At 65.1% G+C, this 56,054-nt stretch carries 54 protein-coding genes (2 of these 54 cut by a window edge); 26 read left to right on the top strand and 28 right to left on the bottom strand.

Going from position 1 to position 56,054, the window contains the following annotated elements:
- Positions 1-889: the 5' portion of a bifunctional metallophosphatase/5'-nucleotidase gene (locus C7I55_RS20715; RefSeq protein WP_106514916.1), read on the bottom strand. 866 nt of this gene lie to the left of the window's left edge; the window shows 889 of its 1,755 coding nt (coding positions 1-889); the start codon lies at positions 887-889; its stop codon lies beyond the left edge, outside the window.
- 103 nt (positions 890-992) lie between these two features.
- On the opposite strand from C7I55_RS20715, the gene C7I55_RS20710 reads away from it, so the two are divergent.
- Positions 993-1,442, top strand: a complete 450-nt coding sequence (locus C7I55_RS20710; RefSeq protein ID WP_106514915.1) for a cytidine deaminase — start codon at positions 993-995, stop codon at positions 1,440-1,442.
- Between the two features lie 42 nt (positions 1,443-1,484).
- Here the strand turns inward: C7I55_RS20710 and C7I55_RS20705 are convergent, their stop codons facing one another.
- From C7I55_RS20705 to C7I55_RS20690, 4 genes are read right to left on the bottom strand one after another with little or no spacing between them, the layout of a single operon-like run.
- Positions 1,485-2,429: an isopenicillin N synthase family dioxygenase gene (locus C7I55_RS20705; RefSeq protein WP_106514914.1), complete on the bottom strand. Its 945-nt coding sequence runs from the start codon at positions 2,427-2,429 to the stop codon at positions 1,485-1,487.
- A 39-nt stretch (positions 2,430-2,468) separates the two neighbouring features.
- The gene (locus C7I55_RS20700) at positions 2,469-3,776 is read right to left on the bottom strand and encodes a NupC/NupG family nucleoside CNT transporter (protein WP_106514913.1); all 1,308 of its coding nucleotides are present in this window, start codon (positions 3,774-3,776) and stop codon (positions 2,469-2,471) included.
- 25 nt (positions 3,777-3,801) lie between these two features.
- Positions 3,802-4,371, bottom strand: coding sequence for an LOG family protein (locus tag C7I55_RS20695; RefSeq protein WP_106514912.1), 570 nt, complete (start codon positions 4,369-4,371; stop codon positions 3,802-3,804).
- Entirely contained in the window at positions 4,368-5,351 is a 984-nt protein-coding gene (locus C7I55_RS20690) for an adenosine kinase (RefSeq protein WP_233222328.1), read from the bottom strand. The genes C7I55_RS20695 and C7I55_RS20690 overlap by 4 nt, the downstream gene beginning before the upstream one ends.
- A gap of 76 nt (positions 5,352-5,427) precedes the next feature.
- On the opposite strand from C7I55_RS20690, the gene C7I55_RS20685 reads away from it, so the two are divergent.
- A complete protein-coding gene (locus C7I55_RS20685; RefSeq protein ID WP_106514911.1) occupies positions 5,428-6,081 on the top strand; it encodes a queuosine precursor transporter in 654 nt (217 codons plus the stop codon).
- 190 nt (positions 6,082-6,271) lie between these two features.
- The gene (locus C7I55_RS20680) at positions 6,272-8,815 is read left to right on the top strand and encodes a TonB-dependent receptor (RefSeq protein WP_106514910.1); all 2,544 of its coding nucleotides are present in this window, start codon (positions 6,272-6,274) and stop codon (positions 8,813-8,815) included.
- 137 nt (positions 8,816-8,952) lie between these two features.
- On the opposite strand, the gene C7I55_RS20675 is transcribed toward C7I55_RS20680, so the two are convergent.
- The 3 genes from C7I55_RS20675 to C7I55_RS20665 all read right to left on the bottom strand — a co-directional run bounded on the left by C7I55_RS20675 (position 8,953) and on the right by C7I55_RS20665 (position 14,983).
- Complete coding sequence (locus C7I55_RS20675) at positions 8,953-10,482, bottom strand: MFS transporter (protein WP_106514909.1); 1,530 nt, start codon at positions 10,480-10,482, stop codon at positions 8,953-8,955.
- Positions 10,483-10,498: 16 nt separating this feature from the next.
- On the bottom strand, positions 10,499-12,019 hold the full coding sequence (locus C7I55_RS20670) for a tryptophan halogenase family protein (protein ID WP_233222327.1): 1,521 nt from the start codon (positions 12,017-12,019) through the stop codon (positions 10,499-10,501).
- A gap of 93 nt (positions 12,020-12,112) precedes the next feature.
- The gene (locus C7I55_RS20665) at positions 12,113-14,983 is read right to left on the bottom strand and encodes a TonB-dependent receptor (RefSeq protein WP_106514908.1); all 2,871 of its coding nucleotides are present in this window, start codon (positions 14,981-14,983) and stop codon (positions 12,113-12,115) included.
- 408 nt (positions 14,984-15,391) lie between these two features.
- Here C7I55_RS20665 and C7I55_RS20660 point away from each other — a divergent pair, with 408 nt between their 5' ends.
- Both C7I55_RS20660 and C7I55_RS20655 read left to right on the top strand, forming a co-directional pair.
- Positions 15,392-17,239 carry an alpha-amylase family glycosyl hydrolase gene (locus C7I55_RS20660; protein WP_106514907.1) on the top strand — a complete coding sequence of 616 codons (1,848 nt, stop codon included), beginning with the start codon at positions 15,392-15,394 and terminating at the stop codon, positions 17,237-17,239.
- Between the two features lie 47 nt (positions 17,240-17,286).
- Positions 17,287-18,864 carry an alpha-amylase family glycosyl hydrolase gene (locus C7I55_RS20655; RefSeq protein ID WP_233222334.1) on the top strand — a complete coding sequence of 526 codons (1,578 nt, stop codon included), beginning with the start codon at positions 17,287-17,289 and terminating at the stop codon, positions 18,862-18,864.
- Between the two features lie 20 nt (positions 18,865-18,884).
- Here C7I55_RS20655 and C7I55_RS20650 read toward each other — a convergent pair whose 3' ends face one another.
- Entirely contained in the window at positions 18,885-19,901 is a 1,017-nt protein-coding gene (locus tag C7I55_RS20650; protein ID WP_106514905.1) for a LacI family DNA-binding transcriptional regulator, read from the bottom strand.
- Positions 19,902-19,989: 88 nt separating this feature from the next.
- Here C7I55_RS20650 and C7I55_RS20645 point away from each other — a divergent pair, with 88 nt between their 5' ends.
- The 5 genes from C7I55_RS20645 to C7I55_RS20625 all read left to right on the top strand — a co-directional run bounded on the left by C7I55_RS20645 (position 19,990) and on the right by C7I55_RS20625 (position 27,503).
- Positions 19,990-22,011: a glycoside hydrolase family 97 protein gene (locus C7I55_RS20645; protein WP_233222326.1), complete on the top strand. Its 2,022-nt coding sequence runs from the start codon at positions 19,990-19,992 to the stop codon at positions 22,009-22,011.
- Positions 22,012-22,233: 222 nt separating this feature from the next.
- Positions 22,234-23,631 carry a glucose-6-phosphate dehydrogenase gene (gene zwf / locus C7I55_RS20640; protein WP_408640621.1) on the top strand — a complete coding sequence of 466 codons (1,398 nt, stop codon included), beginning with the start codon at positions 22,234-22,236 and terminating at the stop codon, positions 23,629-23,631.
- 59 nt (positions 23,632-23,690) lie between these two features.
- On the top strand, positions 23,691-25,529 hold the full coding sequence (edd, locus tag C7I55_RS20635) for a phosphogluconate dehydratase (protein WP_199192966.1): 1,839 nt from the start codon (positions 23,691-23,693) through the stop codon (positions 25,527-25,529).
- Positions 25,526-26,497 carry a glucokinase gene (glk, locus tag C7I55_RS20630; protein ID WP_106514902.1) on the top strand — a complete coding sequence of 324 codons (972 nt, stop codon included), beginning with the start codon at positions 25,526-25,528 and terminating at the stop codon, positions 26,495-26,497. Before edd ends, glk begins: the two co-directional genes overlap by 4 nt.
- A 40-nt stretch (positions 26,498-26,537) precedes the next feature.
- Positions 26,538-27,503, top strand: a complete 966-nt coding sequence (locus C7I55_RS20625) for an NAD(P)H-dependent flavin oxidoreductase (protein ID WP_106514901.1) — start codon at positions 26,538-26,540, stop codon at positions 27,501-27,503.
- Here C7I55_RS20625 and C7I55_RS20620 read toward each other — a convergent pair.
- The 4 genes from C7I55_RS20620 to C7I55_RS20605 form a co-directional block, all read right to left on the bottom strand.
- On the bottom strand, positions 27,500-27,949 hold the full coding sequence (locus tag C7I55_RS20620) for an acyl-CoA thioesterase (protein ID WP_106514900.1): 450 nt from the start codon (positions 27,947-27,949) through the stop codon (positions 27,500-27,502). The two genes, C7I55_RS20625 and C7I55_RS20620, sit on opposite strands and share 4 nt — an antisense overlap.
- On the bottom strand, positions 27,946-29,085 hold the full coding sequence (locus tag C7I55_RS20615; protein ID WP_106514966.1) for an iron-containing alcohol dehydrogenase: 1,140 nt from the start codon (positions 29,083-29,085) through the stop codon (positions 27,946-27,948). The genes C7I55_RS20620 and C7I55_RS20615 overlap by 4 nt, the downstream gene beginning before the upstream one ends.
- 164 nt (positions 29,086-29,249) lie before the next feature.
- Positions 29,250-29,711, bottom strand: a complete 462-nt coding sequence (locus C7I55_RS20610; protein ID WP_106514899.1) for a DUF1465 family protein — start codon at positions 29,709-29,711, stop codon at positions 29,250-29,252.
- Positions 29,712-29,801: 90 nt separating this feature from the next.
- Complete coding sequence (locus tag C7I55_RS20605) at positions 29,802-30,008, bottom strand: YdcH family protein (RefSeq protein WP_106514898.1); 207 nt, start codon at positions 30,006-30,008, stop codon at positions 29,802-29,804.
- Positions 30,009-30,100: 92 nt separating this feature from the next.
- On the opposite strand from C7I55_RS20605, the gene C7I55_RS20600 reads away from it, so the two are divergent.
- A complete protein-coding gene (locus tag C7I55_RS20600) occupies positions 30,101-30,325 on the top strand; it encodes a YdcH family protein (RefSeq protein ID WP_332888435.1) in 225 nt (74 codons plus the stop codon).
- Positions 30,326-30,693: 368 nt separating this feature from the next.
- Here the strand turns inward: C7I55_RS20600 and dksA are convergent, their stop codons facing one another.
- The 3 genes from dksA to C7I55_RS20585 form a co-directional block, all read right to left on the bottom strand.
- The gene (gene dksA, locus C7I55_RS20595; protein WP_233222333.1) at positions 30,694-31,095 is read right to left on the bottom strand and encodes an RNA polymerase-binding protein DksA; all 402 of its coding nucleotides are present in this window, start codon (positions 31,093-31,095) and stop codon (positions 30,694-30,696) included.
- Positions 31,096-31,921: 826 nt separating this feature from the next.
- Positions 31,922-32,656, bottom strand: coding sequence for a hypothetical protein (locus C7I55_RS28570; protein WP_199192965.1), 735 nt, complete (start codon positions 32,654-32,656; stop codon positions 31,922-31,924).
- Between the two features lie 31 nt (positions 32,657-32,687).
- Positions 32,688-33,131, bottom strand: coding sequence for a host attachment family protein (locus C7I55_RS20585; protein ID WP_106514895.1), 444 nt, complete (start codon positions 33,129-33,131; stop codon positions 32,688-32,690).
- A 107-nt stretch (positions 33,132-33,238) separates the two neighbouring features.
- Here C7I55_RS20585 and surE point away from each other — a divergent pair, with 107 nt between their 5' ends.
- Both surE and C7I55_RS20575 read left to right on the top strand, forming a co-directional pair.
- The gene (surE, locus tag C7I55_RS20580; protein ID WP_106514894.1) at positions 33,239-34,003 is read left to right on the top strand and encodes a 5'/3'-nucleotidase SurE; all 765 of its coding nucleotides are present in this window, start codon (positions 33,239-33,241) and stop codon (positions 34,001-34,003) included.
- Positions 34,003-35,037 (top strand): potassium channel family protein, encoded by a 1,035-nt coding sequence (locus C7I55_RS20575; RefSeq protein ID WP_106514893.1) that lies wholly within the window; start codon positions 34,003-34,005, stop codon positions 35,035-35,037. The genes surE and C7I55_RS20575 overlap by 1 nt, the downstream gene beginning before the upstream one ends.
- 28 nt (positions 35,038-35,065) lie before the next feature.
- Here C7I55_RS20575 and C7I55_RS20570 read toward each other — a convergent pair whose 3' ends face one another.
- On the bottom strand, positions 35,066-36,706 hold the full coding sequence (locus C7I55_RS20570; protein ID WP_106514892.1) for a ShlB/FhaC/HecB family hemolysin secretion/activation protein: 1,641 nt from the start codon (positions 36,704-36,706) through the stop codon (positions 35,066-35,068).
- Positions 36,707-36,983: 277 nt separating this feature from the next.
- Here C7I55_RS20570 and rimO point away from each other — a divergent pair, with 277 nt between their 5' ends.
- From rimO to C7I55_RS20555, 3 genes are all read left to right on the top strand, one after another.
- Complete coding sequence (rimO, locus tag C7I55_RS20565) at positions 36,984-38,315, top strand: 30S ribosomal protein S12 methylthiotransferase RimO (protein WP_106514891.1); 1,332 nt, start codon at positions 36,984-36,986, stop codon at positions 38,313-38,315.
- 36 nt (positions 38,316-38,351) lie between these two features.
- Complete coding sequence (locus tag C7I55_RS20560; RefSeq protein ID WP_106514890.1) at positions 38,352-39,755, top strand: NAD-dependent succinate-semialdehyde dehydrogenase; 1,404 nt, start codon at positions 38,352-38,354, stop codon at positions 39,753-39,755.
- Between the two features lie 264 nt (positions 39,756-40,019).
- Positions 40,020-40,925, top strand: a complete 906-nt coding sequence (locus tag C7I55_RS20555; protein WP_106514889.1) for a YsnF/AvaK domain-containing protein — start codon at positions 40,020-40,022, stop codon at positions 40,923-40,925.
- 93 nt (positions 40,926-41,018) lie between these two features.
- Here C7I55_RS20555 and C7I55_RS20550 read toward each other — a convergent pair whose 3' ends face one another.
- A complete protein-coding gene (locus tag C7I55_RS20550) occupies positions 41,019-41,639 on the bottom strand; it encodes a hypothetical protein (protein WP_106514888.1) in 621 nt (206 codons plus the stop codon).
- Positions 41,639-42,094: a DUF2382 domain-containing protein gene (locus C7I55_RS20545; RefSeq protein WP_106514887.1), complete on the bottom strand. Its 456-nt coding sequence runs from the start codon at positions 42,092-42,094 to the stop codon at positions 41,639-41,641. The genes C7I55_RS20550 and C7I55_RS20545 overlap by 1 nt, the downstream gene beginning before the upstream one ends.
- A 159-nt stretch (positions 42,095-42,253) precedes the next feature.
- Between C7I55_RS20545 and C7I55_RS20540 the strand changes: the two genes are divergently transcribed.
- From C7I55_RS20540 to C7I55_RS20530, 3 genes are all read left to right on the top strand, one after another.
- On the top strand, positions 42,254-43,648 hold the full coding sequence (locus C7I55_RS20540) for a leucyl aminopeptidase family protein (protein ID WP_106514886.1): 1,395 nt from the start codon (positions 42,254-42,256) through the stop codon (positions 43,646-43,648).
- 130 nt (positions 43,649-43,778) lie between these two features.
- On the top strand, positions 43,779-44,120 hold the full coding sequence (locus tag C7I55_RS20535; protein WP_106514885.1) for a MarR family transcriptional regulator: 342 nt from the start codon (positions 43,779-43,781) through the stop codon (positions 44,118-44,120).
- Positions 44,035-44,967 carry a C40 family peptidase gene (locus C7I55_RS20530; RefSeq protein WP_158266518.1) on the top strand — a complete coding sequence of 311 codons (933 nt, stop codon included), beginning with the start codon at positions 44,035-44,037 and terminating at the stop codon, positions 44,965-44,967. The genes C7I55_RS20535 and C7I55_RS20530 overlap by 86 nt, the downstream gene beginning before the upstream one ends.
- Before the next feature lie 53 nt (positions 44,968-45,020).
- Here the strand turns inward: C7I55_RS20530 and C7I55_RS20525 are convergent, their stop codons facing one another.
- Complete coding sequence (locus tag C7I55_RS20525; RefSeq protein WP_106514883.1) at positions 45,021-45,302, bottom strand: hypothetical protein; 282 nt, start codon at positions 45,300-45,302, stop codon at positions 45,021-45,023.
- A gap of 114 nt (positions 45,303-45,416) precedes the next feature.
- Between C7I55_RS20525 and msrB the strand changes: the two genes are divergently transcribed.
- Both msrB and msrA read left to right on the top strand, forming a co-directional pair.
- Positions 45,417-45,869, top strand: a complete 453-nt coding sequence (gene msrB, locus C7I55_RS20520) for a peptide-methionine (R)-S-oxide reductase MsrB (RefSeq protein WP_106514882.1) — start codon at positions 45,417-45,419, stop codon at positions 45,867-45,869.
- On the top strand, positions 45,866-46,378 hold the full coding sequence (gene msrA / locus C7I55_RS20515) for a peptide-methionine (S)-S-oxide reductase MsrA (protein ID WP_106514881.1): 513 nt from the start codon (positions 45,866-45,868) through the stop codon (positions 46,376-46,378). The genes msrB and msrA overlap by 4 nt, the downstream gene beginning before the upstream one ends.
- Before the next feature lie 113 nt (positions 46,379-46,491).
- Here the strand turns inward: msrA and C7I55_RS20510 are convergent, their stop codons facing one another.
- From C7I55_RS20510 to fabD, 6 genes are all read right to left on the bottom strand, one after another.
- Positions 46,492-46,680 (bottom strand): hypothetical protein, encoded by a 189-nt coding sequence (locus C7I55_RS20510; protein WP_106514880.1) that lies wholly within the window; start codon positions 46,678-46,680, stop codon positions 46,492-46,494.
- Between the two features lie 107 nt (positions 46,681-46,787).
- On the bottom strand, positions 46,788-47,753 hold the full coding sequence (gene mltG, locus C7I55_RS20505; RefSeq protein ID WP_106514879.1) for an endolytic transglycosylase MltG: 966 nt from the start codon (positions 47,751-47,753) through the stop codon (positions 46,788-46,790).
- A gap of 7 nt (positions 47,754-47,760) precedes the next feature.
- Positions 47,761-49,020: a beta-ketoacyl-ACP synthase II gene (fabF, locus tag C7I55_RS20500; protein ID WP_106514878.1), complete on the bottom strand. Its 1,260-nt coding sequence runs from the start codon at positions 49,018-49,020 to the stop codon at positions 47,761-47,763.
- A 103-nt stretch (positions 49,021-49,123) separates the two neighbouring features.
- Positions 49,124-49,360 carry an acyl carrier protein gene (locus C7I55_RS20495; RefSeq protein ID WP_106514877.1) on the bottom strand — a complete coding sequence of 79 codons (237 nt, stop codon included), beginning with the start codon at positions 49,358-49,360 and terminating at the stop codon, positions 49,124-49,126.
- 95 nt (positions 49,361-49,455) lie between these two features.
- Complete coding sequence (gene fabG, locus C7I55_RS20490) at positions 49,456-50,193, bottom strand: 3-oxoacyl-[acyl-carrier-protein] reductase (RefSeq protein ID WP_106514876.1); 738 nt, start codon at positions 50,191-50,193, stop codon at positions 49,456-49,458.
- Positions 50,194-50,195: 2 nt separating this feature from the next.
- The gene (gene fabD, locus C7I55_RS20485; RefSeq protein WP_106514875.1) at positions 50,196-51,116 is read right to left on the bottom strand and encodes an ACP S-malonyltransferase; all 921 of its coding nucleotides are present in this window, start codon (positions 51,114-51,116) and stop codon (positions 50,196-50,198) included.
- A gap of 247 nt (positions 51,117-51,363) precedes the next feature.
- Between fabD and rpsF the strand changes: the two genes are divergently transcribed.
- The 4 genes from rpsF to C7I55_RS20465 all read left to right on the top strand — a co-directional run bounded on the left by rpsF (position 51,364) and on the right by C7I55_RS20465 (position 53,512).
- Positions 51,364-51,801 carry a 30S ribosomal protein S6 gene (gene rpsF / locus C7I55_RS20480; protein WP_106514874.1) on the top strand — a complete coding sequence of 146 codons (438 nt, stop codon included), beginning with the start codon at positions 51,364-51,366 and terminating at the stop codon, positions 51,799-51,801.
- Positions 51,802-51,819: 18 nt separating this feature from the next.
- Positions 51,820-52,044: a 30S ribosomal protein S18 gene (rpsR, locus tag C7I55_RS20475; RefSeq protein ID WP_085218763.1), complete on the top strand. Its 225-nt coding sequence runs from the start codon at positions 51,820-51,822 to the stop codon at positions 52,042-52,044.
- 12 nt (positions 52,045-52,056) lie between these two features.
- On the top strand, positions 52,057-52,668 hold the full coding sequence (rplI, locus tag C7I55_RS20470; RefSeq protein ID WP_106514873.1) for a 50S ribosomal protein L9: 612 nt from the start codon (positions 52,057-52,059) through the stop codon (positions 52,666-52,668).
- A gap of 172 nt (positions 52,669-52,840) precedes the next feature.
- Entirely contained in the window at positions 52,841-53,512 is a 672-nt protein-coding gene (locus tag C7I55_RS20465) for a glutathione S-transferase family protein (RefSeq protein ID WP_106514872.1), read from the top strand.
- Here the strand turns inward: C7I55_RS20465 and C7I55_RS20460 are convergent.
- The gene (locus C7I55_RS20460; protein ID WP_106514871.1) at positions 53,506-53,955 is read right to left on the bottom strand and encodes a cupin domain-containing protein; all 450 of its coding nucleotides are present in this window, start codon (positions 53,953-53,955) and stop codon (positions 53,506-53,508) included. The genes C7I55_RS20465 and C7I55_RS20460 overlap by 7 nt on opposite strands.
- 51 nt (positions 53,956-54,006) lie before the next feature.
- Here C7I55_RS20460 and dapE point away from each other — a divergent pair, with 51 nt between their 5' ends.
- The gene (gene dapE, locus C7I55_RS20455) at positions 54,007-55,146 is read left to right on the top strand and encodes a succinyl-diaminopimelate desuccinylase (protein ID WP_106514870.1); all 1,140 of its coding nucleotides are present in this window, start codon (positions 54,007-54,009) and stop codon (positions 55,144-55,146) included.
- Here the strand turns inward: dapE and C7I55_RS20450 are convergent.
- Positions 55,104-56,054, bottom strand: the 3' portion of a protein-coding gene (locus C7I55_RS20450; protein ID WP_106514869.1) for a putative bifunctional diguanylate cyclase/phosphodiesterase. Its footprint extends 765 nt past the window's final position; the window shows 951 of its 1,716 coding nt (coding positions 766-1,716); the start codon falls outside the window, past its right edge; its stop codon occupies positions 55,104-55,106. The two genes, dapE and C7I55_RS20450, sit on opposite strands and share 43 nt — an antisense overlap.

Here is a 56,054-nt window from a genome sequence, read left to right as displayed (position 1 = left end):
TGCCATAGTCGCAGACATAGGCGTTGTGGGTGTGCCCGGAAACCACGACGTCGATCGTCGGATCGAGCCGGTCCAGGATCGGCAGGATCTCGCCGGAAAGCCCTTCGCAGCTCTTGTCATCATAGCCGACCTTGGTCGCTGCGCCCTGATGGATGAGGATGACGATCGCGTCCGCCCCTTCCGCCTTGAGCTTGGGCACCAAGGCGTTGGCGGCATCGGCCTCGTCGCCGAAGGTGAGGCCGGCGACCCCGGCCGGCGTCACCAAAGACGGCGCTTCCTTGAGTGTCAGCCCGATGAAGCCGACCTTGACCGCGCGCGCACCGCTGCCGAAGCTCTTGATCCCGTAGGGCTCGACCAGCGTAGCACCGCTCTGCGTCAACGTGTTCGCCGACAGCAGCCGGAACCTGGCACCGGCGAAAGGCTCGAGCCGGCACGGCTGCCGCAAACTGTGCTTGTCGCAGCCGCCATTCTGCATGCGCAGGATTTCGGCGGAGCCCTTGTCGAATTCGTGGTTGCCGAGTGCGTTGTAGTCGACTCGAATCAGATTGAGCGCTGCGATCGTCGGCTCGTCGAGAAACAGGGCAGAGACGAGCGGCGAAGCTCCAATCAGATCGCCAGCGGCGACCACCGCATTGTTCGGGTTACGGCTGCGCAGTTCTTCGATCGCGGAGGCGAAGTAGGCGGCGCCGCCCGCCGGCACCTGCACCGTCTCGCCCGCGACCCTCCCTGGCGCTTCGATCGATCGCTTCGGCGCCTCGAGATTGCCGTGGAAATCGTTGAACGCGACGATCTTCACCGTCACGGGGCCGGTTTCCTCCGGCGCATGCGCCAGCTGTCCGGCGCAGGCCGGCAGCAAGGAGGTGGCGAGCAGCGCGAATGCGATCCGCATGTCCGAATCCTTCAAGTCACAGGGCCGAGCGGTTGAGTGGCACGCGCGGCGGACGCTGTCATCAGCCTCGCGCACGGCACGCCGCCCCTCTATGGAAGCGCGCATGAGCAGCAACACGGACCCTCTCGTCGCACGCGCCCGCGCCGCCGCGCTCGGCGCCTACGCCCCCTATTCGCGCTTCAGCGTCGGGTGCGCGATCGAATCGATCGACGGCGAAATCGCCATTGGCGCCAACATGGAGAATGCGTGCTACCGGCTCGGCGTCTGCGCCGAGCTCGCGGCGCTGACTGCAGCCCAGCAGGCGTTCGGTCTCGATCGAATCGCCCGCATCGCCGTCGCCGGTGGCGACGGCAGCGGCGACTCGCTCGCCGGCACCTCGGTAGTCACGCCCTGCGGCGGCTGCCGCCAGTCGATCCTCGAAGCGGCACATGTTGCCGGGCGCGACCTGGAGATCGTCTCGGCCAATGGCGACGGCACCGAGATGACCTCGACTCGCATTTCCGCGCTGATCCCGCACGGCTTCGGTCCGGCCAATCTCAAGGATGCGGGCTGAGTCCCGCCTCCCCATGCCCCGTGGGCGCGGGGAGGACCAGGATCACACCAGCTTGATCTCGCGCAGACGCTGCAGCAGGAAGTCGTGCGCGGTGATCGGCTCGGGATAGAGGTTCGGCCGGTCTTCGGAGATGCATTCGGGCAAGGTCTCGATCAGGAAATCGGGACGGAAGTGCAGGAAGAAGGGCATCGAGTAGCGCGATTTGCCGCGGCGCTCCGGCGGCGGGTTCACCACCCGATGCGAGGTCGATTTCAGCACATTGTTGGTCAGTCGCTGCAGCATGTCGCCGATGTTGACGACGAGTTCGCCTTCTCTGGGCGACACCGCCATCCATTCGCCGTCGCGGTCGAGTAGCTGCAGACCGGCTTCCTCGGCGCCGAGCAGCAAGGTGATCGTATTGATGTCCTCATGGGCACCGGCGCGAACGCCCGGCGCATCGGGCGAGACCGGCGGGTAATGGAGCAGGCGGAGGACGGAATTGCCGTCCTCGACTGTATTCTCGAACCAGTCCGGCGCGAGGCCGAGATGGCGGGCGATCGCCTCGAGGATGCGTAGACCCGCAGTGTCGAAGGCGGCGAACAGCTCCAGGAAGGTCTCGCGGAACTCGGTGACCTCCTTCGGCCAGACGTTCGGAGCCATGACGTCGCCGAAGCGGTGGCCCTCCGGAAGCTCGCGGCCGACGTGCCAGAATTCCTTGAGGTCGTGCTGGGTCGCGCCTTTGGCGGTCTCGATCCCGAACGGCGTGTAGCCTCGCGCGCCACCCCCGCCCGGCTTGTGATAGCTGCGCTTCACATCCTCGGGCAGCGCGAAGAACGCCTTCGCTTTCTCCTCCGCACGGGCGATGAGATCGGCGGGAATGCCGTGATCGGCGATGATCGCAAAGCCGTAGCGCTCGAACGATTCGCCGAGCTCCCGGGCGAAGCCCTCGGGGTCGCTGCGCGAGGCGTTCAGCGATACGGACGCGATGGATTTTGCGAGTGTGCTCATGCCCGCGGCTTTAGCCCGAAACAGGGCCCTTCGAAAGGCTTAGCCGAGCAACAGGCCTGCTAATGCAGCGCTCATCAGATTGGCGAGCGAGCCCGCGATCAGCGCCTTGATGCCGAGCCGGGCAATCACCGGCCGCTGGTTCGGCGCGAGGCTGCCGGTCACCGCCATCTGGATCGCGATCGAGCTGAAATTGGCGAAACCACAGAGCGCAAAGGTGACGATGGCGCGGGTGCGCTCCGAAAGCTGCGCCATCTTGCCGAGATCGATGAAGGCGACGAATTCGTTGAGCACCAGCTTGGTCCCGAACAGGCCACCCGCCGCCTGCGCCTCGTTCCACGGGACACCGATCAGGTACATGATCGGCTGGAAAATATATCCGACCAGGCGCTGGAAGCTGAGATCACCCAGGAAGGACGCAAGCGCAGGGTCGAGCACGATGCCTGCGGCGGCTGTGCGGGCAACGATCCAGTCGCCGAGCCCGCCGAGCAGGCCATTGGCCAGCGCGACGAGTGCCACGAAGGCGAGCACCATCGCACCCACGGCAACGGCGAGCCGAACCCCGGTTTGCGCACCCTGCGATGCCGCCATGATGACGTTGGCCGGCTGCTCGCCTTCCTCGAACGTGTCGATATCGACCTTGCCCTCTGCGGGCGTGTCGCCGAGCGGCAGTTCCGCCTCACGCACCGGTTCGTCGGGCATCATGATCTTCGCCATCAGAATGCCGCCCGGGGCCGACATGAAGGCCGCGGCGAGCAGATACGGAAGCGACGTCGGACCGAGCAGCGCCGCATAGGCCGCGAGAATCGTGCCGGCGACCCCGGCCATACCCACGGTCATCACGGTGAACAGCTGTGCCGGCGTCAGCGCCGCCAGATAGGGACGGATGACCAGCGGCGCTTCGCTCTGGCCGACGAAGATGTTGGCGGCGCCGCACAGCGACTCGACCCGGCTCACCCCGGTGACCCAGCCGATCGCGCCGCCGACCCAGCGCACGACTCGCTGCATCACGCCCAGATAATAGAGGATCGACACCAAGGCGGCGAAGAAGATGATCACTGGCAAGGCCTGGATGGCGAAATTCTGGCCCAATGGATCGGCTGCGAGGCTGCCGAACAGGAAGGTGGTGCCGGCGCCGGCATAGCCGAGCAGGTTCGAGACGCCGCGGGACATGGCCTCGATCCCAGCCTTGCCCCACGAGGTGTAGAGAACGAGCACGGCAATCCCGGCCTGCAGCGCGAAAGCCGCGCCGACGATCCGCAGCCGGATCGCCCGTCGGTTGGACGAGAGCAGAACGGCGAGGCCAAGGATGAGCGCCATCCCTGCCAGGCCCATCAAAATCCGGTTCATATGCCCCCGCCCCTTCTTCCGGTGCTTACCAGACCATCTTTCTTTCGGACGCCGCCAGAGCGCTGTCCAGAAGATCGATGGCCTCGCCGATGCTGTCGCCGATCAGCAGTTGCGCCCGGCGGGCCGGCGACATGAAGCCATTGTCCGTGACCTGATCGAGGAAGCCGATCATCTGGTCCCAGAAGCCGTTGACGTTCAGCAGGGCGAACGGCTTGGCGTGGTAGCCGAGCGCGTTCCAGGTCCACGCCTCGAACAGTTCGTCGAACGTGCCAATGCCCCCCGGCAGGGCGACGAACGCATCGGTGAGCTCGGTCATCTTCGCCTTGCGCTCATGCATGGAGGCGACGGTGTAGAGCTCGGTCAGCCCCTGATGCGCGACCTCGAGATCGGTCAGTGCCTGCGGGATCACGCCGTAGACCTTGCCGCCGCCGGCGAGCACCGCGTCGGCGACCACGCCCATCAGGCCGAGCTTGCCGCCGCCGTAGACGAGATCGATGCCGCGTGCCGCCATCTGCTCGCCGAGCATGCGGGCAGTGTCGGCGAAGGCAGGGTCCTTGCCCATGCTCGAGCCACAATAAACGGCAAGTCGCTTCATTGCATCAATGCCTTCAGATCGGCCTCGGGGCGCGCCCCGAAATGGGAGATGATCTCGGCCGCAGCGATCGCGCCCATGCGCAGGCAGCGGTCGAGCGGCGCGTGCCGGGCCTGTCCGGCGAGGAATCCCGCGGCGAACAGATCGCCGGCACCGGTCGTGTCGACCACTTTGTCGACCCACACGGCGGGAACCATCACGCGTCGGCCATTCTCGACCGCAACCGCGCCTTTCTCGCTGCAGGTGCAGACGATCAGCGGCACCTTGTCCTGAATCGAGACGAGTGCGGCATCGAAATCGGGCTCGCCGGCCAAAGCCTTCACTTCGGATTCGTTGGCGAACAGCATGTCGATCGCGCCGGCGGCGATCAGATCGAGGAAGCTGTCGCGGCGCCTGGCGATGCAGGCGATGTCGGAAAGGGTGAAGGCGACCTTGCGGCCGGCGGAATGGGCGATCTCGATCGCGCGCTCCATCGCGGCACGCGGTGTGTCCGGCACCCAGAGGTAGGCTTCGAGGTAGAGGATTGCGGCGTCGCGGATCTGCTGCGGGTCGAGCGCATCGACGGTCAGCGAGTGCGAGGCGCCGGCGAAGGTGTTCATCGTCCGCTGGCCGTCCGGGGTAACCAGGATGAGACAGCGGCCGGTCGGCACCTCGCTCTGCCGCGCAGGCGTGGTGAACTCCACTCCGAGCGCCCGGATGTCATGCGCGAAGATCTCGCCCAATTGGTCCTTGGCGACCTGGCCGACGAAACCGACCTTGCCGCCGAGCGCGGCGACGCCCGCCATCGTGTTCGCGGCGGAGCCGCCGCTGGTCTCGCGCGCCTGGCCCATCAGGCCGTACAGTCGAGTCGCCTCCGCAGCGTCGATGAGCCGCATCGAGCCTTTGGGAAGCCCCTCCTCCGTCAGGAAAACGTCTTCGGTGGTGGCGATGACGTCCACGATGGCATCGCCGATCGCGAGGACGTCCAGTCTGCTGTCTGTCACGTGCGCCTGATGGCCCGAACCGCGCTGAACGGAAAGCCCTTTTTGCGGCGCTGCAAAGCGGTTACGCATCCCCGCCATGGCTACGACACCCTCCACCGGCATTTCGCGTTCGCTGTTCATCTTCACCGTCATCTATGGCGGCATGGTCTGCCTTGCCGGCGTGCTCGGGGCCAAGCAGGTTGCGCTTGGGCCGCTCGCGGTCGAAGCCGGCATCTTCCCCTTCCTGCTGCTGGTCGTGCTCGGCAGTACGGTCGCCGAACTTCATGGCACCGAGACCGCCAATCGCCTCGTCCGCTTCGGCTTCATCCCGCTGATCACCGCAATTGCTCTGATCTGGCTGGTGATCCAGCTGCCGACCGACGAAGGCATGTACGAGCCGGCCAAGGAAGCCTTCCCGATCATCCTCGGGCAGAGCTGGCGGCTGATGGCGGCGGGGATCGTCGCTTACGGCGTCTCGCAATTCCTCAACGTCTTCATCTTCGCCCGCCTGCAGGGCACCGGCCAGGCGAGTGGCCTGTGGCTGGCCGCCCGCGCCGCGATCGCCAGCGCGATCTCCCAGATCGTCGACACCCTCATCTTCATCACCGTATCCTTCTACGGAGTCCGCCCGATCGGCGATCTGATCCTCGGCCAGGCCTTGGCCAAGGTGGTGCTGAGTGTTGTACTTGTGCCACTATTGATCACTCTTTTGGTGACTCTCGGCCGTCGTCTGGACGCCCGCCCCGCCTGAGATTAAGGGGCCGCGCAAGGTTCCTTCAGAGTCAGAAAGAGTTAGCGTTCCAGCGGCTTAGTGCGGCAGGAACGCCACACACTGTCACAGAAGCGCAATCTAGCGGAGTTAGGCGATAGGCCAGCATCGCTGCGGTGCAATATGATCACACTCGGGACGGCCGAATGGCCGCGGTAGGGGAAGCAATCCAATGAACAAGTTCACGCTGCTTTGCGCGACGACCGCGCTCATCGTGCCTGGAATGGCAATGGCGCAGTCCACCGGCTCGATCGAGGTCGAGGAAGAAATCGTCGTCACCGGCGCCCGCGACACCAACGGCGTCGAAGGCGTTATCATCCCGGATTCGAGCAAGGCGCGCACCGTTCTCACGCAGGACATCATCGCGCGGCAGACCCCCGGTCAGACCATTCTCGACACCATCAATCTCGTTCCCGGCGTATCGTTCCAGAACAACGATCCCTACGGCTCGGCCGGTGGAACGCTGACCATCCGCGGCTTCAGCAGCGACCGTATCTCGCTCACCTGGGACGGCTTCCCGCTCAACGACACCGGCAATTATGCGATTTACTCGAACCAGCAGTTCGATCCGGAACTGATCGGCCAGGTCAACGTCAACCTCGGCACCACCGATGTCGACAGCCCGACGGCGTCTGCCGTGGGCGGTACGGTCAACTACGTTACGCGTCTTCCGCGCGAAGAACTCGGTGCGATGCTCTCGGCCTCTTACGGCGACTATGGCTATCATCGGGTGTTCGGGGTGATCGACACCGGCGAATTGACCAGCTTCGGCACGCGCGCCTTCTTCTCAGCGTCAACGGCTCGCAACGACCTTCCGTTCAACGACATCGGTCGGGTCTACAAGCAGCAGTATAATGCGCGCATCTACCAGCCGATCGGCACCAATGGCGATTTCATCTCGATCGCCGGCCACTACAATCAGAACCGGAACAACTTCTTCGGAAGCGTTCCACTGCGCACGGACACGACGGGCGGGCGCGTGGTCGGGCCGAACTCGACCAACCGCTTCCCGATCACCAAGGATGAGCGCTTCTACACGATCGGTCGTTGCACGATCGACACGCCGCAGGCGGGCGTAAGCGATGTGGCGAACAGCTGCGGCTCCACCTTTGATGAACGTTATAACCCGTCTAACACGGGTAATGCTCGGTTCAATTCGCGCTTCAGCCTGACCGATCAACTGATCGTCACCGTCGACGCCGCTTACCAATATACGCTGGCGAATGGTGGCGGCACCGTCGTGGCGAACGAGGCGGTTCCAACGACTGGAAATCTTCGCGGTCTCGTCGGCTACGGTTCGGTGCCGACGACTGGAACCGACCTCAACGGTGATGGCGATATTCGCGACACCGTGCGCCTGCTCGCGCCGAGCAACACCAATACCAATCGCTATCTTGCCATCACGAACCTTATCTACGACATCAACGACGATCATCGCATCCGTCTGTCGTACACGTTCGACCGAGGCCGCCATCGCCAGACCGGCGAAATCGGGTTCCTCGAGGTCGGCGGCAATCCGGAGCACTTTTTCGGTGGTTTGAACACTCCGATTCTCGATGCCAATGGCGCCGTGGTGCAGAAGCGCGATCGCCTCTCCTACGCCACACTGCACCAGGTGGCCGCCGAATACCGGGGTAAGTTCCTGGAAGACGCCCTGACTGTGAACATCGGTCTGCGTGCTCCCTTCTTCAAACGTGATCTCGATCAGCGTTGCTTCGCGACCAATGCGTCGGGTGGCGTCTTCTGCACGGCCGAAAGCCAGGCAGAAGTTGTGGCAAACAATCCGACCTACGTCGCCCCTCGCGAAGTGACCTTCAAATACGACAAGCTCCTGCCGAACGTTGGCTTCACCTACGCTCTGACCCCTGAAGCCAGCCTCTTCGCGAACTACGCGAAGGGCATCTCGGTCCCGAGCACCGACAACCTCTACAATTCCCTCTTCTTCGCACCAGGCACCGAAGGTGCCCAGCCGTCCCCTGAAACCACGGATTCGTTCGACCTTGGCGTTCGCTACACGAACCGCCTGGTGCAGGCTCAGCTGGCCGGCTGGTACACCAAGTTCAACAACCGTCTGGCGTCGTCCTTCGATCCGGAGCTGAACGAAACCGTGTACCGCAACCTGGGCAAGGTGACGAAATGGGGCGTGGATGCGAGCGTCGGTGTCGAACCGGTGAAGAATCTGATGCTCTACGCATTCGGTTCGTACCTGCACTCGGAGATCGAGGACGACATTGCGATCGGTCAGCAGACCATCAATGGTCAGCTCGTCTCGTACGTCGCAGCAACTGCGGGTAACCGCGAGAGCGGCGCGCCGAAGTACACGTTCGGTGGCCGTATCCAGGGCTCCTTCGGGCCGCTCGAACTTGGGGCGCAGGTGAAGCGCACCGGCAAGCGCTACGTCTACGATACCAACTTGCCGGTTCTCGCCGTCGTGAACGGCCAGACCGTTGAGATCTACGGAGCGGCGGCGCCCGCCTACACCTCGGTGGATGCCAATGCCCGCTTCTCGCTCGCCGACATGGGCCTTGAGAACACCTACTTCCAGCTGAACGTAACCAACCTGTTCGACGTGCTGTCGGTTGGTGGGTTCGGCGGCGGCCTGAACCAGAACATCACCCGTAACGCAGCGGGTGTGATCACCGGCTACGGCAATGCGCCAAACGTCCAGATCGGCGCCCCGCGTGCGGTCAGCGCGACGCTCGTGATCGGCTTCTGATCTAAAGATGTTCGGGCACCGGCCCGATCATTTCCGTTGAAATAGGAACCCCGGACGGGTCGCTCCCGCGCCGGGGTTTCTTTTTGCCCTTGGTTTACGTCGCAGATCGCAAACGGAAAGCGCACCTGCGGGCAAGGTCAGGCGCGGGTCTCCCCCGGTACCTTGACCCACAGCATCGCCACTGCCGCCAGCACCAGCACGCCCGCCGCGAACGCCATCGTCCAGATCGGCTCACCGGGGAAGAAGCGCTTCATGATCGATCCCATCACCGTCGCCACCAGCAGTTGCGGCACGACGACGAAGACGTTGAACAGGCCCATATAGATGCCGAGCTTCTTCTGCGGCAGGCTGGAGGCAAGGATCGCGTAGGGCATCGCCAGGATCGACGCCCAGGCGATGCCGATTCCGATCTCGCTGACCAGCAGCATCTGCGGATCGCGGACGAAGAAGAAGCTCGCAAAGCCGAGCGCGCCGCAGAGCAGCCCGATCATGTGCGTGCGTGCCTTGCCGAGCCTTCGTGACAGCAAGGGAAGCAGGGTCAGGGCGGCAATTGCGGCGACGCCGTTATAGGCGGCGAACAGCACGTCCACCCAGTTTGCGCCCTCCTGATAAAGCGGGCTCGCTGCATCGGGCGCGTTGTAGAAATCGTGCGCGACGACCGGCGTGGTGTTGATCCACATGATGAACAGGGCCGACCAGCTGAAGAACTGGACGAGCGCAAGGCGCTTCATCAGTGGCGGCATGCCGGAGAAATCGCCGACGATGTGGCTCAGCATGTTGCTGCCGCGTCCGCCCCGCGCCAGCGCGATCGCGCCGCCGCTGGCGAGACCATAAGCCATCAGCAGCGCGCCGAGCAGGTAGACCTCCTTCTCCAGCGCCAGCGCCTCGACCGCGAACAGGACGAGGGCGCCGGCCGCGACCCACAAGGCGCTGGAGACGAAGCTCCGTTTTGCCAGCGCGCCGGCGGCATCGCCCTCTCCTTCGGCCTCCGGTCCGGCGAAGGCCGCCATTTCTTCGGGGCTGTATTCGCGCGTGGTCAGCACGGTCCACAGCACCGAAAGGAACAAGGCCGCGCCGCCGAACCAGAAGGCGACCTTCACCGTCGCCGGGATGTCGCCCGGTGGTGCGACGTTGGAGACGCCGGCCCGTTCGAGCAGCCACGGAAAGATCGACCCGAACACCGCGCCGGCACCGATGAAAGCCGTCTGCACCGCATAACCCGCACTGTGCTGGTCCTTGCGCAGCATGTCGCCTACGAAGGCGCGGAACGGCTCCATCGAGATGTTGAGCGAGGCGTCGAGCACCCACAGCATGATCGCCGCGAACAGCAGCACCGGCGCGAGCGGCATCAGGAACAGAGCGAGCGCCGCGAGCACCGCGCCCGCCAGGAAATAGGGCCGCCGCCGCCCGAAGCGGCCCAGCCAGGTGCGGTCGCTCATATGGCCGATGATCGGCTGGACGAGCAGACCGGTAAGCGGTGCCGCGACCCACAAGGCCGGAAGGTTGTCGATCTCCGTCCCGAGCGTCTGGAAGATTCGGCTCATGTTCGCATTCTGGAGCGCGAAGCCGATCTGGATGCCGAAAAAGCCGAACGAGATGTTGGCGAGTCCTCGCCAGTCGAGGGTCGGCTTGGGCCGCCGGACACCGTCGGGCGCGGCAATCGTCATATTGTCTTTCCCTCGTTCACGCCGGAATGCGGGCCGGACATAGAGCTGCCACGAACGCGTCGTGGTCGGGCATTTGCGCGACTTCGCGCGCGATGAGCTTGTCGATCAGGCCGAGATATTCGGCGAGCCCGTCCCGCGACGGGAAGTCGGCGATCGGGTGATTGCCGGCGGGCATCACGCCCTGGCCGACGAAGACCTGCAGCCAGGCAACCTCGGTGAACAATTCGTCCTGCTCGCGAACGATGTGACCATTGCCAGCCCAGAGCGCGATCTTGGCGGCGAGCGAGGCTGGGATCGCCGCCTCCTGCCGCGCGCGCCAGAACGGCTCGTCACGCCGGTTGGCGCGGTAGTGGAGGATCAGGAAGTCGCGGATCCGCTCATATTCGATGTCGCTCTCGCGATTGAACTGGTTGCGCTGGGCCTGAGTGGCCTCGCGGCCGGGCAGCAGCTTCAGGATGCGCGAGATCGCTGTCTGGATGAGGTGGATGCTGGTTGATTCCAACGGCTCCATGAATCCCGCGGCGAGCCCGACCGCGATCACATTGTGCTTCCACATTTCCCGGCGCTTGCCGGTGGTGAAGCGCATCGGGCGCGGATCGGCCAGCGGCGCCGAATCGAGATTCGCGAGCAGGAGCGCGGACGCGGCATCGTCCGACAGATGCGCGCTTGCATAGACGATGCCGTTGCCGGTGCGATGCTGGAGCGGAATCCGCCATTGCCAGCCGGCGCCGTGGGCGGTGGCGCGGGTATAAGGGGTGAACGCCTCCACGCGCGCGCTCGGCACGGCGACCGCCCGGTCGCACGGCAGCCAGTGCGACCAGTCATCGTAGCCGGCGCCCAGAGCGTTCTCGATCAGCAGCCCGCTAAAGCCGGTGCAATCGATAAACAGATCGCCCGCGATCCGGCGACCGTCCGCCAGGGCCAGAGCGGCGACATCGCCACTCGTCTGGTCCCGCTCGACACCGGCGATGCGGCCTTCGGTGCGGACGACTCCCTGCTCTTCGGCGAAGCGCCGCAGGAAGGCCGCGTAAAGCGCGGCGTCGAAGTGGAAGGCGTAAGGCATTTCGGGAAGCAATGCGGACGTGCGTGCCGCGCCGGTCTGCATGCGTTCGCCGAGCGCAGCCATATTGTTCAGCGAGTAATGCGCGAGCTCCCTGGCGACGCCTTCCCGGCGGCCGCGCAGCCAGCTGTGATGGAATGGAAGCAGGCCGGACTCGCGGCCGATGTCGCCGAAGGCGTGCATGTAGCGCTCGCCCGGCCGGCTCCAGCCGACGAACTCGATCGCTAGCTTGAAGGTCGCTTCGGTGGCGCGGACGAACGCCGTCTCGTCGATCCCGAGCGCCTGGTTGAAGGTCCTGATCTGGGGGATCGTCGCTTCGCCGACACCGATCGTTCCGATCTCCTCGGATTCGACGAGATGAATCCGGACATTCCTGCCGAGGAACCGGGCGAGCGCCGCGGCCGTCATCCAGCCGGCCGTGCCGCCGCCGGCGACGACGATCGTCATCGGATCGGCCCGCCCGCTCTCCGGATTCATCCTCCTCCTCTCCTCACCTTCCCGCTTCTCTGGCGGGCGGATGCAGGCGGCGCCTCCTGCCGATGGACATTCGGCACCGCCTGCTCCTTCTGGTCAGAACTTGTAGGTAAGGCCGAGATAATAGTCACGGCCGTAGCGCTGATAGTCACGCACAAGCCGGGAATCGCCCTGCTCGTAGGTGACGAACGGCTCGTCCGTCAGGTTCTTGACCTGGGCCAGAATGGCAAGCCCCTCAAGCGGACCGGACTGGAATTCGTAGCCGATCTGGGCATCGAGAATGCCCTCGGCGCTTCCTTGGCGGAATTCCGGGTTGGCCGAGAGGCCTGCGATTTCCGCGACGAACTTGGACCGGTAACGATAGACCGCGCGCGCCTGGAAGCCACCTTTCTCGAAATAGGCCGTTGCAGTGCCCACCCACTTGGATTGACCCGGGAGCGTGATCGTGTTGTCGCCGGCATATTGGATCTTGCTGTCGACATAGGCGCCGCTGGCGAAGATGCCGAAGCCGTCCAGAGCCTCGCTGAAGTTGGCGAACGGCAGCGACAACGTCGCCTCGATCCCCTTCACCGTCCCCCTGCCGGTATTGGCCGGCGCCGAGACCAGGCCGAATTGCGCATTTTGCGATCGGATCACCGCCTGCTGCTCGGGCGTCAGAGCGCTGAGAAGCGCCGAGAAATCGAACAGGTAATTGTTGTTGGGATCGACAAAGTCGTCGAGCCACTTGTAATAACCCGCGATCGAGACATAGCCGCCCTTGCGGAAATACTTCTCGATCGAAAGATCGAGATTGCTCGAACGATAGGGCCTGAGAGCGATGTTGCCGCCCGTAGAGCTGAACGGGCTGTTCTGCGGCAGGCTACCTCGGCCGATATCGGCAATGTCGATGGAAACGTCCTGGTTGATGCGCAGCTGATCGAGTCGTGCGCGGACCATCGCCTGATAGGCGCCAAACTTGACGAAGAAGCCGTCCATCGGCTCCAGCGAGAGGTTCAGGCTCGGCAGGACATTGGTGTAGCTTTCGCTGCCCGAAACGGGCGAGACCGTGACCACGCCATTGACCAGGCTGGCGATCTGACCGGACGAGCTCTGCTTGGTGTGGACGAGCTGGACCCCGAAGGAGCCGCGCAGGGGCGCACCCGCCACTTCGGCGTCGAGGTTGACCTTGCCGTAGGCCGTGTAGACATTCTCCGTGACGACGTTGTCCCGCACCAGCGAACCGGGGCGATTGTCGAACACGGCGTTGAAGACGTTGTCGTAGAGATACATCGGATCAAGCGTCAGCACCGCCGGCACGCCCAGATAATCCAGCGACACGGTCTTATCGAGCAACGCCTCGCTCGGCACCGCGATCGACGTCGGCGTACCGCTGGCCACCGTGCAATTGGTGCCGCCGCCCGGCGGGCACAGGAAGAACGAGCTGTACTTGCTGGTCTTGCGGCGTCGGCTGTAATTGCCGCCAAGCTCCCAGCTGTCGAGGCCCGCCGCATCGAACTCGCCGATGAAGGCGGCACGAAGCGACTTCAGATCGTCCTCGAAGTCGGGCCGGTTGAGGAAGCCGGCCTGCACCGCTGCCTGGCTGCCGTTGAAGCCCCAGCCGCGCGGATCGGTGATCCGCACCACATTGGGGTTCGAGTAATCGAGCGTTGGCACGATGTCGAACGTGCCGTTGGGATTGGCCGAGATCGTGATCGTGTCCTTGGCGCCCGACAGGTTGTAGCCAGTGCCGGAATAGGTCTCGAGCAGAAAGTCGGTGCGCTCGGCATGCGACCAGCTCGCGTCGACGTTGAAGCGAACCTTGTCGGCGATGCGCAGATCAGCGTTCCAGCCGAGCGAGAAATTGTCGGCCTTGCGGCGGTTAAGGTCGTTGCGCTGAACCCCGACGACGTTGCCCAGCGTGGCGCCGGTGACGAGACCGTCCTCGACCGTGACGTTGCTGACGGTGTTGCCCGAACCCCAGGTCGGTGCGATCGGAAATTCGATGCCGCGGAGCCGCTGAGTTTCCTCGAAGTTGGAATAAAGCGCGTCGAACGTGGTGTGGAAATTGTCGCTCGGTTCCCATTCCACCGTCGCCACCGCGCCATAGCGGGTCAGCATGTTCGATTGCACATAGGGCTTGGCGCCGCCGAGCAGCAGGTTGCCGCCCACGGCAGGATCGTTGGGGAAGCCCCAGCTGTTGTAGCGCTCGTTCTGCGAGGGCGTGTCTTGCGCGGAGACGCCGATGGCGATGCCGAGCGTGTCGTTGGCGAACTTGTGGACCAGGGTCGCCGATGCGCGATAGCCGTAGCGGCTGCCGTCGGGGTTGAGCGCCTTCTCGTCGTTCATCTGCCCGCGCAGGGAGACGACGATCGTGTTGTCCTTCTGGTCGAGCGGGCGCAGCATGCGCAGGTCGACCGTGCCGGAGATGCCCGCAGCGATCAGCGAGGCATCAGCGGACTTGTAGACGTTGACGTTGCGGAAGAATTCGGCGGGATATTGATCATATTCGACGCCGCGATTGTCACCCACGGTAACCTGCTCACGACCGTTGAGCAGGGTCGTCGAAAAGTCCGGGCCAAGGCCGCGGATTGACAGGCGCTGGTCGCGGCCTTCAAGACGCTGGGCGGTGACGCCCGGCAGACGCGCCAGCGAATCTGCTATCGAGACGTCGGGAAGCTTGCCGATATCCTCTGACGAGACGGAGTCGACGATCAAAGCCGAATTGCGCTTGATCATGGCTGACGAGGCGAGCGATGCGCGGATGCCGGTGACCAGAATCTCCTGATCGCCGCCGGCAGCGGCGTCAGCCTCAGGAGCAGGCGTACCCTTGGTGGTCACGCCGGGATCGGTCGTGGTCGGCGTGCTTTCCGGAGTGCCGCCTGTGCCGGGCGCAACCTGTGCGAAAGCGGGTGCGGCCCCCAGGCTCAAGGCAAGAAGTGCAACACTGCCGAGCAAGCCGGTGCGGCGCGTCGTCGCGTGGTAGGTCATTCGGGTCCTCCCAGTTTTCAGCCGACGAATGCCCCCATTCGAATCGGCCCTGTGCATCCAAGCAGGCCGCAACCTCGAAGGTGCGCCCCTGCCACTCTCCTGCACCGCGCGGCCGAACCGCACGGCACATGCCGCGATTGGCTCGCGGTCTGTTCGCCTTCGCAAATTTATGCAAACTAATGCCTCGCGTTGCAAGCAGCATTTTTGGTTTCGAACATCTCCGTACTTATAGGTGATGTGTTAGCGCTCACAACTTTCCTTTTGTACAGAGGTTTACAGACTTGCAGCGCCGGGCTCGCTGCCGGGGTTGACCGAGCGATGGAAGCAATGCAAATAATTGCAAACCAGACGAACAGAGGGCACGCGATCGAGGTCGACGTTGCCCCAGCGGGAGGAAAGGATCAGGTGATGAAGGCGAGAAGCAGCTGGAAAGCAGGCGCGAATCGCGTTGCCATGACCCTTCTTGCCGCAGCGGCGGCTGCGTCCCCCCTCGGCGCGCAGAGCCCGCCCGACCCAGGCTATCTCGACCGCACGCCGGAGCAGGACGTCATCTATTTCGTGCTTCCGGACCGGTTCGAAAATGGCGATCCGGCGAACGATCGCGGCCGCATCGTCGGTGGACGACTTGATCACGGCTTCGACCCGGCGGCCAAGGGCTTCTACCATGGTGGCGACCTCAAGGGCCTGACCGAACGGCTCGATTACATCGCCGGCCTGGGGGCCACTGCGATCTGGCTCGGCCCCATCTACAAGAACAAGCCGGTCCAGGGCGGGCCGGGGCAGGAATCGGCCGGCTATCATGGCTATTGGATCACCGATTTCACCCAGGTCGATCCGCATTTCGGCACACGGGCCGAGCTCAAGACCTTCGTCGACGCCGCCCATGCCCGCGGCATGAAGGTCTATCTCGACATCATCACCAACCACACGGCGGACGTGATCAAATATCGCGAATGCCCGAAGAACGACTGCAGCTATCGCAGCCTCGGCGACTATCCGCACAGCCGGCGCGGGGGCCTGAGCGGCGCGGAGATCAATTCGGGCTTCACCGGGATCGACAAACCCGGCCAGCGCGTCGGGAATTTCGAACGACTAAAGCGCCCCGACTTCGCTTACACGCCTTACGTGCCCAGAGACGAGGCGCGGGTGAAGGTGCCAGCCTGGCTGAACGACCCGATCTATTACCACAATCGTGGCGATTCGACCTTTCGTGGCGAGAGCTCGCAGCTCGGTGACTTCGCCGGACTGGACGACCTGTTCACTGAAAATCCGCGTGTGGTCGACGGCTTCATCGAGATTTTCGGCCAGTGGATCGATGATTTCGGCATCGACGGCTTCCGCATCGACACCGCCCGCCACGTCAATCCGGAATTCTGGCAGGCTTTCGTGCCGGCGATGACCGAGCGCGCGAAAGCCCGCGGCATTCCCAACTTCCACATCTTCGGTGAGGTGTTCGATCCCGATCCGGGCATGCTCGCTCGCTTCACCAAGGTCGATCGCTATCCGGCGGTGCTCGATTTCGCCTTTCAGTCGACGGCGACCGAGGTGATCGCTCGTGGTGCACCGACGGAGCGTCTTGCCCGTCTCTTCCAGATGGATTCGCTCTACGAAGGCGGCGCCGCGACGGCGATGCGGCTGCCGACCTTCCTGGGCAATCACGACATGGGGCGCTTTGCCCACTTCGTCCGCCAGGCCAACCCAACGGCCACCGAGGAGGAGATCCTGAAGCGGGTCATCCTCGGCCATGCGATGCTGCTGTTCGCCCGCGGCATCCCGACCATCTATTATGGCGACGAGCAGGGTTTCGCAGGCGACGGCGGCGATCAGGACGCGCGCGAGGACATGTTCCCGAGCCGGGTCGCCTCGTACAACGACAATCGCCTGGTCGGCTCCGGCGCAACCACCGCGCAGGCGAACTTCGATTCCGGGGCCGCGCTCTACCGCGCGATTGCCGCCATGGCGGCAATCCGCAAGGCTGATCCCGCGCTTTCCGGCGGCGAGCAGGTGGTCCGCCTCTCCGGCGAAGCTGCGGGCGTGTTCGCTTTTTCCCGGCGCGCACCATCCGGCGGCGGCGAGACCCTGGTCGTGCTCAACACGGCGACCAACGCAGCCACGGCGAACATCCCCGTCGATTCCTCTTCACGCGCATGGCAGCCGCTTCACGGCCGCTGCGCGCCCGCCGCGACCGCGCCCGGCAGCTACCGGGTCGAGATCGCTCCTCTCGACTTCATCGTGTGCAAGGCTGCTCCAAATTGACTCAGACCATTCTCGAACGCGGCGAGGCCGCCTTTGCCCCTGCAGCCGTGCAGGATCCGGCGGAATGGTGGCGCGGCGCGGTCATCTACCAGATCTACCCGCGCAGCTTCGCCGATTCCAACGGCGACGGAATCGGCGATCTGCCCGGCATCACCGCGCGTCTCGATCATGTCGCGTCGCTGGGCGCAGACGCGATCTGGCTGTCGCCCTTCTTCACATCGCCAATGAAGGACTTCGGCTACGACATTGCCGACTATCGGAATGTTGATCCGATCTTTGGGACTCTTGCGGATTTCGACCAACTGCTGGCGCGGGCGCATGCGCTCGGGCTCAAGGTCATCATCGACCAGGTCTACTCGCACACGTCGGACCAGCACGCCTGGTTCCAGGAGAGCCGCCAGAGCCGCGACAATCCCAAGGCGGATTGGTACGTCTGGGCCGATCCGAAGCCCGACGGATCGCCGCCGAACAATTGGCAATCGGTGTTCCACGGGCCGTGCTGGACGTGGGATGCCCGCCGCGGTCAATATTATTTGCACAATTTCCTGAGCAGCCAGCCCAACCTCCATGTCCATAATCCGGAGGTGCAGGAGGCGTTACTCGGCACCGCGAAATTCTGGCTGGATCGCGGCGTCGACGGCTTCCGGCTCGATGCGATCAATTTCTCGATGCACGACCCCGCGTTGCGCGACAATCCACCGGTGGCTGAAGGTCTCGGCCGCAAGACCCGCCCGTTCGACTATCAGCATCACTTCCATAACCAGTCGCACCCCGACATTCCCAAATTCCTCGAGCGGCTACGCGGGTTGATCGACACCTATGGTGGCCGGTTCACCGTCGCCGAAGTCGGCGGCGAGCAGGCGGATCGGGAGATGAAGGAGTTCACGCATGGGAACAATCGCCTCAACAGCGCCTACGGCTTCAACTTTCTCTACGCGCATGATCTCACCGCGGATCTGATCCACGATTCGATGGCCCTCTGGCCCGGAGCGCCCGGTGAGGGATGGCCGAGCTGGGCTTTTTCGAACCACGATGCGCCGCGCGTGGTTTCGCGGTGGCTGGGGCGTCGCGACGCCGCCGCCTTTGCCCGGCAGGCGATGCTGCTGCTGATGTGCCTGCGGGGCAATATCTTCCTCTATCAGGGCGAAGAGCTCGGCCTGCCGCAGAGCGACGTTCCGTTCGAGCAGCTCCAGGATCCCGAGGCGATCGCCAACTGGCCGGAAACGCAGGGCCGCGACGGCGCGCGAACGCCGATGCCCTGGGCTGCCGACGCGCCGCAGGCGGGTTTCTCGCCGGCCGAGCCCTGGCTTCCGGTCGATCCACGCCACCGCGCACTTGCGGTCGACGTGCAGCAGGTCGACCCACAGTCGATGCTCGCGCTGACGCGGCGCCTGATCGCCATGCGCAAGCGGGAGCCCGGCTTCCGCACCGGCGCGATCCGACAGGTCGAGGCCCCTACCCCGCTCCTCGCCTTCGAACGCGGCGACGGCGCCGAGCGTCTGCTCTGCGTGTTCAACCTCGGCGAGACGCCGGCCGAGTGGACGCTTCCCGTCGGCTGGCAGGTCGTCGAGCAGGTAGGCGAAATGCTGGCGCCGCTGTCCGGGCTGGTTGCCCGGCCGACGTGACCTGCGCGCTGCCTCTGGAGTCAGCCGCCGCAGCTCTCGCGCACGATGAGTTCGGTCGCCAGACGCTCCGAGCGCATGTCGCCGGTGGCGCGCGTGTCGAGCAGCTTCGACACCAGAAGCCGGCCGGCACGCGCGGTGTCCTGGTTGATCGTGGTCAGCGCCGGGCGGCTGTAGCGGGCGAAGGGCACGTCGTCATAGCCGATCACCGACACTTGCCCGGGCACGTCTATGCCGGCGTGAAGAAGTGCGCGGATCGCGCCGAGCGCGATGAGATCGCTTGCGGCGACGATGCCGTCGAACGAAATGCCGCGCGCGAGCAGCGCATCGACCGAGGCTTCCGACGATTCGACCGTGAAATGCGCCGGCACCAGCAAGCCGGGATCGTGGGCGATGCCGGCTTGCTCGAGCCCCTCCAGATAGCCGCGGACGCGCTGTTGGACCTCGGGCGCTTCGGTATCGCCAAGGAAGACGATGCGCTTGCGGCCGAGGCGAGCGAGGTGGAGGGTCGCGCGGCGGCCGCCGCTGAGATTGTCGGAGCCGACCGAGCAATAGGCCTGGTCCGGCAATTGCGCGCCCCACACGACGAAGCGGGTGTCGCTGCTCTGGGCGAGGAGGTTGAGCGCCGGGTGCAGAGAGCTCTGGCCCAGGAAGATCACGCCGTCGGCACGGCTGGTGGTCATTGCCGCCGAGAGATCGTCGAAGCTGGTCGGCGCGAAATGGCTGACCAGCAGATCGCAGCCGCGATCGCGCGCCGCATCGCTGATCCCTGCGAACAGCTCCAGGAAGAAGGGGTCGTCGAGCTGGCCCTCGCGCCCCTGTGGACGCGGCACCACCAGCGCAACGGTACCGGCGGCACCGATCGGCCCCGCCGGCATGTACCGGCGGAACGGATAATCATGCTCGCGCGCGAGCTTCCAGATCAGCTGCTTGGTGCGCGCATTGACCGCTGGGCTGTCGTTCAGGGCGCGCGACGCCGTCGAGATCGAAACGCCCGCAAGCGCGGCGATGTCTTCCAGCCGGGTGGATCCCCGGCTCATGTTGCAAACTTTGCTGCAAAACTTGCCATGCGCGGAATAGGACAGCGAAAAGCCGCGCTGGCAAGGGCTTTCCGAGGGGATGCTTCAAATGATTAGGATGTTGATCGCGCTTGCCGCGGCGTTGATCGCCGCCCCCACGCTCGCCGCCCCGATCCAGGTTGCCTCGCCCGGAGGGGTGCTGACCGTCTCCGTCGACGTCAATCCCGATGGACGGCCGGGATATAGTGTCTCGCGGCTCGGACGGGTCGTCATTGCACCATCCCGGCTTGGCTTCCTGTTCACCGACGCGCCCAAGCTGGAGCGCAATTTCACGATTGGCGGCGAAAGCAGGCGCAGCGCCGACGAACCCTGGGAGCAGCCCTGGGGCGAGCGTCGCTTCGTCTGTAACCGCTATAACGAGCTGCGCATCCAGCTCACCGAGAAGGTCACGCCCGGGCGGCGGCTCGATGTCGTGTTCCGCGTCTATGACGACGGGGTCGGCTTCCGCTACGAATTTCCGCAGCAGGCCTCACTCCCCCAGGTCAACATCGCCGAGGAGATCACCGAATTCGCCGTGGCCGACGCGGCAACTGCATGGTGGATCCCCGCGTTCCAGTGGAACCGCGAGGAATATCTCTACAACAAGACCGCGATCACCGAGGTTGGCATTGCGCAGACCCCGATGACCCTCCGCACCGCAAACGGCCTCCACATCGCCTTCCACGAAGCGGCGCTGGTCGATTATTCCGGCATGAACCTCCAGAATGAAGGCCATGGCCGCTTCCGCGCGGTCCTGACGCCATCGTCCGAGGGCGCGAAGGTGAAGCGGGCGGCGCCGTTCGCAACGCCGTGGCGCACGATGCAGATCGCCGACAGCGCCGCCGGGCTGGTGATGAACGACCTCATTCTCAACTTGAACGAGCCCAACAGGCTGGGCGACGTGCGTTGGGTGAAGCCCTTCAAATATGTCGGCGTGTGGTGGGAAATGCACCTGGACAAGTCGACCTGGGGCCCGGGTCCTCGGCACGGCGCCAACACCGCCAACGTCAGGCGCCACATCGATTTTGCGGCCTCCAATGGTTTTCGCGGTGTGCTGGTCGAAGGCTGGAATGAAGGCTGGAACGATGACTGGTTCGCCAGCGGCAAGGATTTCAGCTTCACCAAAGCCTATCCCGATTTCGACATTGAGGAGCTCGCCCGCTACGCTCGGTCGAAAGGCGTGCGGCTGATCGGTCATCATGAAACCGCCGGCAATATCGCGGTCTATGAGCCGCAACTGGAGGCCGCGCTCGATCTCTACCAGCGGCTCGGCATCGACGCGGTCAAGACCGGCTATGTCGCCGACATGGGCGGAGTCCAGGCACGCGGCGCCGATGGCCGTATCCACTACGAGTGGCATGAGGGCCAGGTAATGGCGCGCCACCATCTCAAGGTCGTCACCGAGGCCGCCAAGCGCCGCATTGCGGTGAATGCACACGAGCCGATCAAGGATACCGGGCTCCGTCGCACCTATCCCAACTGGGTCGCCCGCGAGGGCGCTCGCGGCATGGAGTTCAACGCCTGGGGCCAGCCGCCCAACCCGCCCGAGCACGAGGCCAACCTGGTCTTCACCCGCATGCTCGCGGGGCCGATGGACTTCACGCCAGGCGTGATCAGCCTGGAGGGCAAGGGCCAGAAGATCCAGTCGACCATCGCGAAGCAGTTGGCGCTCTATGTCGTGCTCTATTCACCGATCCAGATGGCTGCCGATCTGCCGGAGAATTACGAAGCGAATCCGAAGCCGTTCCAGTTCATCAAGGACGTGCCCGCCGACTGGTCCGAGACCCGAGTGCTGAACGGCGAAGTCGGCGATTTCGTGACGATCGCTCGCAAGGACCGCAAAAGCGAAAATTGGTATCTCGGCGCGATCACGGACGAGCAAGGCCGCGTGCTCGACGTGGCCCTCTCCTTCCTCACCCCGGGACGCAAATACCGGGCGCAGATCTATCGCGACGGCCCGGCGGCGGATTATCGCACCAACGGCAAGGACATCGTCATCGAGGAGCGCGTCGTTACCTCCGCTGACAGGCTGATGCTGCAGCTCGCGCCGGGTGGCGGACAGGCAATCCGCTTCGTTGCAAGTGAACGGTAACCGGTGGCAAATTCGTCCAAGCCTCTCCGCGCCTGATAAATTGTATCCAATTGGACGCGACGGGGCTGGACAGGCGAGCGGGAGAAAGTAAGCCCCCATTTCCACGAGCGGGGATGTTCGTCCCCTGCGCGCCCCGTCTTCGGAAGGAAACGAGCAACGGTGCCCAAGAGTCCCGCGAATAATCTTTTGCTGTTCGGCGCCACCGGCGATCTCGCCCAGCGCATGCTGCTCCCGTCCCTGTTCGGCCTGGACGGCGATGGCCTGCTGCCCCCGGCGCTGCGGATCATCGGGACCGCACGGAGCGATCTCGACAAGGCCAGCTTCCGCGCCGCCGCCGCGGCCTCGCTCGAGCGCTATATCGATGCCGATCGCCGCACGCCCGAATTGGTTGAGCGCTTTCTCGGCAGGCTCGATTATGTGCAGGTCGACGTGTCCGAGCCGTCTCAATTCTCGCGTATCGGGGCGGCCCTCGGCTCGACCGACGACAGCCTCGCCATCTTCCTGTCGACGGCCCCGTCCTTGTTCCGACCGACCATTGAAGGCCTCGCCTCCGCCGGGCTGACCGGCGAGACCGTGCGGATGGCGCTCGAGAAGCCGCTCGGCACCGATCTCGCTACCAGCCGCGAGATCAACGACGCCGTCGCCGCGGCCTTCCCTGAGGACCGGACGTTCCGCATCGACCACTATCTCGGCAAGGAGACGGTCCAGAACCTCCTCGCCCTGCGCTTCGGCAATTCTCTGTTCGAGCCGCTGTGGAACTCGACCGGCATCGAACATGTCCAGATCACCGTCTCGGAGACCGTCGGACTGGAAGGACGCGCAGGCTATTACGAGACCTCGGGCGCGCTGCGCGACATGGTCCAAAACCACATGCTGCAATTGCTTGCGCTGGTGGCGATGGAGCCGCCGTCGGCTTTCCAGGCCGGCGCGGTCCGCGACGAAAAGGTGAAGGTGCTGCGATCGCTGCGCCCGATCACCCGCGAGACGGTGCTCGCCGAGACCGTGACCGGCCAGTACAAGGAGGGCGCCGTCGGCGGCGCGCCGGTCCCCGGTTACCTCGACGAGCTCGGCCGTCCCTCCGATACCGAAACGTTCGTGGCGGTGAAGGCGCATGTCGACAATTGGCGCTGGAAGGGCGTGCCTTTCTACCTGCGCACCGGCAAGCGCCTGCCCACCCGCCGCTCCGAGATCTTCATCCAGTTCAAGGGCGTGCCCCATTCGATCTTCGCGGCGCGCGGCGCGACCGTGCGGCCGAACAAGCTGCTGATCAGCCTGCAGCCGGAAGAGAATATCCGGCTGCTGCTGATGACCAAGCAGCCCGGTCTCGACCGTGAGGGCATCCGCCTGCGTGAGGTGCCGCTCGATCTCGGCATGGCCAACGCCTTTGCCGACACCCGCCGGCGCATCGCCTATGAGCGGCTGATCCTGGATCTGCTCGAAGGGGATCCGACCCTGTTCGTCCGCCGCGACGAGGTCGAGGCACAGTGGGAGTGGATCGACGGAATCCGCGACGGCTGGGCGGCCAATGCGATGGTTCCGAAATCCTATGGTGCGGGCACCTGGGGCCCCTCCGCGGCGATCGCGCTCACCGAGCGCGATGGAGTGTCGTGGTATGAATAGGCTTTGTGCCGGTGCTCCCGGCTTCCTATTTCAGGCGAATACCGCCATTGGACATGATCATGATTGTTAACGCTACCATCTCGTCCGTCACCGATCGCATCATCGAACGATCGAAGGATTCGCGCCGCCGCTACCTCGATTTGATCGATGAGCAGCGCGATCGCGGCGTCAACCGGCCCCACCTCGCCTGCGGCAATTTCGCGCACGGCTTCGCCGCAGCCGACGCCGAAGACAAGGCGACGATCCGATCCGGCCGCGCGACCAATATCGGCATCGTCACTGCGTACAACGACATGCTCTCGGCCCACGCGCCGTACGGCCGCTATCCGGACCAGATGAAGATCTTCGCCCGCGAGATCGGCGCCACGGCGCAGGTTGCCGGCGGCGTTCCGGCGATGTGCGACGGAGTGACGCAGGGTCTGGCCGGCATGGAATTGTCGCTGTTCAGCCGCGACACGATCGCGCTGTCGACCGCGGTGGCGCTCAGTCACGGCATGTTCGAGGCAGCGGCTTTGCTCGGCATCTGCGACAAGATCGTGCCCGGCCTGCTGATCGGCGCGCTTCGCTTCGGCCACCTGCCGACCATCCTCGTCCCGGGCGGGCCGATGCCGACCGGTCTTCCCAACAAGGAGAAGCAGCGGATCCGGCAGCTTTACGCCGAGGGCAAGGTCGGCAAGGACGAGCTGCTCGAATCCGAATCTGCCAGCTACCACAGCCCCGGCACCTGCACTTTCTACGGCACCGCCAATTCCAACCAGATGATGATGGAGGTCATGGGCCTCCACATGCCCGGCGCGGCGTTCGTCAACCCCGGCACCAAGCTTCGCCAGGAGCTCACCCGCGCCGCCGTCCACCGCCTGACCGAGATCGGCTGGAACGGGAACGATTACCGCCCGCTGGGCCGCTGCGTAGACGAAAAGGCGATCGTCAACGCCGCGGTGGGCCTGCTCGCCACCGGCGGCTCGACCAACCACGCGATCCACCTGCCGGCGATCGCCCGCGCGGCCGGGATCGTCATCGACTGGGAGGATCTCGACCGCCTGTCGTCGACGGTGCCGCTGATCGCCCGCGTCTATCCCAATGGATCGGGCGACGTGAACCACTTCCAGGCCGCCGGCGGGATCGGCTTCACCATCCGCACCCTGCTCGACAGCGGACTGCTGCACGGCGATGTCCTCACCGTCGCGGGCAATGGCGAGGCACCGCTCGCCGACCACGCCAAGGAGCCGGGGCTCGACGAAGATCGGCTGGTGTGGCGCGATCCGCCCGAAGCCTCGCGCGACGAGACCATGCTCCGCCCTGCCTCCGATCCGTTCCAACCCGACGGCGGCATGCGCCTCGTCCGCGGCAATCTCGGGCGCGCCACGTTCAAGACCAGCGCGGTCGAGGCGTCGCGCTGGACGATCGAGGCCCCTGCCCGCGTCTTCGCCGATCAGGACGAGGTGCTCGCGGCGTTCAAGGCCGGCGAGCTCGAGCGCGATGTCATCGTCGTGGTGCGCTTCCAGGGTCCCAAGGCGAATGGCATGCCGGAGCTGCACAAGCTCACGCCGGCCCTTGGCGTGCTGCAGGATCGCGGTTTCCGCGTCGCTCTGGTTACGGACGGCCGCATGTCCGGCGCATCCGGCAAGGTCCCGGCAGCGATCCACGTGTCGCCCGAGGCGCTCGGCGGCGGCCCGCTCGCTCGCCTTCGGGACGGCGACGTCGTCCGTCTGTCGGCCGATACCGGCGAGCTCAATGTCCTTGTCGATGCCGGCGAATGGGACTCTCGCACCGACGCCTCCGCGCCTCCGCCGGCGATCGGCACCGGACGCGAATTGTTTGCCATGTTCCGCAACGGCGCCGACGAAGCCGAGCGCGGGGCTTCCGCCATGCTGTACGCGATGGAGAATGTCGCTTGACCGAGATTGTGGCCGTCGACATCGGCGGCACCCACGCCCGCTTCGCCATTGCCCGCGTCCAGGGCGGTCGGGTCGCCCATCTTGACGACGAGATCACGCTCAAGACGGCGGAGCATGCCAGCTTTCAGACCGCGTGGGAGGATTTCGGGCGCCGGCTCGGGCGTGCGCTGCCGCCGGCGGCCGCGATCGCGATCGCCGGGCCGATCCAGGGCGAGGTGCTGAAGCTCACCAACAATCCTTGGGTGATCCGCCCCTCGCTGATTCCGTCGAAGCTCGGCGCCGAGCGCTACAGCCTGGTCAATGATTTCGGGGCGATCGCGCATGCGGTCGCCCAGCTCGACGACGATCGCTTCACCCATCTTTGCGGCCCCGAAGTGCCGCTGCCGGCCAATGGCGTGGTCAGCATCGTCGGCCCCGGCACCGGGCTCGGCGTCGCCCAGCTGCTGCGGCGCGACGGCCAATATCATGTTATCGAGACCGAGGGCGGCCATATCGATTACGCGCCGCTCGACACGCTCGAGGACCAGATCCTCGCCCATCTGCGGAAGCATTTCCGCCGCGTGTCGGTGGAGCGGATCGTTTCGGGCCAGGGCGTTCCCAATATCTACGAAGCGCTCGCCTCGATCGAGAACAGGCCAATCCAGATTCGCGACGACAAGGAGCTGTGGACCGCTGCGATGGAAGGCAAGGATAGCCTCGCCGCCGCCGCCTTCGACCGCTTCTGCCTGAGCCTCGGCGCGGTCGCCGGCGATATCGCGCTTGCGCAGGGCGCCGCCGGCGTGGTGATCGCCGGCGGGCTCGGTCAGCGGCTGCTCAAGCACCTGCCGCGGTCCGGCTTCCGAGACCGCTTCATCGCCAAGGGGCGGTTCGAGCGCCGGATGGACGACATGCCGGTCAAGCTGATCACCCATCCCCAGCCCGGCCTATTCGGCGCCGCCGCCGCATTCGCCGCGGAGCATGGCGAGTGAGGATTTTACAAGCGGGCGATTCACTCCTTAAGACATCGCGATGAGCCTCCCTCCGATCTTTGCGAAGCTGCGCCTGCCGGTCATCGGCGCGCCCCTGTTCATCGTGTCCACGCCGGATCTGGTGATCGCCCAGTGCAAGGCGGGGATCGTCGGCTCCTTCCCGGCGCTGAACGCGCGGCCGCAGGCCGTGCTCGACGAATGGCTGCACCGGATCACCGAGGAGCTCGCCGCCTGGGATCGCGACAATCCCGATCGGCCGGCGGCGCCGTTCGCGGTCAACCAGATCGTCCATCGCTCGAACGATCGCCTGGAGCAGGACATGGCGACCTGCGCCAAGTGGCGCGTGCCGATCGTGATCACCTCGCTCGGCGCCATTCCCGAGCTCAACCAGGCGGTACACGGCTGGGGCGGCATCACCCTGCACGACGTGATCAACGATCGCTTCGCCCGCAAGGCGGTGGAGAAAGGCGCCGACGGCATCATCGCGGTCGCGGCCGGTGCCGGCGGCCACGCCGGCACCCTGTCGCCATTCGCTCTTGTCCAGGAGATCCGCGACTGGTTCGAGGGGCCGATCGCACTGTCCGGTGCGATCGCCAACGGCCGCTCGATCCTTGCCGCCCAGGCAATGGGGGCGGATATCGCCTATATCGGCTCGCCGTTCATCGCCACCGAGGAAGCCAATGCGGAGGCCGGTTACAAGGACGGGATCGTTGAGGGACGTGCGAACGACATCGTCTATTCCAACTTCTTCACCGGCGTGCACGGCAATTATCTGAAGCGCTCGATCGAGGCCTCCGGTCTCGATCCCGCCAATCTGCCTGAAGGCGATCTCAAGACGATGAACTTCGGCGGGGAGAGCGCCAAGAAGGCCTGGCGCGACATCTGGGGATCGGGCCAGGGCATCGGCGCGATCGACCGGGTACAGCCCGCCGGCGCATTCATCGCCGAGCTTGGCAAGGAATACGAGGCGGCGAAGGCGGCGCTACGGCAGAAGGCGGCGCTTTAGCGCCCCTCCACCGGTGCGGAGATCGACTCGAACGCAGCGCGCCACCTCTCCGGCACCTTGACCGGGCGCCGCTCCGCGCGGCTGACGTAGACGTGGACGAAATAGCCCTCCGCGCTGGGCTCGGCCGCACCCTTGCCGAACACGCCGATCCGGTAGCGCACGCTAGACGTGCCGACGTGGTCGACTGCGAGTCCGATCTCGACGGGCTCTGGATAGACAAGCGAACGCGCGTACCGGCAGCCGGTCTCGACGACCAGGCCGATCGGATCGCCGGCGGCGACGTCGAGCAGGCCATGCTCGATCAGCCAGGCGTTCACCGCCGTGTCGAACCATTGATAATAAACGGTGTTGTTGACGTGACCGTAAGCATCGTTGTCGGCCCAGCGCGTACCGATCTCGCGCCAGGCGCGGTAATAGTCCCTGCTCTGCAGAGGCTCGCGGCTCATAGGGCCGCCTCGTAAAGGCGACGGGCGTCGGCTTCGGCGATCGGGCACGGGTTGTTCACCAGCAGCCGCTCCTGCTTCATCGCCTCGCTGGCGAGAAGATCGAGATCGGCAGCGGCGACCCCGACCTCCGACAGCCGAAGCGCGACTCCGGAGCGCCGGCAGATCGCGCCCATGCGCTCGACGAAGCCCTGCGCCTGGGCCTGCATTCCCATCCGCCCCATTTCCGGATCGAGCAAGGTGCCGAGTTCAGCGTACAGCGGCATCGCTGCGTGCAGATTGTGGCCGAGCACATGGGTGAGCATCAACGCGTTGGAGACGCCGTGCGGGACATGAAAGTGCCCGCCAAGCGGGTAAGCGAGGGCATGGACTCCACCGACCGGCGCATTGGCGAAGGCGACTCCGGCGAGGTGAGCGCCGAGCAGCATCGCCCCGCGCGCCGCAAGGTCGGACGGGAAGTCGCAGGCCCGCTCGATATTGCCGACGAGCAGCCGCAAGGCCTCGCGGGCCATAAGATCCGACATCGGGTTCTTGAGCCGCTTCGACGTATAGGCCTCGATCGCGTGCACCATGGCGTCGATCCCGGTCGCGGCGGTGACGCTCCGGGGCAGACCGGTGGTCAGCGCAGCATCGAGCACCGCCCAGTCGGCGACCAAAGCTGCGCTCGAAACGCCCTTCTTCTCGGCCCCGCCGACAGTGATGATGCTGACCGGCGTCGCTTCCGATCCGGTTCCGGCGGTGGTCGGCACCAGCGCCAGCGGCAGCCGCCTGCCGGTTGCGTTGCCGACGCCCCACAAAGTGTCGAGATCCTCGCCGGTGCCGAGCAGATAGGCGGCGAGCTTGGCAACATCCATCGGGCTGCCACCGCCAAAGCCGACGACCGACGCGCACCCCTCCCCTGCGGCGACTGCAGCCATAAGCGTCTCGCGCGAGGGATCCGCCTCCACAGCATCGAAGATCCGCGGCTCGACGCCCGCTGCGCTGAGCGCCGCCAGCGCCGCATCGGCAAGGCCAAGGGCGCGCAATTGCGCGTCGGTGACGAACAGCGACGGCCCCGCCGGCAGCAATTCGCCAAGCCGGTCGGCGGCATCGACCCCGGCAATCAGCCGTGGGCCATAGAAGAATTCGTAAGCGCTCATGCGCATACCCTTAATCGAAGAGCGATGCCGACGAAATCGTCTCGCGCAGGCGCCTTGGTCCAGTCTCGAAGAGAGTGCGACGCCCCTTTCGCTCAGGCGCGTTGCTGGGAAACTATGCCGACCTGAGCATGAGAAGCACCCGCAGCCGCATCGGTGTACAGACGCTAGAGGGAGCGCTCCAGTCGGCTAAGCAGGCTGCGCGCCGGGCTTGCCTGCGGATCGCCTTCAGGAGCTACGTCGTCGAGGCGCTGGACCCGGGCATAGAGGTCGCGGCTGGCGTCGATCAGGGCACGGGCCGAGTCGGGCAACCGTTCGAGCACCGCTTCGTCGCTCTCGGGCGCTTCGCCGAGGCGGCGCGCCGGACGGCGTGCCTGCAGCGCGCTGAGCTCTCCTGCTTCGACCGCGCGCTGGGTGAGCAGCCAGGCGATGATGTGCATCAGCCGTGTCGTCACCTTGAGCGACTCGCACGAAAAGCCGACCCTGAGAATCGGATCGAGAGCGTCCCGCTCGTCCCGCCCCTGGCGGTCGAAATAGGAACGTGCCTCGTCGGCGAGCACCATCGCTTCCGTATAGAGCGATCCGATCAGCTTCGGTGTAAGCTGAATTCGTCCATCATCCTGGGCCATGTTCCTACGCTGCCACACCCTGCTCCGTACCGGAACGCATAAAGAGGGTAAATTGCAGCGGCACCGTGCGATTCGCCGGTGGAGGACGGCTCAAGCGATGATGTCCGGGATCAGCATGTCCTCGAGCATCGAGATTTCGTCCTTGAGGCGCAGCTTGCGCTTCTTGAGCCGCGCGAGCTGCAGTTGATCGGGCGCCGGCATGGCGCGCAGCGCCTCGATTGCCGAATCCAGATCCCTGTGCTCCATCCTGAGGCGCACCAATTGCGATGCGACGCCGATCTCCCCGCCTTCCAACATCGCCTTCGAACCGCCTCCTCACGCGCTACTATCGCATCGGCCCCCTTGATAATCGATCAACGGACTGTCGTATATATGATGGCGGCGGTCCCATGATGGGAGACAAGCTGGCCGCTTGGGTGTTTTATCGTTCGTCCAACTCAGCAACGGAGATGAGGATGCAACAGGCGCATATCTCGGCACTTCAAAACAAACATGCCGATATCGAGGCCCGTATCACCGAAGAATCCCAACGGCCACGCCCGGATGAGGCGGCCCTCGCGCGCCTGAAGAAGGAGAAGCTACGCGTCAAGGAGGCGATCGCCGGCCTCCACTGAGATCCGGCCTCCCCAGATGACGACCCCGGAGCCGGATTTGTCCGGCTCCGCCAGGCGCACCGATGCCTCCGGATCCGATACCGGTGAATCTATCCTTGCTGGTCCGGACGAGGTGAGGTCCCTCGCCTGACAGGATGCAACAGCACGACGTCCGCACCGAGAAGGCGCACCCGCCATCGCGCGCGTATCCGCGACGAATGCAGCCGACACCGCTCAGCCGCCAACTTCCGTCAGCACCGAATTCGTCGGTTTGGCCCCTGAGCGGCGACACACGCCTGCATCAGCCCGGCCGATGTTCACCCGCCGGGATGCTTTCCGCGCCAACGCCGGAAATGGAAAGGCCGGAGCGTTGCCCCGGCCTCTTCAGTTCAATCGTCGCGCGAGATCCGCTCCTGACGTTCGTGGCGCTCTTGCGCCTCGACCGTCATCGTCGCGATCGGCCGCGCTTCGAGACGCGCGATCGCGATCGGTTCGCCGGTGACTTCGCAATAGCCATATTCACCAGTTTCGATCCGCCGCAGCGCCGATTCGATCTTGGAGATCAGCTTGCGCTGCCGATCGCGCGTCCGAAGCTCGATTCCCCAATCGGTCTCGCTCGACGCGCGATCGGTAAGGTCCGCTTCCCGCATCGGGCCGCTTTTCAGCTGCTCCATCGTGCCTTCGGATTCGCGAAGGATCTCGTCCTTCCAGGTGAGCAGTTTCTGCCTGAAGTAAGCAAGCTGCTCTGCATTCATGAACTCTTCGTTCGCGGTCGGCTTATAGCCTTCCATTCCCGCGATGCCGATATAGCCTTGGTCGTAAACCCCACTTAACGCCGTCGCCATAACCCCTCCGATCCCACGCCTTCGCCCATTCGCGAACACGCAATTCCGTAGGTTCCGCTCCCGAGTCGTCCGGGAGTTCCGGAACCTGTCCCCAGCGCGCCTATACGCCGCCCAAAGGTGGAGTACAAGTCACTCAAAAAGGGCCAAAAAAGGCAGCGCGCAGAGAGGATTAGGCGTGACATATTTGCCGCAGCAGACGGGTCAAACGTGTTTCCCGCAGCCCGTTGGAACGGAGCCGAATCGCTGCGAATCGGATCGCGCAATCCGGGCATTAACCCTTCCGCAGACCCGGTCGCCGCGCGGCCGCCGTTCACTGGACCCTATACTCTGTCCCCTAATGGTACGGAAGTTCTTCTTCGGGGCCAATCCAGGGCATTTCGGGGCATCTTCATGGTTAACGCGCTTGCGTGGAAAGGATTCCTTTGCATCTGTCGTGAATAGCGAGAAACGAAACCGGATGCTTGGCAAAGACTATCCGGGGCGGTTTCGAAGCCTTGAACAGGGTACGTCTTATGTCGGTTCGAATGGCCTTGGCTAAACTCTGCGCCTGCACCTGCGGCGGCGCGATCATCGGCGGCGGTGCCGTGCACGTTGCGGAGAATCCGCCGTCACGGCCGGTTCTGGTCAAGATGGCGAAGGCGAGCGCGCGGGCTCCCAAGGTCAGCAAAGTTCGCCCGACGGCGAAGGTGCGGACCAAGCGGGTCCGCAAGATCGCCCGCACCGCCTGCGTCGTGCGGCAGCCGGCACAGACGGTGACCACGCGTACGACGACCTATCCGGGAATGGCACCTTTGCCGCTCCCGCCGCTTCCGCCGAGCGAAGGTTTTGTCGGCGGCGGTGGCGGCACGCCGATCATCGTCGGGGGAAGCAGCGGCGGGTTCGGGGGCGGATTCGGCGGTGGCTTCTTCAGCGGCGGATTCTTCGGCGGATCGAGCGGCAACGCCATCTTCACTGCCTCGACCAGCACGTCGACCTCGTCCGGCCAGATCTCGACGTCCACCGGCAACGTTTCCACCTCGACCGGCAACGTCTCGACCTCGAGCGGCGTGTCGACCTCCAGCGGCGTCTCGACCTCCACCGGCAACGTCTCGACATCGAGCGGTGTCTCCAGCACCTCCTCCACCTCGTCGGGTACGGTGTCGACGACGTCGTCGAGCGGCAACGTGTCGACGACCTCCTCGTCGAGCAGCTTCGGCGGGATCAGCACCACCAGCACTACGTCGGGATCGACGTCGACCAGTTCGTCGACCTCGAGCTCGACTTCCTCATCGACGTCGTCGTCGACGTCCAGTTCGACGTCTACGTCGAGCGGCAGCACCTCGACCTCCACCGGCGGCACCGACGTGCCGGCGCCGCCGATGGTGCTCCTCTTCGGCGCGGCCGCGGCTGCGCTGGTCGCGCGACGCCGGTTCGCCGGGAAGCAGGACGACGGGGAAGTCTGAGCATCCGGCCCGCGGCGCGGCCGCAGAGGGACCGACAGCCGGGCATCAAAAAGGCCGCGTCCCACGACGCGGCCTTTTCCATTACCCTGCCGGCCTTTACGCGGCTTGAAGGATCTTCTCGATCTCCGGAACCGGATGACCGGTCAGATCCTTGGCGATCTCGCCGGTCAGCCTCTTCTCGACCTCTTTATGGTAATATTTCCGCAGCTCACCCAATGTGCGCGGCGGCGCGACGATGATCAGCGATTCGAAATCGTTGCTGAGCGCCCGGGTCTTCAGCAGCTCTGCGGTTTCCTGAGCGAAGCGGTCTTCGGCGAGTTGGTGAAAATCCACCTCCTCATAGGCGCTTCGGCCGGCGCCCCCGGAGGAATCGAAGGTGCGGCCCGGCCCGTCGGTCTTCTGGTCGCGATCGGCCGCATCCTCCTGCTCGCGCTTCCGCTCGACTTCGAGCTTGGGATATTCGGAATCGCCCTCGTTGCGAAAGAAGAGCATCTTCTTGCCATCGGCGACGACCACGAACGTATTGTGCGGAACCTGCATCGCAATCTCCTTTTTGGTTCTTGATCCTGTGAACGCCGCACTTGCACCGATGGTTTCGGCCGGTCGCCCGCCTTGCGTCTCCCCTCGCCGCGCCGCATAGGCCGGACATGCGGATCCTGCTCACCAACGACGACGGCGTGAACGCAGGCGGTCTCAAGGTTCTTGAGCGCATTGCGCGGCAAATCTCCGACGACATCTGGATCGTCGCTCCGACCGAGGAGCAATCCGGCGCAGGCCACTCTCTCACCCTCTCCCGCCCGATCCGGCTGCGCAAGCTCGGCGAACGCCGCTTCTGCGTTTCCGGCACGCCGACCGACAGCGTGATGATGGCGATCGCCCACATCATGAAAGACACGCCGCCTGACCTGATCCTGTCGGGCGTAAACCGCGGCGCCAATCTGGGCGAGGACTGCACCTATTCCGGCACCGTCTCGGCGGCCATGGAAGGCGCACTCGCCGGCATACCCGCGATCGCTCTCTCGCAATGCTATGCCCGGGAGGGGATGGGCGACACGGTGCCGTTCGCCGCCGCAGAAGCCTGGGCCGCGCGCGCGCTGGCGCCGCTGCTGGCGGAGCCGCTCGCCCCGAAGACCCTGGTCAACATCAACTTCCCGGCTCTGCCTCCGGCCGAGGTCAAGGGGATCCGCCTCGTCCGCCAGGGCATTCGCGACTATGGTCGCTTGCAGATCGTGCAGCGCACAGATCCGCGCGGCTACGACTATTTCTGGTTCGGACTCGGGCCGACCGTCGAGACACCCGGGCACCAGACGGATCTCGAGGCGATCGCCGATGGTTATGTCTCCGTGACGCCGCTCCACCTCGATCTGACCCACGAGCCATCGCTCGAGCGTCTGGCGGCCGTTTACGCCTGATGGCGGTGCGCCGTCCCGACGAGGTCACGCTGCGACGGCGGAGCCGTCTGCCGGTTTGGGCGCAGCTCGGCTGGCGCGTCGGCCTCGTCCTCGGCCTGTTGGGCCTCACCCTTGCCGTTCACTGGTTCGAGCGGGACGGCCTCAAGGACACGGCCGACGGCCATGTCAGCTTCGTCGACGTGATCTACTTCACGATGATCAGCATCACCACCACCGGCTATGGCGACATCGTCCCGGTGACCAACGAGGCGCGGATGTTCGACGCGCTGGTGGTGACTCCGATACGCCTGTTCTTCGTCCTGATCTTCATCGGGACAGCGTATATGTTCGTGCTTCGGCGCACCTGGGAAAGATGGCGCATGGAAAAGCTTCGCAAGGAATTGTGTGACCACGTCATCGTCGCCGGGTTCGGGACCAGCGGCTCCGAGGCGGTCGACGAACTTATCGCCCGGGGCACCCGTCCCGACGAGATCGTGGTCGTCGATGCGACCGCCGACTCGCTCGAACGCGCCGCCTCCCTCGGCTGCTTCACGGCCGAGGCGGACGCGACCCGCGACAAATCGCTCCAGGCGGTGCGAATCGACCAGGCGCGGGCGGTGATCGTCTCCGCGGGCCGCGACGACACCTCGATCCTGATCACCCTCACCGCACGCCACCTCGCGCCGAACATTCCGATCAGCATCGTCGTCCGCAACGAGGATAACGAATTGCTCGCCCGGCAGGCCGGTGCGACGACAGTGATCAACCCGGTCAGCTTCGCTGGCCTCCTGCTCGCCGGATCGACCGAAGGCGCCCACCTTTCCGACTATATTGCCGACCTCGCCTCCAGCAGCGGCATGGTGCAACTGGCCGAACGCGTGGTCACGGATGAGGAATGCGGCAAGCCTCTCTCTGCCCTGGCACGCGGCTTGGGCGTGCGTGTGTACAGAGACGGCAAACCCTACGGTTTTTGGGAACCGGAAGCCGGCGCCCTGCAGCCGGGGGACTGCATCGTCGAGATCCTGCCGACCGCGCGGGCCGAAGCCGCCGATTGAGCCTGCGGATCCCGAGACGGAGCGATCATCAGAAGGTCACGTCCAGAGTGAACGACAGGCGCGGCGATTCATTGGCCGACGCGACGAATCCATCAGTGAGCGGTACCCCGAGCTCGACGCTGGCGCGAAGCTGGTGCTTAAGCCACAGCCGCACACCACCGCCTGCCGAGGCCAGAGACCCGCTGCCGAAGCCGGAGCGATAATTGTGGACCCTGCCGGCGTCGGCATAGGCGTAAAGCTGCGCATATTCGACGACCGGAAGCGGACGCTTCCAGTCGCGGCGCACCTCCACCGAGCCGGCCACGCCGCGATCTCCGGCAAATTCGCGATAATTCCAGGCGCGACCGAACCGACGTCCGCCAAGGCCCATTTCCTCGGAGGACAGCAAGGGCCGGCTGGCGAACTGCCCCTCCGCCTGCGCGTAGATGCTGAACTCGCTGCCCAAACGCTGCTCGATATCGGTCCACAAGGCGATTTTGGTGAAACGCCCCCTGGCGTCAAAGCGCGACGAGAGCCGGTCGCCTGCCCGGTTGGCGCCGAACGCATCGATGCCCTGGGTCAGCATGGCGCGGCCCCGAATGCGGCCCGCGCCGAGCCGATGATAGGCAAAGAGGCTGCCGCCGAGAAGCGCCAGCCGATCGTCACGGATCAGCACGTTGCGCAACGTCTGCTCGGAATCACGCAGGCGCGCACCGATCGAGAGCCAGGCTCCGCCCGCACGGCTGCGCACCAGCGGATGTCGGATCTCCATCTCGATCTCGTTGCTGCGGCCATCGAGATCGTATTCGCGAAGATCGGCGCCGGCCTCACTCAAAGCGACATAGCCGCCCAGCGAAAGCTCCGTGCCCGCCACGCCCAGCGCCGCGGTGTAGCGGCCGGCGACCATTGCGAATTCACGTGGCTGGAACGGCGTGCCTGCGACTTCCAGGTAGAGACCGTCGTCGGCAGCAAGGATGGCGCTCGCCTCCATGCTGACTCGCGCCTGGACGGGCCCGGCGGTCGCACTGCCCCAATTGTCCAGGCCCGCACGGCCGATCACCCGGTCGCGGAAGGTCGGCACGACCAGAACGTTGCGGCCGTTGCGGCGCTCCAGCCTGGTCTTGCCGAGGCGCACGCCGGCAAGATCCTCGGCCAGAAGCAGCTGGCGTTCCAGCGCAGCCGTTTGCACCGGCCTTCCCTGGGCGAGCGGCACGAGACGCGGGCGCACCGCAGATGCCGCATCGCCTTTGACCTCGATTTCATCGATGCGACCTTCGTCGATCCGAACGCGAAGCATTCCATTCTCGACCGTCTGTTCCGGGATCCACGCGGTGGCGAGGCCGTAACCCGCCTTCCGCGCAACGGCAGCGACTTCGCCTGCAAGCGCGCGCAGCGCCTCGGCATCGAGCGTGCGACCGGCATAATTCTCGACCACGGCACCGAAGGCCGATTGCGGCAGTGCTTCGGCACCGACGATCAGGATTGCGCCGGCGACGATCGGGCGGTGCCCGGAACCGCTCGGTTGTGCGGTAACCGGCGTCTGCAGCACCGACTGCCCGGAACTAGGCGGGGGCACGTCCCTGCGAAGTTCCTCGCGGACCACCGCGGGATCGGCACGATCGACGGGGCCTTGCTCTGCACGCGCGGACACGGCGCACAGGGCACACCCGAGCACGATCATTCTCGACATCTGACTCGCGATTCCCACCGGCTGCCACCTTCTCCACAGCGGGCTCTAGCGGCAGAAGCTGAAAAAACCGTTTAGCGTCAGCGGGTTTGAACCGCGGCCCAGCGAAGGCGTAAACCGGAGGGCAAAGAGGCGGCCGAAACGGAGGGAATTCGCCGCGCAGCTGGTAGAATCGGCCATAAGCGAGGCGCGCCACGCCCCATCGACGCGCGTCTGTCGCTCACAAAACCCCGAGCACGCCTAGAAAAAGCCCCATTGGGCGCCTATCTGGCGCGCATCCATGACACTCACGCTTCCCTCCGCGCCGAAGATCGGCATGGTTTCGCTCGGCTGTCCGAAGGCGCTGGTCGATTCCGAGCGAATCCTCACCAAGCTGCGCTCCGACGGCTATTCGCTCTCGTCGGACTATGAAGAGGCCGACGTCGTCCTCGTTAACACGTGCGGTTTCCTCGACTCCGCCAAGGAAGAGAGCCTCGCGGCGATCGGAGAAGCGATCGCCGAGAATGGCCGCGTGATCGTTACCGGCTGCATGGGCAACGAGGCCGAGGTCATCCGGAACAGGTTTCCGGAGGTGCTCGCGATCACGGGCCCGCACCAATATGAAAGCGTTGTCGGCGCCGTCCACGTCGCAGCGCCGATGCCGCCGTCCGCCTATCTCAACCTGGTGCCGGAGAGCGGGCTCAAGCTCACTCCGCGCCATTATTCCTATCTGAAGATCTCGGAAGGCTGCAATCATCGCTGCAGCTTCTGCATCATCCCGTCGATCCGCGGCGACCTGGTCAGCCGCCGGCCCGATGCGATCCTCCGCGAAGCCGAGAAGCTGGTTGCCGCCGGCACGCGCGAGTTGCTGGTGATCAGCCAGGACACGTCGGCTTATGGAGTCGACCTGCGGCACGCCACCTGGCCGTGGAAGGGCGGCGAGGTTCGTGCCCACATGACTGATCTTGCCCGCGAGCTCGGCACGCTTGGTGCCTGGATCCGCCTCCATTACGTCTACCCGTATCCGCACGTCGATCAGGTCATTCCGCTGATGGCGGAAGGGCTGGTCACCCCCTATCTCGATATCCCTTTCCAGCATGCCGCGCCGTCGGTGCTGAAGGCGATGAAGCGCCCGGCGAATGAAGCCAAGGTCCTCGAGCGCATCCACCGCTGGCGCGAGATCTGCCCGGATATTGCGATCCGCTCGTCCTTCGTCGTCGGCTTCCCGGGCGAAACGGAGGCCGATTTCGACTATCTTCTGCAATGGCTTGAGGAAGCGCAACTCGACCGCGTCGGCGCATTCCGGTTCGAGCCGGTGACCGGCGCCGCGGCCAATTCCCTACCCGGGGTCGTTCCGGAAGAGGTGAAGGAAGAGCGCTACGCCCGGCTGATGGAGACCACCGCGCGCATATCCGCCGCCAAGCTGCAGGCCAAGGTCGGCCGCCAGATCGACGTCATTATCGATGTCGCCGATGGTGAAGGTGGTGCCTCCGGACGCTCCAAGGCAGACGCGCCGGAGATTGACGGCGAGGTCCATCTGCGCGACGCAGCCGACGCGAAGCAAGGCGACATCCTCCGCGTCCTCGTCGAGGATGCCGACGAACACGATCTCTTCGGCGTGCCCGTCGGCTGACTCGGGCCGCGCCGGGGAGCCGAACAAGGAGAGACCATGTTCAGAAGCGTCAACCCGGCCACCGGCGAAGAGATTGCCACCTACTCCGAACTCGACGCCGACGCACTCGAGGCCAAGCTCGCCACGGCCGCTTCGGCCTATCGGCACTGGCGCGCGACCTCGCTCGAGGAACGCACCGCCCTGCTCGCCCGGATCGGCGACGCCTATGAAGCCAATCGCGAACGGCTCGCCCGCATGGCCACGCTGGAAATGGGCAAGACCTTCGACAGCGCGCTTGCCGAGATCGACAAATGCACCGCCGCTTTCCGGCTCTACGCCAAAGACGGACCGGCCATGCTGGCGCCGCGGCGCCAGGCACTGGGCGGCGGCGGCACCGCAGAGCTCCACTGGCTGCCGATCGGGCCCGTGCTCGCGATCATGCCCTGGAACTTCCCCTTCTGGCAGGCGGTGCGGTTCATCTCGCCGGCGATCATGGCCGGCAACGTCGGCCTGCTGAAGCATGCCAGCATTGTGCAGGGCGTCGCCACGCTACTCGAAGAGATGGTGACGGAGGCCGGCGCACCTGAGGGATTGTTTCAGAACCTCGCCGTAAAGTCCTCTAGAGTCGCTGAAATCATTGCGGATGACCGGATTGCAGCGGTTACTTTGACCGGCAGCGAGGGCGCCGGCGCTTCGGTCGCCGAGGCTGCCGGTCGGGCGCTGAAGAAGCTGGTGCTGGAGCTTGGCGGCTCCGATCCGTTCATCGTCATGCCCTCGGCCGACCTCGATGAAGCCGCACGACAGGCGGTCAAGGCACGAGTCCAGAATAGCGGCCAATCCTGCATCTGCGCCAAGCGGATGATCGTCCACGCCGAAATCTACGATGCGTTCATGGATCGGTTCACCGCCGGCATGAAGGCGGTCAGGGCCGGGGATCCCTTCGACAAGGGCAGCGACATGGGGCCCCTGTCCAGCTTCGAACAGCGCGACACGGTGCTGCAGCAGCTCAAGCAGGCAAAATCGCTCGGCGCCACCTTGCTGGTCGGCGGAGAGACGCTCGACGGGCCGGGCGCCTATCTCTCGGCCGGGATCCTGACCGACGTGCCGCTCGACAGCCCTTTGAAACACGAGGAGATCTTCGGGCCGATCGCGATGGTGTTCCGGGCCGGCGACATCGATGAGGCGATCCGCATCGCCAACGACATCCCGTTCGGCCTGGGCTCCTCGGTGTGGACCAACGATCCGACCGAGCAGCAACGCTTCGTCCGAGAGGTCGAGGCCGGGATGACGGCGGTCAACCAGATGCTCGCCTCTGCCCCGGAAGCGCCGTTCGGCGGGATCAAACGCTCCGGCTATGGCCGCGAGCTCGGGCCGTTCGGCATGCACGAGTTCATGAACCTCAAATCGGTCCTCCACGTCGCCGGCGCACCACTGGGGCAGCTGACGAACGCACTCGACTGACTTCGCGCCGGTGAACCGTGGCCGGCTGAGTCGGCTCGTCGCATGAGCCAGTCGCTTGGATGGCAAAGAACCGAGAACCTGTCCGAAGATGCGGAACGGCTGGCGTCGCCGGGCGCTCTTCGCTTGACCGGACCACAGCACAGACCTCGCCCTTATCGACTGAGAACTGTTCGTTCTCAGAGTGATAGTGTGTGGATCCAGTGTTTGCCCTTAGAATGGGGGCTGCGGTGCGGCAAGCAGAGCCAACGGGTTAGGAGTATTCAGATGTCGCGTACAGTCACCGCCTTCTTCGACAATCGCAGCGATGCGCAACAGGCCCGCAGCCGCCTCTCCACCGCCTCTGTCGACGCCGACCGCGTCAGGATCATCGATCAAAGTCACGTGGGCAACGAATCGGGCGGCCAGGAACGCGGCCTCTGGTCTTCGATCAAGTCCGCTTTCATGCCGGACGAGGACGGGCATGCCTATGAAGAAGGGCTGCGACGCGGCGGCTACCTGCTATGTGCCGAAGTCGATGAAGCCGAAGCGGATCGCGCAATCGCCCTTCTGGACGAGACCGCCAGCGTCGACTTCGACGAGCGCCAGGACCAATGGCGCAGCCAAGGGTGGGGCGGCTCCAGCGAAGCGGCAATAGGTGCCGACTCCGCGCGCGGGTCGACGGTCGAGGAAGAGCATATCCCGCTCGTCGAGGAGGAGCTGCGAATCGGCAAGCGCGAAGTAACGCGCGGCGGAGCCCGGGTGCGATCCTATGTTCGCGAGACCCCGGTGCACGAGCAGGTCAGTCTGCGCGAGGAGCATGTCAGCGTGGAGCGCAGAGCGGTCGACCAGCCCCTCGCCCGCGGCGAACTGGACCGCGATTCCGATCTGCTCCGCGAGCGCACGGTCGAGATGACCGAGCATGCGGAAGAGGCCGTGATCGACAAGCAAGCGCGAGTCCGCGAGGAGCTCGTGCTCAAAAAGACCGCCGAAGAGCATAGCGAGAGCGTCGACGAAACTGTTCGCCACACCGAAGTGGACGTGGATACGGGTCGCGGTGCCGATGAACGTTCGGCATTCGGCGGCTTCTCGGACCGTCAGAACGATGGCGCCCGGAGCCGCGACGACGACGAGCTTCGCCGCGAACGCGAAGGTGCGAGCTACGGGTCGAAGCTGGATCGCGGGACCCTCTGAGCGCCGACGCAAGAAGAGGGCGGCCGGTCGGCCGCCCTTTCATCCTCAAGATCCTATCGTAAGATCCTGTGGTAAAACTATAATCTCACCTTGTTAAGACGCCGTCTCAACATCAGCATGGGTGGATCTAGTCATACCGTCGATCGGCCGGATGCGTTCCACCACCGACCGACGAATGATCACCTCTTCGCGGATACGAGCATCCCTGACGATCGCAACCTCGTCCTGTGTCTCGACGAACTCGAACGAACGCTCGCCGAACAAAGCATCGTCGACGGCGGTCACGTCGCAGCCATTCCAGGCAGCCCGGTAGCTTGAGAGCCGAACGCGATCGTGGAGTGAGGGGATCGCGACCAGGTTGGTGCCGCGATCGGCATCCTGCAGGTCCTCCTCCGGATCCTCGGCGAAGTCGACGCGGCCGGATTTGGACAGCAGTGCGATGACGCCCTCCAGCATCTCGTCCTCGACGCTCGCCGTCAGAACCGAGCCGTGATCCGCAGGCGCCCCCGTCGCCGGGCGCTCCTCGCCAAACAGCATGTCGCGCATATTGCCCCAGGGGCTGCGCTCCAACGCTCTTGAGGCGGGAACGGAGGCTCCCGCGCTCGACCCTCCGACGACACTCACCCGCTGCGGGGGAATGCCGGTGGCGATCAGGCGATCACGCGCCGCTTTGCCGTCGGCGCTGCGTTTGAAAACTGCACGGACGGTGCGCATCAGACCTTCGCTCCGGCACGGGATTGCCGCTCGACCACCGCCTCCATCGACCGCAACGCGACAGGCTGCTCCACCTTGTCCACCTGCCGTGCCCTGGTGACGCGGATCTCCTCTCGCAGCATCAACCTTTTCTCGACGACCAGGACCTCCTCGACGACCGGGATGACGAGAACTTCGCCGTCCTCCCACGGCTCCGGAACCTCGCTGATCTCCCGATTGATCGGCACGTGCTCGATCGACACGGCCTGACGATAAATGTCGGCGCGCGCCACCTCCTCGCGAGTCTGAAGCACCGTCCTGACACGCACTGTGCCCGTTTCAACGGTTCGCCGCTCGATGGCGAGGCTCTCCTCGACCAGTGGGATGATCTGTTCCTCGATCACCCGTCCTGACCCGATATTGGCTGATCGGCCGCTTGCACCGGTAGGCCGGTACCTGTCCTGTTCGTTGGTCACACTAAGTCCTGTCTACTGGGAGGCTCTGAGAAACGAAGGCCGGCAGCCGCCGTTCCGGGAGACTGACTCCAGCCCGGTGACGTCATGACGTCACGCATGTTCGAACAGCAGCGACCGGAGCCCTTTTGCTCACGGCATCAAATGAATAGAGCGAGGCGCATGACCGATTTCCAGCCGCTGCTCGTCGCCGACAAGGGCGAACCCGCCACCCTCCTCTACCTCGTCGATCGCGCCGGCTTCGACGACTGGCTGACGAACCAGCCGGAGCGGATCCGGCAGACCGCACAGGCGCAGGGTTTCCGCGGTGAGGCCAGGCAGATCGCCATTCTCGCCGGAGATGGCGGAGAGTGGGCGGCGGCCGTCGGCGTCGGCAAGGCGGAGGCGCTGGGTCCCTGGTGTTTGGCCAAGGCGGCCGAAACACTGCCCGAGGGACGTTACCGCCTGCACAGCGGGGATCCAGACGCAGCGGCGCTGGGCTGGCTGCTCGCGCACTACAGCTTCGATCGGTACAAGGCGCCTAAGGCTCCTAGGGGGCCCCGCGTGTTGCTGAGCGCCGATCCGGCACGGATCGACGAGATGGTTCAACTCGCCGAGGCGACCGCCCTCGTCCGTGACCTCGTCAACACCCCCGCAGGCGACCTCGGCCCAGCAGACATCGAAGCGGCAGCACGCAGCCTCGCCGCCGAATGTGGCGCCGAGATCTCCGTTACCGCCGGGCGCGCGCTCGCCGAGGGCTATCCGATGATCGCCGGCGTGGGACAGGGGGCAACGCAGGACCGGGCGCCGCGATTGATCGAAATCGAGTGGGGCAATCCCGCGGCACCCCGCGTGGCCCTGGTCGGCAAGGGCGTGTGCTTCGACACGGGTGGGCTCGATATCAAGCCGTCCAGCGGCATGCGGCTGATGAAGAAGGACATGGGCGGCGCGGCGCACGTGCTCGGCCTCGCGCGGCTGATCATGAAGCGCCGTCTTCCCGTACGGCTCCACATCCTCGTTCCGACCGTCGAGAATTCAGTTTCCGGCGCAGCCTTCCGTCCGGGCGACATCCTGAAGAGCCGGAAGGGGCTTACAGTGGAAATCGGCAATACGGATGCCGAAGGGCGGCTGATCCTCGGCGACGCGCTCACCAGGGCCGGCGAAAGCAGCCCCGAACTCATTCTCGATTTCGCCACGCTGACCGGCGCCGCGCGAGTCGCGCTGGGGCCAGATCTGCCGGCCTTGTTCGCCAATGACGACAGGCTCGCCGCCGATCTGCTCGCCGGGGGAACGGACTCCGGCGACCCCTTGTGGCGGATGCCGCTCTGGGACGGCTATGACGAGATGCTCGCCTCCGACATCGCCGACCTCGGCAATGTCTCGGACGCACCGATGGCCGGGGCCGTCACCGCCGCCCTGTTCCTGCGCCGGTTCGTGCCGGCGGACGTCGCCTGGGCACATCTCGATACCTTCGCCTGGCGGTCCTCTTCCACGCCCGGTCGCCCCAAGGGAGGCGAGGCACTGGGGCTGCGCGCGGCATGGACTCTGCTCTCCCGCCGCTACCCGAGCCAAGAGTAGAGTCGGAATTTTTGCATCGAATTCTCAATGAGGTACGAAACGAAAGGCGATTTGACTGGTTGTACGTCCGAAACAGACGCGTCTCGAAATCGGAGAAAAGCAAGTGTCAGAGCGCGGCCTCAAGTCTTGGATGCAGACCCTGATCGGATATGTTCGGTCGGGTCAGCCGGATCTTACCAATCGCCAGATGGCGCTCCTGATGATTGTCTACATGACGCCCGGACCGCACACGGTCCGTGGGCTCGCCCAGACGCTGGGCGTGTCCAAACCGGTCATCACGCGCGCCTTGAATACTCTGGGCACGCTCGGCTATCTGCGGCGCGTGCGCGACGAGGCGGACCGCCGCAACGTGTTCGTCGCCAAGACCAGCATAGGGCAGGAATTTCTTGAGCGCTTCGAACGCAATATCGAGCAGCAGGAAGGGGCCGGACGCCGCGCGCCCAAGGAACGCGGGATCCTCCTTCAGCACTGATCGCTTCTCGCTCGACGGTCCTTCGATTGTCCTCGATCCCCGTGTCCATGCGTGGCGCAAGGACATTGCCGACGTCGCGCTCGCCGGGCAGTTGTTCGCACCGCATTATGCGCAGCCGCTGATCCGCGATTGCGGCCTGCTGCCGACCCCGGTACGATCCGAACCTTCCGACACGGCAGACGCCGTCTCCGAGCTGTTGCCGGGCGAGAAGTTCGCGGTCCTTGATCTGACCGCTGGATGGGCTTGGGGCTATTCCCTGCTCGATCACCGTGTCGGCTATGTGGAAGCGATCGAACTGGCCGATCCGCTCGTGCCGACCCACATCGTGGTCGAGCCGACCGCTCCGATACAGACCTGCGGCGATCCGCTTTCGCCGCCGCTCGCCACTCTGCCGATGGGGAGCCGTCTCCACGGCGAGGTCCATGGCGCGATGCTGCACATCGAGGCCGGGTGCGTGCCCACCTCCTATCTGCGCCCGATCGATGAGCATGAAGACGATCCTGCGGCTGTCGCCCAGCGGCTGCTCGGAGCCCCGTATCGGCAGGGCGGACGGACCGTCCACGGCATCGATTGCTCGGGCCTGGTTCAGCTCGCGCTGCAGCTATGCGGCGTCGACGTCCCACGCGATGCGTCTCTCCAGCGGGTGTTGGGCGAGGCTATTGCTGACGATGCGCCTCTGCATCGCGGCGATCTTTTATTCTGCGAGGAGCATGTCGGGCTGATGGTCGACGATCAGATGGCCATTCAGGTCAGCCTCGAATCGAAGAAGGTTGCTGTCGAACCGTTCCGCTGCGCCAAGCCGGAAGGCAGCATCGAAGGCTTGGAACGCCGCCGCCTGTCAGTTTGAGGCGCTCGGGACGACGGCATCTGCAAGGATGGCACCCGCCGTCCGAAGCCTGATCAGCCTTCTTCTTTCAGCCTGACGGAGAGCTGCGCGATCTCGTCGGGCTCGAGGATCCAGGTGCGTGTCTTGCGTCCTTCACGCGCCACCGGCTTGGTCAGCAGAACCCGTGCTTGCGCCTGGGCGAACGGCTTGAACAAGGCGAAGTGCATCGCGCAATCGCGAATGGTGCCGATGATCGGCGCCTTGCCGTCCAGATCGATGAGCGTTGCGGGCTGATCCCAGGGAATGAGCGACACGTTCTGACCTCCGATTTCGGGAGACCCAGAGCATCGCGGCATGCGGCCGTCAATGGCGACATTTGGCGCCCGCTCGCTGTAGCAGGCAGCGCAACACCTTGGACAATGGCCTGCAGATCACCACCTTTGGCGGAACCGCAGACAATGGAGGATCGAATGGCCCGCACTTATGGCAAGTCCGACGAGGCGATCGCTGCGCTGACACCGGAGCAGTTCCGGGTCACCCAGCAGAGCGGCACCGAGCGTCCGGGCACGGGGGCGTATCTCGATAACAAGGAGGCCGGCATCTATGTCGACATCGTGTCCGGCGAGCCCTTGTTCGCATCTTCGGACAAATATGAATCCGGCTGCGGCTGGCCGAGCTTCACCAAGCCGATCGAGCCGGCACACGTCAACGAGCTTCGCGATACGACTCACGGCATGATCCGTACCGAGGTTCGGTCGGCGCATGGTGACAGCCACCTCGGCCATGTCTTTCCGGACGGTCCGACCGACCGCGGCGGCCTGCGTTACTGCATCAACTCGGCGTCGCTTCGCTTCGTCCACCGCGACGACATGGTGGCGCAAGGCTATGGCGATTATCTCAATCAGGTCGAGGAAGTCGCATGAGCGAGCAGCGCGCGATCCTTGCCGGCGGCTGCTTCTGGGGCATGCAGGATCTGATCCGCAAGCTGCCGGGCGTCGTTGCCACCCGGGTCGGTTATAGCGGCGGAGACGTACCCAACGCCACCTACCGCAACCACGGCAGCCACGCGGAAGCCATCGAGATCCGTTACGATCCCGACGTAACCAGCTACCGCAAGTTGTTGGAATTCTTCTTCCAGATCCACGATCCGACCACCCTCAACAGGCAGGGCGGAGACGTCGGAGCGAGCTATCGCTCGGCCATCTTCTACACCGACCCCGAGCAGAAGGCCGTTGCCGAAGATACGATCGCGGATGTCGACGCTTCCGGCTTGTGGCCGGGTAAGGTGGTGACCGAGATCGCACCCGCCGGCGATTTCTGGGAAGCGGAGCCCGAGCACCAGGATTATCTGGAGCGGCTTCCCCACGGCTACACCTGCCATTTCGTCCGGCCTGGCTGGGTCCTGCCGCGCCGAACCGAAGCGGCCGCCTGACGACCCCGTTGCGACCGGCCAAAGCCGGCGGAGCGGCCGTATGAGCCTGCCGAAGACCTACGATTGAGGAACGCTTCGGCAGGCCGCCTCGGGATCAATCCTTTGCGACCCGTTCAGTCGTCGTCGGCATCTCCGTTATAGCTGTCGAGCAGGTCGCGAATGTCGTTCAGGCGAACCTTCAGCGCTTCGCTGTCGGCGAGCGGCTTGCCGGTCGAAATCGCTTCAACAAGTTCGAGCTGGGCATCGACGATCTCGACGAGGATTTCCTCGAGTGTCACGCCTTCTTCGTCTTCATCGGCCATGACGGCTCTCCTCGATCGTATTGTCGCCGGCCAACGACCGGAACGCCCTTAGGTTCAGCGGCAGCCGGTGCACCGCGCTGGACGGAGGGGCGCTCGGGACGTGCCGATCACATCTCCCCACGGGCGCGGCGAATCGCGAACCATTTGCGGACGTTCGCCTGATGATCGGCATAGCTGTCGGCGAACACGTGGCCGCCCGTGCCATCGGCAACGAAATACAGTGCCTTGGTGTCGGCTGGCCTTAGCACCGCGGCGATCGCTTCCTTGCCGGGGTTCGCGATCGGGCCGACCGGCAGGCCGGCCATCGCATAAGTATTGTAGCCGTTATTCGCCTGCAGCTCCGACCGCAGGATTCGCCGTCCGAGCGGGCGGCCCTTGGTGATCGGATAGATGACCGTGGGATCGGCATCGAGCTTCATTCCGATCCGTACGCGATTGGAATAAACCCCTGCGATCATTGGCCGCTCTGCAGCCTTGCCGGTTTCCTTCTCGACGATCGAGGCAAGGATAATCGCCTCGCGCGGCGTCTTGACCACACTTGCGGGGCTCCGCGTCGGCCACAACTCGGCGAGCGTCTTGTCCATCGCCCGCTGCATCCGCGCCAGCACGGTGGCGCGCGTCTCGCCCCGCTGATAGCTGTAGCTGTCCGGAAGCACGGTCCCCTCCTCCGGCACCGCGATCTCACCGGTAAGCGTCGGTGCCTTCATAAGGCGATCGTGAACCAGCACCGACGGCAGCCCCTCGGGCACGGTGACCATCCGCTGCAAGGTCTTGCCGTTTTGCAGCATGCGCAGCACCTGGGAATGGCTGGCATGCGCCGGAAACTCGAACTCGCCGGCCTGGATGGGGTCCGTACCGCCGAACAGCTTCGCCTGGAGCAGGAAGCGCTGGGACGAGCCGATCACGCCCGCTTTCTCCAGCTGTGCCGCCGCGGAAGCAAGGCTGGAGCCGGACGCGATCAGCACCGGCACCGGCTGCCTGGCGGGTCCCGCCGCATTCCATCCCTGGATGAAGTAGAGCCCGGCGAGGATGGCGACCCCGACCACCAGGCCAAGGACGAGGAGCTTCCGCATCGGCGGGTCAGACCGCCTTCATGATCAGGCTGGCGTTGGTCCCGCCGAACCCGAAGCTGTTGTTGAGCACCGCCTTGACGCTGCGCTCCTTGGCGACGAGCGGCACCAGATCGACGCCGGCCGTGCCTTCGCTCGGATCTTCGAGGTTGAGCGTCGGCGGGACGATCTGATCGCGCAACGCGAGGATGCAGAAAATCGCCTCGACCGCGCCGGCGCCGCCGAGAAGATGGCCGATCGCGGACTTGGTCGAGCTCATCGACAGATCGCCGATCGCGTTGCCGAACAGGCGGCGGACCGCGCCGAGCTCGAGCTCGTCGCCCATCGGCGTCGAGGTGCCGTGGGCGTTGATGTAATCGATGTCGGACAGCGAGAGGCCCGACCGCTTCATCGCGACTTCCATCGCGCGATAGCCGCCGGCGCCTTCCGGGTGCGGGGCTGTGACATGATAGGCGTCGCCCGACATGCCGTAGCCGATCAACTCGGCGTAGATTTTGGCGCCGCGCTTCTTGGCCCGCTCATATTCCTCGAGCACGACCACACCGGCGCCCTCGCCCATGACGAAGCCGTCGCGCGCCTTGTCGTAGGGACGGGACGCCCGCTCGGGCTGATCGTTGAACTGGGTGGACAAGGCGCGTGCCTGGGCGAAGCCGGCAATGCCGAGCGGACAAAGCGCGCTCTCGGCGCCGCCGGCGACCATGACGTCGGCATCGTCCATGATGATCATCCGGGCCGCGTCGCCGATCGAGTGGGCGCCGGTGGAGCAGGCGGTGACCACTGCGTGGTTCGGACCCATCAGCCCGTAGCGGATCGAGACCTGGCCAGAAATGAGGTTGATCAGGCGGCCGTGGACGAAGTGCGGGCTGACCCGGCGGGGGCCCTTCTCGGCGAGAACCAGAGATTCCTTCTCGATGCCGGGAAGTCCGCCAATGCCGGAGCCGATCGACACGCCGATCCGGTAACGCTCTTCTTCGCTGGCGTCGGTGAGGCCGGCATCCTCGAGCGCCTGACCGGCGGCATCGAGACCATAGATGATGAACGGATCGACCTGGCGCTGGATCTTGTGATCGATGCGCTTGGCCGGATCGAAGCCCCATTCGTGATCGGGAGCCTTCACCTCGCAGGCGATCTGACACGCATAATCGGTCGGATCGAACCGCGTGATTCGTGTGGCCCCGCTCTTCGAAGCGAGAATGTTCTTCCAGCTCGTTTCGACGTCGGCCCCGAGCGGGGACACCATGCCAAGACCAGTGACGACTACGCGGCGCATCAGGAAACTCCCGGGATCAAAAAGTCAAACGGCCCCCCGGCGATGACGGGGAGCCGTTCGTCAAAGCGGCTCGAGCACCGCCGGCCATGCAAGGCCGGAAAGCTCAGGCCTTGTTGCTGTCGATGTAGGTGATCGCGTCGCGGACTGTCGTGATCTTCTCGGCGGCATCGTCCGGAATCTCGACTCCGAATTCTTCCTCGAAAGCCATGACGAGCTCGACGATGTCGAGGCTGTCGGCGCCCAGATCGTCGATGAAGCTCGCATCTTCGGTCACCTTTTCGGCTTCGACACCAAGATGCTCGACGACGATCTTCTTCACGCGGTCGGCGGTCTCGCTCATATTCTACCCTTCCCTAGGATTTGTTTGCGAATGCCCTAGCCGCTCCCAAAGGGCGCTGGCAAGTGGCCTAACGTTACGGTTGGCGGCCGGACGCCTTACAGCATGGCCATGCCGCCGTTCACGTGCAGGGTCTGGCCCGTCACGTAAGCGGCTTCGCGGCTCGCCAGGTAGACGACGGCCGCAGCCACGTCGATCCCTTCGCCAAGCCGGCCCGCCGGAATCTTGCCCATCAGATTGTCCTTCTGGGCCTCCGGCAGCGCATCGGTCATCGCCGAGCGGATGAAGCCCGGCGCGACGCAATTAACAGTGATGTTGCGACTTGCAACCTCCTGGGCAAGCGCCTTCGACATTCCGACCAGCCCCGCCTTGGAAGCGGCATAATTGGCCTGGCCCGGATTGCCGGTGGCACCGACGACCGAGGTGATCGAGACGATCCTGCCGAACCTGGCGCGCATCATCGGTTTCAGCGCCGCGCGCGACAGGCGAAAGCCGGCCTCCAGATTGATCCGGATGACGTCCGCCCACTCCTCGTCCTTCATCCGCATGGCCAGATTGTCACGGGTGACTCCGGCATTGTTGATCAGGATATCGAGTTTGCCGAGCGCCTCCACCGCCCGCGGCACCAGGCCGTCAACCGAGGCGGCATCCGAAAGGTTGGCCGGCAGGATCACCGCGTCGCCGCCGATCTCGGCGGCGACCGCCTGCAGCGCATCCTCGCGCGTGCCGGAAAGCGCGATCCGGGCGCCCTGCTCCGCCAGCGCTCTCGCGATTGCCGAGCCGATGCCGCCGGAGGCTCCGGTCACCAGAGCGCTCATTCCGTTCAAATCGAACATTTTCAGATCTCCTTCACCAGCGCATCGATGTCATCCATCGTCACCACGCTCGTTACAGTCGCATCGGGCACGATGCGCTTCACCATCGGGCCGAGCACCTTGCCCCCGAATTCGACGAAGTGGCTGACTCCCGCCTCGGCCATCGCCGCGACGCTCTCCCGCCACCGCACCATGCCGGTGACCTGCTCGACCAGCAGCCGGCGGATCTCGTCCGCGTCGGACACCGGCGCGGCAATGACGTTGGCGTAGAGCTGCACCGCCGGATCGGCGAGATCGGCGCCGGCGAGCGCCTGTTCCATCGCGCGCGCGGCCGGCTCCATCAGCGGCGAGTGAAACGGCGCGGAGACCGGCAGCAGGACGGCGCGCTTGGCACCCTTGTCCTTGGCGATCAGCAGGGCGCGCTCGACGGCGCCGCGATGGCCGGAAATCACCACCTGCGTCGGATCATTGTCGTTGGCCACGGTGCAGACATCGCCCTCGGCGGCCGCCTCGGCGATCGCCTGAGCGACGTCGAGGCTCGCGCCGAGCAAGGCGGCCATCGCGCCCTCCCCCACCGGGACCGCCGCCTGCATCGCCTGTCCGCGCAACTTGAGCAGCCGCGCCGTGGTCGCGAGATCCAGCGATCGGGCCGCACAAAGCGCCGAATATTCGCCAAGGCTGTGGCCGGCGACGAAATCCGCCTTGGTGATATCGATGCCGGAGACGCGCAGGGTGGCCACGGCATTGGCCATGATCGCCGGCTGGGCGTTCTCGGTAAGAGTCAGCTCGTCGATCGGCCCCTCGGCCATCAGCCGCGCGAGGTTCTGTCCGAGCGCCTCGTCGACCTCCTCGAAAAGCTCGCGGGCGACATGGCTCGCCTCGGCGAGCGCCTTGCCCATTCCGACGGCCTGGCTGCCCTGGCCCGGAAAAATGAATGCGCGCATGCTATCCCTCCTATCGGCGCGGCTGCTAGGCCACCCTCCTGTTGGCGCGGCTGCTAGGCCACGAGCGGCCCGAAGCGCAAGCAGGGCTTGCCTTTTTGCCCCTGATCGGCCAAGGGCGGCGCGCGGGGCGGAGAGCGTCAGCTTTTCGGCCCCCGCTTCATTTTTTCAAATGAACACAATGACGACAGCCGGAGGGGCGCCCGCATTGGGCGGCGTCAGCGATCGGTCAACACAAGGACGAAGATACATGCCGCTTTACGAGCATGTCTTTCTTGCGCGTCAGGATTTGGCTCAGAGCCAGGTCGACGCGCTGGCGGAAGCCGCAACCAACATCATCGAGACCAATGGCGGTCGGGTCGTCAAGACCGAGACCTGGGGCCTGCGCAGCATCGCCTACCGGATCGCCAAGAATCGCAAGGCGCATTATGTCGCTCTCGATTTCGAAGCACCGTCGACGGTTGTCGCCGAGCTCGAGCGCCAGACCCAGATCAACGAAGACGTGATCCGCTACATGACGGTTCGTGTCGACGAGCACGAGCAGGGTCCGTCGGCGATGATGCGTCGCAACGAGCGCTCTGAGCGTGACCGTGGTGAGCGTGGCGGCCGTGGTCGCGATCGCGACGACCGTGGCGATCGTGGTGACCGCGGCGATCGTGCCCCGCGCCGCGAAGAAGCCGACGCGTAAGAGAGAAGGACCAGCATCATGGCACGCCCATTTTTCCGCCGCCGCAAGAGCTGCCCCTTCTCGGGCAAGGACGCTCCCCGGATCGACTACAAGGACGTCCGCCTGCTCCAGGGCTTCGTCTCTGAGCGCGGCAAGATCGTTCCCAGCCGCATCACCGCGGTTTCGGCCAAGAAGCAGCGCGAACTCGCCCAGGCGATCAAGCGCGCTCGCCATCTCGGCCTTCTCCCCTACGTCGTGAAGTAAGGAGCGCGAGCAATGGAAGTCATTCTGCTCGAGAGAATCGAGAAGCTCGGCGCCATCGGCGACGTGGTAAAGGTGAAGAACGGCTTTGCCCGTAACTTCCTCCTCCCGAACGGCAAGGCGCTCCGCGCCAACGACGCCAACCGGAAGGTATTCGAAGCCAACCGCGAGCGCATCGAGACCCAGAACGCCGAGCGTCGCTCGGTCGCTCAGAAAGATGCCACCGGCATCGACGGCGTCACGATCCAGCTCATCCGGCAGGCGTCGAACACCGGCCAGCTATACGGATCGGTGTCCGCGCGCGATCTCGCCGAGGCGCTTGAGGCCGAAGGCCACAAGATTGCCAAAAACCAGATCGTCCTCGATCGCCCGATCAAGGCGATCGGCATGCAGGACGTCCGCATCGCGCTTCACCCCGAAGTGTCGGTGACGATCCGAGTCAACGTCGCTCGCTCGCCCGAAGAGGCCGAGCTTCAGTCGCAGGGCGTCGACGTCATGGCGGCGATGTTCGATCGCGGTGAAGCCGGCTTCACCGAGGATCGCGATCCGAACGCCGAGCCGGGTGAAATTCCGGCCGATACCGCCGAGACGAGCGGTGCCAACGACGAGGCCGCCAGCGAGGCCTGAGCCTCGACGCGACCGAGACAAGAAAGGCCGCCGCCCCGCGTGGGCGGCGGCCTTTTTTTGCGCGACCCAGGATCGCCGCGGCGGCGATTGCGTGGCGGTGGCTGGACCGGAGCCGTCATGGAACTCTAAAGCGGGCCGAACACTAGGCATTGCAGGTCAGGCGGAAGAGAAGATGCTCAAGCTCATCATCGGCAACAAGGCCTATTCCTCCTGGTCGCTGCGCGGGTGGCTGGCCGTGAAGCAATCCGGCCTCACCTTCGAGGAAATCACCGTTCCGATGTTCGACGAGGAATGGGAGCGCCGGCGCGAGGGCCAGGAATTCGCGCCTTCGGGCGGCAAGGTGCCGATCCTGTGGGATGACAAGGCGGTGATCTGGGACAGTCTCGCCATCGTCGAGTGGCTGGCCGACAAGACCGATCGCGACCGTTTCTGGCCCAAGGACGAGGTTGCCCGCGGAATGGCGCGGTCGATGGCCGCCGAGATGCATTCGAGCTACGAGAATCTGCGGCGCGAATGCCCGATGCACCTTCGCAAGCGATTTCCGCCGCGGGAACTATCCGAGAACGTGCGCGCCGAGTTGGTCCGGATCTTCGAGCTCTGGGCGCAGGCGCGTGCCCGCCACGGTGGCGGCGGCCCCTATCTGTTCGGAACGTTCGGCGCCGTCGATATCATGTTCGCGCCCGTGGTGATGCGCTTCGTCACCTATTCGATCCCGGTTCCGCGCTTCGCCGCCGCCTATATGGACGCGATGCTCGCCCATCCGTGGCTGCAGGAATGGCTCGAAGCGGCCCAGGAGGAACCCTGGGTGATCGAGAAATATGAAGAGGCGGCGGCTGCTCAATAAGCACTGCCGTCCTTGTGGGTGAACAGGCCGCTCGCAGCATCGAGGTGCATGTCGACGTCGGGATAATGGCAGTCGGTCGTCGCCGTCTTGCCGATCGCGAGAAAGACGCAGTCCTGGTCGCTGCGATTGCGGAGATGGTGACCGTTCGGAACGCCTTTGGGGAAGGCGGCGCACTCGCCGGCGCGTAGAATCGTCTCGCCCTCATTCTCGACGAGCACGGCCTCGCCGGAGAGCATCACGACGAACTCGTCCTCGCCCTCGTGCCAATGGCGCTGGCTGGAGATACCGCCCGGTCTCAGCACGACATGGCTGACTCCGAAATCCTCGATCCGGGCGACGGGTGCGATCCGCCGATACCAGCGTTTGTCCATCGCGTCGCGATACGGCTCCGGATAGCCGGTTCGGTTGGTCTGGGGAATCGCGGCAAGGTCGATCTTGGGCATTCTCGTGTCTTCCACTGGTGGAGCAGATGCGCGCTTGCTACTCGACCGGCCATGACGCGCGCAATCGACCCCGTAGATCTCGCCGCAAGGCTGATCGCCTGCCCCAGCATCACGCCCCGATCGGCTGGCGTGTTCGATGTGCTCGAGGACGCGCTGATCCCGCTTGGCTTCGAAGTCCATCGCTTCCTGGCGGGAACGGAACCGGAGGGACCGGTCGAGAACATGGTCGCGATCCGCGGCAGCGGCGCGCCCCATTTCGCCTTTGCCGGCCATCTCGACGTCGTTCCTCCCGGCGAGGGTTGGCGCAGCGACCCGTTCACACCGGAGATCAAGGATGGCCTGCTCTACGGCCGCGGCGCCGTCGACATGAAAAGCGGAGTCGCGGCCTTCGTGGCGGCCTGCTCCGAACTCGCCGACCATCCGGGTACGATCAGCCTGCTGATCACCGGCGACGAGGAGGGGCCCGCCCTTTACGGCACCGTCTCGATCATGGCGTGGCTGGCCGAGCGGAACATCAAGCCCGACATGATCGTGATCGGCGAGCCCACATCAGAGATCCGGCTCGGCGACGTCGTCAAGATCGGGCGCCGAGGCACCGTCAACATGTGGGTCACCGTGCCCGGCGTTCAGGGGCATGTCGCCTATCCCCACCGCGCCGACAATCCCGTGCCGAAGCTCGCCAGAGTGATCGCCGCACTCGATGCGCTCCATTTCGACCATGGCACCGACGCATTCCAGGCATCGAACCTCGAAATCACGGCACTCGAGACCGGTAGCCGCGCAACCAACATCATTCCCGGAAGCGCGACGGCACAGCTCAACATCCGGTTCAACGACCTGCACCGCGGCGCGGAAATGATCGCTCTCGTCCGCAAGACGGCGGAGGCGGCCGCGCCCGGCACGACCGTGGAGGCGAAGATTTCCGGCGAAGCCTTCCTGACGCCGCCGGGTCCGCTCTACCAGCTGGTCACCGACGCGATCCGGGCGGAGACCGGGATCGAACCGCGGCTCTCGACCAGCGGCGGCACGTCCGACGGGCGCTTCCTGATCGCTCTGTGCCCCGTGGTGGATTTCGGCCTGCTCAATGCAACGATGCACAAGCTCGACGAAGCGGCGGCGGTCGACGACATACGGGCGCTGGCCCGGATCTATGCCCGCATCGTCGAGGCGGCACTCGCCTCTGCCGGTTGAGCGAAATTGCGCGCACCGCCCTGCGACTGGACCCATTCGATGAAGGCGTCCTCGGGCATCGGCTCGGCCTCAAAAAAGCCCTGCACGGTATCGCACCCGATCGCCCGCAGCACCTCGAGCTGTTCCTGACGCCGTACTGGCGCTGCGACTACAGTACAGCCGAGCGCGTGCAGAAGGTGCACCAGGGTCGCAAGGATCGTCCGAGCTCGGTCGCAGACGTCGATCTCGGCGACCAGGGAGGGATCGAGCTTGACGCGCTCGGTCGGGAACGAACCAAGGGCTGCGATATTGGTCTCCGCGGTGCCGAAGCCGCGCAGGGCGATCGCGATGCCGCGCCGGCGGAGGCGCTCCAGTTGGGTGCGCACGTCGGGGGAACATGCCGACAACTGGCTGTGGGCGATTTCGAGCTCGATCGTCCACGGTTCCGGGCCGGCGAGAGCGAAGGCGCCCTCCAGCCGCTCGGCGATGTCGTCACTTTCGAGGAAGCCTGGCGGCAAGGCAATGCTCAGCCTCTGCCCGAACCCCGCCGAACGCCAGCGCGCGCTGGCCATTGCTACCGCCTCGACCGTCCAGTCACCGAGTGCCTCGACGAGCTCTGGATCGGGGGCGAGACCGACCCGATCCGGGAGCAGAATGGGCTCGCGGTCGGCGCGGGTCCACTGCACCAGGGCTTCTCCCGCCAGGATCGCCCCGGTCTTGAGGCAGAGTTCCGGCCGGAAGACCAGCTGGAGCTGGCGACTGCCGATCGCCTGCGCCAGCGCATCCTCCAGCCGCGCGCGCTCGCGGGAGATGCGCGCGAGATCCGCATCGTAAAGGCAGACGCGTGCGCGCCCGCTCGCTTTGGCATGGTACATGGCCGTGTCGGCGGCCTTCATCAGCCCGGTCAGGTCCATGACGTCGTCCGGGCA

The organism is Allosphingosinicella deserti (assembly GCF_003012735.1).
In the GTDB taxonomy this organism is placed as follows: domain Bacteria; phylum Pseudomonadota; class Alphaproteobacteria; order Sphingomonadales; family Sphingomonadaceae; genus Allosphingosinicella; species Allosphingosinicella deserti.
The sequence above is the reverse complement of the archived record's forward strand: the minus strand, read 5'-3'. Positions and strand labels throughout refer to the sequence as shown.

Excerpts from the sequence above, each read along its gene's own strand:
- C7I55_RS20710 (WP_106514915.1), top strand. The coding sequence starts at position 993 with ATGAGCAGCAACACGGACCCTCTCGTCGCACGCGCCCGCGCCGCCGCG.
- C7I55_RS20705 (WP_106514914.1), bottom strand. The coding sequence starts at position 2,429 with ATGAGCACACTCGCAAAATCCATCGCGTCCGTATCGCTGAACGCCTCG.
- C7I55_RS20700 (WP_106514913.1), bottom strand. The coding sequence starts at position 3,776 with ATGAACCGGATTTTGATGGGCCTGGCAGGGATGGCGCTCATCCTTGGC.
- C7I55_RS20695 (WP_106514912.1), bottom strand. The coding sequence starts at position 4,371 with ATGAAGCGACTTGCCGTTTATTGTGGCTCGAGCATGGGCAAGGACCCT.
- C7I55_RS20685 (WP_106514911.1), top strand. The coding sequence starts at position 5,428 with ATGGCTACGACACCCTCCACCGGCATTTCGCGTTCGCTGTTCATCTTC.
- C7I55_RS20680 (WP_106514910.1), top strand. The coding sequence starts at position 6,272 with ATGAACAAGTTCACGCTGCTTTGCGCGACGACCGCGCTCATCGTGCCT.
- C7I55_RS20675 (WP_106514909.1), bottom strand. The coding sequence starts at position 10,482 with ATGACGATTGCCGCGCCCGACGGTGTCCGGCGGCCCAAGCCGACCCTC.
- C7I55_RS20670 (WP_233222327.1), bottom strand. The coding sequence starts at position 12,019 with ATGAATCCGGAGAGCGGGCGGGCCGATCCGATGACGATCGTCGTCGCC.
- C7I55_RS20665 (WP_106514908.1), bottom strand. The coding sequence starts at position 14,983 with ATGACCTACCACGCGACGACGCGCCGCACCGGCTTGCTCGGCAGTGTT.
- C7I55_RS20660 (WP_106514907.1), top strand. The coding sequence starts at position 15,392 with ATGAAGGCGAGAAGCAGCTGGAAAGCAGGCGCGAATCGCGTTGCCATG.
- C7I55_RS20650 (WP_106514905.1), bottom strand. The coding sequence starts at position 19,901 with ATGAGCCGGGGATCCACCCGGCTGGAAGACATCGCCGCGCTTGCGGGC.
- C7I55_RS20645 (WP_233222326.1), top strand. The coding sequence starts at position 19,990 with ATGATTAGGATGTTGATCGCGCTTGCCGCGGCGTTGATCGCCGCCCCC.
- zwf (WP_408640621.1), top strand. The coding sequence starts at position 22,234 with ATGCTGCTCCCGTCCCTGTTCGGCCTGGACGGCGATGGCCTGCTGCCC.
- edd (WP_199192966.1), top strand. The coding sequence starts at position 23,691 with ATGATTGTTAACGCTACCATCTCGTCCGTCACCGATCGCATCATCGAA.
- C7I55_RS20625 (WP_106514901.1), top strand. The coding sequence starts at position 26,538 with ATGAGCCTCCCTCCGATCTTTGCGAAGCTGCGCCTGCCGGTCATCGGC.
- C7I55_RS20620 (WP_106514900.1), bottom strand. The coding sequence starts at position 27,949 with ATGAGCCGCGAGCCTCTGCAGAGCAGGGACTATTACCGCGCCTGGCGC.
- C7I55_RS20615 (WP_106514966.1), bottom strand. The coding sequence starts at position 29,085 with ATGAGCGCTTACGAATTCTTCTATGGCCCACGGCTGATTGCCGGGGTC.
- C7I55_RS20610 (WP_106514899.1), bottom strand. The coding sequence starts at position 29,711 with ATGGCCCAGGATGATGGACGAATTCAGCTTACACCGAAGCTGATCGGA.
- C7I55_RS20605 (WP_106514898.1), bottom strand. The coding sequence starts at position 30,008 with ATGTTGGAAGGCGGGGAGATCGGCGTCGCATCGCAATTGGTGCGCCTC.
- C7I55_RS20600 (WP_332888435.1), top strand. The coding sequence starts at position 30,101 with ATGATGGGAGACAAGCTGGCCGCTTGGGTGTTTTATCGTTCGTCCAAC.
- dksA (WP_233222333.1), bottom strand. The coding sequence starts at position 31,095 with ATGGAAGGCTATAAGCCGACCGCGAACGAAGAGTTCATGAATGCAGAG.
- C7I55_RS20585 (WP_106514895.1), bottom strand. The coding sequence starts at position 33,131 with ATGCAGGTTCCGCACAATACGTTCGTGGTCGTCGCCGATGGCAAGAAG.
- surE (WP_106514894.1), top strand. The coding sequence starts at position 33,239 with ATGCGGATCCTGCTCACCAACGACGACGGCGTGAACGCAGGCGGTCTC.
- C7I55_RS20575 (WP_106514893.1), top strand. The coding sequence starts at position 34,003 with ATGGCGGTGCGCCGTCCCGACGAGGTCACGCTGCGACGGCGGAGCCGT.
- C7I55_RS20570 (WP_106514892.1), bottom strand. The coding sequence starts at position 36,706 with ATGTCGAGAATGATCGTGCTCGGGTGTGCCCTGTGCGCCGTGTCCGCG.
- rimO (WP_106514891.1), top strand. The coding sequence starts at position 36,984 with ATGACACTCACGCTTCCCTCCGCGCCGAAGATCGGCATGGTTTCGCTC.
- C7I55_RS20560 (WP_106514890.1), top strand. The coding sequence starts at position 38,352 with ATGTTCAGAAGCGTCAACCCGGCCACCGGCGAAGAGATTGCCACCTAC.
- C7I55_RS20555 (WP_106514889.1), top strand. The coding sequence starts at position 40,020 with ATGTCGCGTACAGTCACCGCCTTCTTCGACAATCGCAGCGATGCGCAA.
- C7I55_RS20550 (WP_106514888.1), bottom strand. The coding sequence starts at position 41,639 with ATGCGCACCGTCCGTGCAGTTTTCAAACGCAGCGCCGACGGCAAAGCG.
- C7I55_RS20540 (WP_106514886.1), top strand. The coding sequence starts at position 42,254 with ATGACCGATTTCCAGCCGCTGCTCGTCGCCGACAAGGGCGAACCCGCC.
- C7I55_RS20535 (WP_106514885.1), top strand. The coding sequence starts at position 43,779 with ATGCAGACCCTGATCGGATATGTTCGGTCGGGTCAGCCGGATCTTACC.
- C7I55_RS20525 (WP_106514883.1), bottom strand. The coding sequence starts at position 45,302 with ATGCCGCGATGCTCTGGGTCTCCCGAAATCGGAGGTCAGAACGTGTCG.
- msrB (WP_106514882.1), top strand. The coding sequence starts at position 45,417 with ATGGCCCGCACTTATGGCAAGTCCGACGAGGCGATCGCTGCGCTGACA.
- msrA (WP_106514881.1), top strand. The coding sequence starts at position 45,866 with ATGAGCGAGCAGCGCGCGATCCTTGCCGGCGGCTGCTTCTGGGGCATG.
- C7I55_RS20510 (WP_106514880.1), bottom strand. The coding sequence starts at position 46,680 with ATGGCCGATGAAGACGAAGAAGGCGTGACACTCGAGGAAATCCTCGTC.
- mltG (WP_106514879.1), bottom strand. The coding sequence starts at position 47,753 with ATGCGGAAGCTCCTCGTCCTTGGCCTGGTGGTCGGGGTCGCCATCCTC.
- fabF (WP_106514878.1), bottom strand. The coding sequence starts at position 49,020 with ATGCGCCGCGTAGTCGTCACTGGTCTTGGCATGGTGTCCCCGCTCGGG.
- C7I55_RS20495 (WP_106514877.1), bottom strand. The coding sequence starts at position 49,360 with ATGAGCGAGACCGCCGACCGCGTGAAGAAGATCGTCGTCGAGCATCTT.
- fabG (WP_106514876.1), bottom strand. The coding sequence starts at position 50,193 with ATGTTCGATTTGAACGGAATGAGCGCTCTGGTGACCGGAGCCTCCGGC.
- fabD (WP_106514875.1), bottom strand. The coding sequence starts at position 51,116 with ATGCGCGCATTCATTTTTCCGGGCCAGGGCAGCCAGGCCGTCGGAATG.
- rpsF (WP_106514874.1), top strand. The coding sequence starts at position 51,364 with ATGCCGCTTTACGAGCATGTCTTTCTTGCGCGTCAGGATTTGGCTCAG.
- rpsR (WP_085218763.1), top strand. The coding sequence starts at position 51,820 with ATGGCACGCCCATTTTTCCGCCGCCGCAAGAGCTGCCCCTTCTCGGGC.
- rplI (WP_106514873.1), top strand. The coding sequence starts at position 52,057 with ATGGAAGTCATTCTGCTCGAGAGAATCGAGAAGCTCGGCGCCATCGGC.
- C7I55_RS20465 (WP_106514872.1), top strand. The coding sequence starts at position 52,841 with ATGCTCAAGCTCATCATCGGCAACAAGGCCTATTCCTCCTGGTCGCTG.
- C7I55_RS20460 (WP_106514871.1), bottom strand. The coding sequence starts at position 53,955 with ATGCCCAAGATCGACCTTGCCGCGATTCCCCAGACCAACCGAACCGGC.
- dapE (WP_106514870.1), top strand. The coding sequence starts at position 54,007 with ATGACGCGCGCAATCGACCCCGTAGATCTCGCCGCAAGGCTGATCGCC.